General features: G+C 71.3%; 40 protein-coding genes, 1 tRNA gene and 1 pseudogene. 20 read left to right on the forward strand and 22 right to left on the reverse strand.

What is annotated here, in order from left to right; genetic code table 11:
* Positions 1 to 87: 87 nt before the first annotated feature.
* Genes ACWD3D_RS05020 through pdhA (ACWD3D_RS05030) form a run of 3 tightly spaced genes read right to left on the reverse strand, consistent with a single transcriptional unit; the run spans position 88 to position 3,715 of the window.
* Positions 88 to 1,560 carry a dihydrolipoamide acetyltransferase family protein gene (locus tag ACWD3D_RS05020; RefSeq protein ID WP_451459527.1) on the reverse strand — a complete coding sequence of 491 codons (1,473 nt, stop codon included), beginning with the start codon at positions 1,558 to 1,560 and terminating at the stop codon, positions 88 to 90.
* Between the two features lie 17 nt (positions 1,561 to 1,577).
* Entirely contained in the window at positions 1,578 to 2,558 is a 981-nt protein-coding gene (locus ACWD3D_RS05025) for an alpha-ketoacid dehydrogenase subunit beta (RefSeq protein WP_451459528.1), read from the reverse strand.
* A gap of 2 nt (positions 2,559 to 2,560) precedes the next feature.
* A complete protein-coding gene (pdhA, locus tag ACWD3D_RS05030) occupies positions 2,561 to 3,715 on the reverse strand; it encodes a pyruvate dehydrogenase (acetyl-transferring) E1 component subunit alpha (RefSeq protein ID WP_451459529.1) in 1,155 nt (384 codons plus the stop codon).
* A gap of 347 nt (positions 3,716 to 4,062) precedes the next feature.
* Here pdhA (ACWD3D_RS05030) and ACWD3D_RS05035 point away from each other — a divergent pair, with 347 nt between their 5' ends.
* From ACWD3D_RS05035 to ACWD3D_RS05045, 3 genes are all read left to right on the forward strand, one after another.
* Positions 4,063 to 4,725, forward strand: a complete 663-nt coding sequence (locus tag ACWD3D_RS05035; RefSeq protein WP_450770075.1) for a response regulator — start codon at positions 4,063 to 4,065, stop codon at positions 4,723 to 4,725.
* Between the two features lie 124 nt (positions 4,726 to 4,849).
* Positions 4,850 to 5,275, forward strand: coding sequence for a pyridoxamine 5'-phosphate oxidase family protein (locus ACWD3D_RS05040; protein WP_451459530.1), 426 nt, complete (start codon positions 4,850 to 4,852; stop codon positions 5,273 to 5,275).
* A gap of 66 nt (positions 5,276 to 5,341) precedes the next feature.
* Positions 5,342 to 6,358, forward strand: a complete 1,017-nt coding sequence (locus tag ACWD3D_RS05045) for a phosphotransferase (RefSeq protein ID WP_451459560.1) — start codon at positions 5,342 to 5,344, stop codon at positions 6,356 to 6,358.
* 22 nt (positions 6,359 to 6,380) lie between these two features.
* On the opposite strand, the gene ACWD3D_RS05050 is transcribed toward ACWD3D_RS05045, so the two are convergent.
* Positions 6,381 to 7,976: a protein kinase domain-containing protein gene (locus ACWD3D_RS05050; protein WP_451459531.1), complete on the reverse strand. Its 1,596-nt coding sequence runs from the start codon at positions 7,974 to 7,976 to the stop codon at positions 6,381 to 6,383.
* A 409-nt stretch (positions 7,977 to 8,385) separates the two neighbouring features.
* Here ACWD3D_RS05050 and ACWD3D_RS05055 point away from each other — a divergent pair, with 409 nt between their 5' ends.
* Positions 8,386 to 10,002 carry a protein kinase domain-containing protein gene (locus ACWD3D_RS05055; RefSeq protein WP_451459532.1) on the forward strand — a complete coding sequence of 539 codons (1,617 nt, stop codon included), beginning with the start codon at positions 8,386 to 8,388 and terminating at the stop codon, positions 10,000 to 10,002.
* 284 nt (positions 10,003 to 10,286) lie between these two features.
* Here the strand turns inward: ACWD3D_RS05055 and ACWD3D_RS05060 are convergent, their stop codons facing one another.
* Positions 10,287 to 10,970, reverse strand: a complete 684-nt coding sequence (locus tag ACWD3D_RS05060) for a hypothetical protein (RefSeq protein ID WP_451459533.1) — start codon at positions 10,968 to 10,970, stop codon at positions 10,287 to 10,289.
* Between ACWD3D_RS05060 and ACWD3D_RS05065 the strand changes: the two genes are divergently transcribed.
* Positions 10,969 to 11,103: a hypothetical protein gene (locus ACWD3D_RS05065; RefSeq protein WP_451459534.1), complete on the forward strand. Its 135-nt coding sequence runs from the start codon at positions 10,969 to 10,971 to the stop codon at positions 11,101 to 11,103. The two genes, ACWD3D_RS05060 and ACWD3D_RS05065, sit on opposite strands and share 2 nt — an antisense overlap.
* A gap of 151 nt (positions 11,104 to 11,254) precedes the next feature.
* Positions 11,255 to 11,800, forward strand: coding sequence for a bacterial proteasome activator family protein (locus ACWD3D_RS05070; RefSeq protein WP_328720522.1), 546 nt, complete (start codon positions 11,255 to 11,257; stop codon positions 11,798 to 11,800).
* 230 nt (positions 11,801 to 12,030) lie between these two features.
* Here the strand turns inward: ACWD3D_RS05070 and ACWD3D_RS05075 are convergent, their stop codons facing one another.
* Together ACWD3D_RS05075 and ACWD3D_RS05080 are read right to left on the reverse strand one after the other, a co-directional pair.
* Entirely contained in the window at positions 12,031 to 13,020 is a 990-nt protein-coding gene (locus ACWD3D_RS05075) for an NAD(P)H-quinone oxidoreductase (RefSeq protein WP_451459535.1), read from the reverse strand.
* A 100-nt stretch (positions 13,021 to 13,120) separates the two neighbouring features.
* Positions 13,121 to 13,828, reverse strand: a pseudogene (locus tag ACWD3D_RS05080) (potassium channel family protein); the annotation flags it as partial.
* Positions 13,829 to 14,128: 300 nt separating this feature from the next.
* Here ACWD3D_RS05080 and ACWD3D_RS05085 point away from each other — a divergent pair.
* Positions 14,129 to 15,193 (forward strand): potassium channel family protein, encoded by a 1,065-nt coding sequence (locus ACWD3D_RS05085; protein ID WP_451459561.1) that lies wholly within the window; start codon positions 14,129 to 14,131, stop codon positions 15,191 to 15,193.
* A 203-nt stretch (positions 15,194 to 15,396) separates the two neighbouring features.
* Here ACWD3D_RS05085 and ACWD3D_RS05090 read toward each other — a convergent pair whose 3' ends face one another.
* The 5 genes from ACWD3D_RS05090 to pdhA (ACWD3D_RS05110) form a co-directional block, all read right to left on the reverse strand.
* On the reverse strand, positions 15,397 to 16,914 hold the full coding sequence (locus ACWD3D_RS05090) for a molybdopterin molybdotransferase MoeA (protein WP_451459536.1): 1,518 nt from the start codon (positions 16,912 to 16,914) through the stop codon (positions 15,397 to 15,399).
* A 77-nt stretch (positions 16,915 to 16,991) separates the two neighbouring features.
* Entirely contained in the window at positions 16,992 to 17,867 is an 876-nt protein-coding gene (locus tag ACWD3D_RS05095; protein WP_451459537.1) for an NTP transferase domain-containing protein, read from the reverse strand.
* 115 nt (positions 17,868 to 17,982) lie between these two features.
* Positions 17,983 to 19,443 (reverse strand): dihydrolipoamide acetyltransferase family protein, encoded by a 1,461-nt coding sequence (locus tag ACWD3D_RS05100; RefSeq protein WP_451459538.1) that lies wholly within the window; start codon positions 19,441 to 19,443, stop codon positions 17,983 to 17,985.
* Positions 19,443 to 20,465 carry an alpha-ketoacid dehydrogenase subunit beta gene (locus ACWD3D_RS05105; RefSeq protein ID WP_451459539.1) on the reverse strand — a complete coding sequence of 341 codons (1,023 nt, stop codon included), beginning with the start codon at positions 20,463 to 20,465 and terminating at the stop codon, positions 19,443 to 19,445. Before ACWD3D_RS05105 ends, ACWD3D_RS05100 begins: the two co-directional genes overlap by 1 nt.
* Positions 20,462 to 21,658, reverse strand: coding sequence for a pyruvate dehydrogenase (acetyl-transferring) E1 component subunit alpha (gene pdhA / locus ACWD3D_RS05110; RefSeq protein WP_451459540.1), 1,197 nt, complete (start codon positions 21,656 to 21,658; stop codon positions 20,462 to 20,464). The genes ACWD3D_RS05105 and pdhA (ACWD3D_RS05110) overlap by 4 nt, the downstream gene beginning before the upstream one ends.
* A gap of 287 nt (positions 21,659 to 21,945) precedes the next feature.
* On the opposite strand from pdhA (ACWD3D_RS05110), the gene ACWD3D_RS05115 reads away from it, so the two are divergent.
* Positions 21,946 to 22,458 carry an Lrp/AsnC family transcriptional regulator gene (locus ACWD3D_RS05115; RefSeq protein ID WP_451459541.1) on the forward strand — a complete coding sequence of 171 codons (513 nt, stop codon included), beginning with the start codon at positions 21,946 to 21,948 and terminating at the stop codon, positions 22,456 to 22,458.
* A 37-nt stretch (positions 22,459 to 22,495) separates the two neighbouring features.
* Here the strand turns inward: ACWD3D_RS05115 and ACWD3D_RS05120 are convergent, their stop codons facing one another.
* The gene (locus tag ACWD3D_RS05120) at positions 22,496 to 23,125 is read right to left on the reverse strand and encodes a TetR/AcrR family transcriptional regulator (protein ID WP_451459542.1); all 630 of its coding nucleotides are present in this window, start codon (positions 23,123 to 23,125) and stop codon (positions 22,496 to 22,498) included.
* Positions 23,126 to 23,247: 122 nt separating this feature from the next.
* Between ACWD3D_RS05120 and paaN the strand changes: the two genes are divergently transcribed.
* Entirely contained in the window at positions 23,248 to 24,957 is a 1,710-nt protein-coding gene (gene paaN / locus ACWD3D_RS05125; RefSeq protein WP_451459543.1) for a phenylacetic acid degradation protein PaaN, read from the forward strand.
* A 91-nt stretch (positions 24,958 to 25,048) separates the two neighbouring features.
* Here the strand turns inward: paaN and ACWD3D_RS05130 are convergent, their stop codons facing one another.
* Genes ACWD3D_RS05130 through ACWD3D_RS05140 form a run of 3 tightly spaced genes read right to left on the reverse strand, consistent with a single transcriptional unit; the run spans position 25,049 to position 28,376 of the window.
* Positions 25,049 to 25,762, reverse strand: coding sequence for a TrmH family RNA methyltransferase (locus ACWD3D_RS05130; protein WP_451459544.1), 714 nt, complete (start codon positions 25,760 to 25,762; stop codon positions 25,049 to 25,051).
* On the reverse strand, positions 25,759 to 27,057 hold the full coding sequence (locus ACWD3D_RS05135) for an HTTM domain-containing protein (RefSeq protein ID WP_451459545.1): 1,299 nt from the start codon (positions 27,055 to 27,057) through the stop codon (positions 25,759 to 25,761). The genes ACWD3D_RS05130 and ACWD3D_RS05135 overlap by 4 nt, the downstream gene beginning before the upstream one ends.
* Positions 27,054 to 28,376, reverse strand: a complete 1,323-nt coding sequence (locus ACWD3D_RS05140; protein WP_451459546.1) for a DUF5819 family protein — start codon at positions 28,374 to 28,376, stop codon at positions 27,054 to 27,056. Before ACWD3D_RS05140 ends, ACWD3D_RS05135 begins: the two co-directional genes overlap by 4 nt.
* Positions 28,377 to 28,466: 90 nt before the next feature.
* Between ACWD3D_RS05140 and paaA the strand changes: the two genes are divergently transcribed.
* The 5 genes from paaA to ACWD3D_RS05165 are packed head-to-tail and all read left to right on the forward strand — an operon-like array spanning position 28,467 to position 32,138.
* A complete protein-coding gene (gene paaA, locus ACWD3D_RS05145) occupies positions 28,467 to 29,516 on the forward strand; it encodes a 1,2-phenylacetyl-CoA epoxidase subunit PaaA (protein ID WP_451459547.1) in 1,050 nt (349 codons plus the stop codon).
* Positions 29,513 to 29,803 carry a 1,2-phenylacetyl-CoA epoxidase subunit PaaB gene (gene paaB / locus ACWD3D_RS05150; protein WP_266706660.1) on the forward strand — a complete coding sequence of 97 codons (291 nt, stop codon included), beginning with the start codon at positions 29,513 to 29,515 and terminating at the stop codon, positions 29,801 to 29,803. Before paaA ends, paaB begins: the two co-directional genes overlap by 4 nt.
* Before the next feature lie 47 nt (positions 29,804 to 29,850).
* On the forward strand, positions 29,851 to 30,552 hold the full coding sequence (paaC, locus tag ACWD3D_RS05155) for a 1,2-phenylacetyl-CoA epoxidase subunit PaaC (protein WP_451459562.1): 702 nt from the start codon (positions 29,851 to 29,853) through the stop codon (positions 30,550 to 30,552).
* A complete protein-coding gene (paaD, locus tag ACWD3D_RS05160; protein ID WP_451459548.1) occupies positions 30,546 to 31,043 on the forward strand; it encodes a 1,2-phenylacetyl-CoA epoxidase subunit PaaD in 498 nt (165 codons plus the stop codon). The genes paaC and paaD overlap by 7 nt, the downstream gene beginning before the upstream one ends.
* On the forward strand, positions 31,044 to 32,138 hold the full coding sequence (locus ACWD3D_RS05165) for a 2Fe-2S iron-sulfur cluster-binding protein (RefSeq protein WP_451459549.1): 1,095 nt from the start codon (positions 31,044 to 31,046) through the stop codon (positions 32,136 to 32,138).
* Between the two features lie 190 nt (positions 32,139 to 32,328).
* Here the strand turns inward: ACWD3D_RS05165 and ACWD3D_RS05170 are convergent, their stop codons facing one another.
* The 4 genes from ACWD3D_RS05170 to ACWD3D_RS05185 all read right to left on the reverse strand — a co-directional run bounded on the left by ACWD3D_RS05170 (position 32,329) and on the right by ACWD3D_RS05185 (position 35,929).
* Entirely contained in the window at positions 32,329 to 32,673 is a 345-nt protein-coding gene (locus tag ACWD3D_RS05170) for a rhodanese-like domain-containing protein (RefSeq protein WP_451459550.1), read from the reverse strand.
* A 45-nt stretch (positions 32,674 to 32,718) separates the two neighbouring features.
* On the reverse strand, positions 32,719 to 33,753 hold the full coding sequence (locus ACWD3D_RS05175) for a J domain-containing protein (protein ID WP_451459551.1): 1,035 nt from the start codon (positions 33,751 to 33,753) through the stop codon (positions 32,719 to 32,721).
* Positions 33,754 to 33,813: 60 nt separating this feature from the next.
* A complete protein-coding gene (locus ACWD3D_RS05180; RefSeq protein ID WP_451459552.1) occupies positions 33,814 to 35,352 on the reverse strand; it encodes a DUF2252 domain-containing protein in 1,539 nt (512 codons plus the stop codon).
* Positions 35,353 to 35,846: 494 nt separating this feature from the next.
* Positions 35,847 to 35,929: transfer RNA gene (locus tag ACWD3D_RS05185), tRNA-Leu, on the reverse strand.
* A gap of 310 nt (positions 35,930 to 36,239) precedes the next feature.
* Here ACWD3D_RS05185 and ACWD3D_RS05190 point away from each other — a divergent pair.
* The 6 genes from ACWD3D_RS05190 to pknB all read left to right on the forward strand — a co-directional run bounded on the left by ACWD3D_RS05190 (position 36,240) and on the right by pknB (position 44,326).
* Positions 36,240 to 37,136 (forward strand): FhaA domain-containing protein, encoded by an 897-nt coding sequence (locus ACWD3D_RS05190; RefSeq protein WP_451459553.1) that lies wholly within the window; start codon positions 36,240 to 36,242, stop codon positions 37,134 to 37,136.
* Positions 37,137 to 37,146: 10 nt separating this feature from the next.
* Positions 37,147 to 37,662 carry an FHA domain-containing protein FhaB/FipA gene (locus tag ACWD3D_RS05195; RefSeq protein ID WP_266706652.1) on the forward strand — a complete coding sequence of 172 codons (516 nt, stop codon included), beginning with the start codon at positions 37,147 to 37,149 and terminating at the stop codon, positions 37,660 to 37,662.
* Positions 37,663 to 37,794: 132 nt separating this feature from the next.
* On the forward strand, positions 37,795 to 39,279 hold the full coding sequence (locus tag ACWD3D_RS05200; RefSeq protein ID WP_451459554.1) for a Stp1/IreP family PP2C-type Ser/Thr phosphatase: 1,485 nt from the start codon (positions 37,795 to 37,797) through the stop codon (positions 39,277 to 39,279).
* Positions 39,280 to 39,302: 23 nt separating this feature from the next.
* The gene (locus ACWD3D_RS05205) at positions 39,303 to 40,721 is read left to right on the forward strand and encodes an FtsW/RodA/SpoVE family cell cycle protein (RefSeq protein ID WP_451459555.1); all 1,419 of its coding nucleotides are present in this window, start codon (positions 39,303 to 39,305) and stop codon (positions 40,719 to 40,721) included.
* Positions 40,718 to 42,172 (forward strand): peptidoglycan D,D-transpeptidase FtsI family protein, encoded by a 1,455-nt coding sequence (locus tag ACWD3D_RS05210; protein ID WP_451459556.1) that lies wholly within the window; start codon positions 40,718 to 40,720, stop codon positions 42,170 to 42,172. The genes ACWD3D_RS05205 and ACWD3D_RS05210 overlap by 4 nt, the downstream gene beginning before the upstream one ends.
* Before the next feature lie 168 nt (positions 42,173 to 42,340).
* A complete protein-coding gene (gene pknB / locus ACWD3D_RS05215) occupies positions 42,341 to 44,326 on the forward strand; it encodes a Stk1 family PASTA domain-containing Ser/Thr kinase (RefSeq protein ID WP_451459557.1) in 1,986 nt (661 codons plus the stop codon).
* 138 nt (positions 44,327 to 44,464) lie between these two features.
* Here the strand turns inward: pknB and ACWD3D_RS05220 are convergent, their stop codons facing one another.
* Entirely contained in the window at positions 44,465 to 45,205 is a 741-nt protein-coding gene (locus ACWD3D_RS05220) for a class E sortase (protein ID WP_451459558.1), read from the reverse strand.
* Between the two features lie 64 nt (positions 45,206 to 45,269).
* Positions 45,270 to 46,101, reverse strand: an 832-nt coding sequence (locus tag ACWD3D_RS05225; RefSeq protein WP_451459559.1) for a class E sortase, incomplete at its 5' end; no start/stop codon positions are given.

Consider the following 46,101-nt stretch of genomic DNA (forward strand, 5'->3'; position numbering starts at 1 on the left):
GTTTTATTCTGTGTTAAATTTCAAAACACACGCGGGGGCGCCCCCCCCGCGGGGGGGGGCGCCCCCACCTCGTACCTGTACGAGCGGTCAGGCCCAGGTGATCAGGCGCTTCGGCTGCTCCAGGATCGCGGCGATGTCCGCCAGGAACCTCGAACCGAGCTCGCCGTCGATGAGGCGGTGGTCGAACGAAAGCGCCAGCGTGGTGACCTGACGGGGCTTCACCTTGCCCTTGTGGACCCAGGGCTGGAGCTTGATCGCGCCGATCGCGAGGATCGCGGACTCGCCCGGGTTGAGGATGGGCGTGCCGGTGTCCACGCCGAAGACGCCCACGTTGGTGAGGGTGAGCGTGCCGCCCGCCATCGCCGCCGGGGAGGTCTTGCCCTCACGCGCGGTGGAGATCAACTCACCGAGTGCCGAACCGAGTTCGGGAAGGGTCTTGGCCTGCGCGTCCTTGATGTTCGGCACGATCAGTCCGCGCGGGGTGGCGGCGGCGATGCCCAGGTTGACGTAGTGCTTCTGGACGATCTCCTGGTTGGCCTCGTCCCAGGCGGCGTTGACGCCCGGGTTCCGCCTGACCGCGACGAGTACGGCCTTCGCGATGAGGAGCAGCGGGTTGACCCGGACCCCGGCGAGGTCCTTGTCCTCCTTCAGCTCCGCGACGAGCTTCATCGTGCGGGTGATGTCGACCGTGACGAACTCGGTGACGTGCGGCGCGGTGAAGGCGCTGGTGACCATCGCCTGGGCGATGGCCTTCCGGACCCCCTTGACGGGGATACGGGTCTCCCGCGCACCCGGGACCGCTGCCACCGGCCGCGGCGTCTCGGCCGGAGCGCCGTAGTACGTTCCGGTGTCGTACGGCGCGTGCTCGTCGAGCGCTTCCACCGCCGCGGGAGCGGCGCCCGCCGGGGGCGTCGCCGGAGCGGCGGCGGCGTGCACGTCCTCGCGGGTGATGACACCGTCCGGGCCGGTCGGGGTGACCGAGGCCAGGTCGATGCCGAGGTCCTTCGCGAGCTTGCGGACCGGCGGCTTGGCGAGCGGGCGGCTCTTGGCCACGACCGGTGCGGCACCGGCTCCGGCACCGCGCCCGTTCAGCTCGCCCTGGATCGCCCCGATCGCGGCGCTCGCGGCCGTCGCGGGCTCGGCGCTCTTGCGCGGGCGGCGCTTGGTGGAACCCTCGGAGACCCCGTAACCGACCAGCACGGACTGCCGGCCCTTGGGCGTCTCCTCCGGAGCGGCGGCAGCGGCCTCGGGCTCCGCCGGAGCGGTCACCGCTTCCTGCGCGGGTACGCCGGCGGCCGAACCGGGCGCCACGTCCACCGAGATGATCACCTGGCCGACGTCGACCGTGGTGCCCTCGGGGAAGCACAGCTCGTGCACCACCCCGTCGAACGGGATCGGCAGCTCGACGGCCGCCTTGGCGGTCTCCACCTCGCACACGACCTGGCCGTCGGTGACGGTGTCGCCGGGCTGCACGAACCACTTGAGGATCTCCGCCTCGGTGAGTCCCTCGCCCACGTCGGGCATCTTGAACTCGCGGAAACGGACCGTTGTGTCGGTCATCGTCACGACCCCTCTCCTCAGTACGCCAGCGAGCGGTCGACGGCGTCGAGCACCCGGTCGAGACCCGGCAGGTACTCGTCTTCGAGCCGGGCCGGCGGGTACGGCACGTGGTAGCCGCCGACACGCAGGACCGGTGCTTCGAGATGGTAGAAGCTGCGCTCGGTGATCCGGGCGGCGATCTCCGCGCCGGAGCCGTAGAACACCGGGGCCTCGTGCACGACGACCAGCCGGCCGGTCTTCTCGGCCGAGGTCTGGATGGCGTCGAAGTCGATCGGGGACATCGACCGCAGGTCCAGGACCTCGATCGACCGGCCCTCCTCCTGGGCCGCCGCGGCGGCCTCCAGGCAGACCTTCACCATCGGCCCGTACGCGACGAGCGTGAGGTCGCTGCCCTCGCGGACGGTGACGGCATCGTGCAGCGGGACCGGAATGGCCTCGGTGTCGACCTCGCCCTTGTCCCAGTAACGCCTCTTCGGCTCGAAGAAGATGACCGGGTCGTCGCTCTGGAGGGCCTGCTGCATCATCCAGTAGGCGTCGTGCGCGTTCGACGGCGAGACGATCTTCAGACCGGAGACGTGCGCGAACAGCGCTTCGGGCGACTCGCTGTGGTGCTCGACCGCGCCGATGCCGCCGCCGTAGGGGATACGGACCACGACGGGCAGCTTGATCGTGCCGAGCGAGCGGGCGCGCATCTTCGCGAGCTGTGTGACGATCTGGTCGTACGCGGGGAAGACGAAACCGTCGAACTGGATCTCGACGACGGGACGGTAGCCCCGCAGGGCCAGCCCGATCGCCGTACCGACGATGCCGGACTCGGCGAGCGGGGTGTCGATCACCCGTCCCTCGCCGAAGTCCTTCTGGAGCCCGTCGGTGATCCGGAAGACGCCGCCGAGCTTGCCGACGTCCTCACCCATGATCAGGACCTTGGGGTCGGTGTCGAGGGCGTGGCGCAGCGACTCGTTGAGCGCCTTGGCGATGGACATCTTTTCCGCGGCCATGGTCAGTTCTCCTCCTCGGCGAACGATGCCTGGTAGGCGGTGAACTCGGCGCGCTCCTCGTCGACGAGCGAGGACCCGTCCGCGTACGCGTGCTCGAACATGGCGAGGGGCTCGGGGTCCGGCATCGCGCGGACGCCCTCCCGTACTCGCTTGCCGAGCGCGTCGCTCTCCGCCTCCAGGGCGGTGAAGAAGGCCGCGTCGGCGAACTTCTGCTTCTCCAGGTACGTGCGCAGCCGCAGGATCGGGTCCTTCGCCTCCCACGCGGCGCGTTCCTCGTCGGCCCGGTACTTCGTCGGGTCGTCGGAGGTGGTGTGCGCGCCCATGCGGTAGGTGAACGCCTCCACGAGGGTGGGGCCCTCTCCGCGGCGGGCCCGCTCCAGCGACGCCTTGGTCACGGCGAGGCAGGCGAGCACGTCGTTGCCGTCGACGCGGACGCCGGGGAAGCCGTAGCCCTGGGCGCGCTGGTAGAGCGGCACCCGGGTCTGGCGCGCGGTGGGCTCGGAGATCGCCCACTGGTTGTTCTGGCAGAAGAACACGACCGGCGCGTTGTAGACCGCCGCGAAGGTGAACGCCTCGCCGACGTCGCCCTGGCTGGTGGCGCCGTCGCCGAAGTACGCGACCACGGCGGAGTCCGCGCCGTCCTTGGCGACACCCATGGCGTAGCCGGTGGCGTGCAGGGTCTGCGAGCCGATGACCAGCGTGTACAGGTGGAAGTTGTTGCTGTTCGGGTCCCAGCCGCCGTGGTTCACGCCGCGGAACAGGCCGAGCAGGTTCGTCGGGTCCACCCCGCGGCACCAGGCGACGCCGTGCTCGCGGTAGGTGGGGAAGACGTAGTCGTCGTCGTTCAGCGCCCGGCCGGAACCGATCTGCGCGGCCTCCTGGCCCAGCAGCGAGGCCCACAGGCCCAGCTCGCCCTGGCGTTGCAGCGCGGTCGCCTCGGAGTCGAACCGGCGGGTCAGCACCATGTCCCGGTACAGCCCGCGCAGCTCCTCGGGGGAGAGGTCGACGCTGTACTCGGGGTGCTCCACACGCTCGCCCTCGGGCGTCAGGAGCTGTACGAGCTGGGGCTCGGAACTCTGTGGTGCCTTCGCGGCGCTGGTGCGCCTGCTGCTGCTACTGCGTCGCGGCTTACGCGCGGCAGTGCTCTCCACGGTCACGTGCGTGCTCCTCCGTCGGTCCGGACCCCGGGGTCTGCCGGGAACCAGTGCGGCTCGCCTGTGTCCGGACCCGTGCACGGGGTGGGTGCCGCTCGGCCGGGAACAGGCGTGACAGGTGCCCCGGCGAGCACCCTGTCACAGGCACGTTACCCAGTGGGTCGCATATACGCGAAACCCTCTCTGACCTGCGTTTTTGCTTGGATTTCCAAGTAAATCGCGAAAACCCGAACTCTCGCTGGTCACAGCACTGGTAACAGCCTGGCAGGCCGCCGGAACAACGGCACGTTATCCCGGGGGGCCGACGCAGGGATAGGGCGGAGCGGAGCGGAGTGTGTGAGACTGCGAATGTGTCCGAAGATGGAAAAATCACCGTATTTCTACTCGACGACCACGAGGTAGTCCGCCGGGGCGTCCACGACCTGCTCGCGGTGGAGGACGACATCGAGGTCGTCGGTGAGGCCGGCACCGCCGCCGACGCCCTGGTCCGCATCCCCGCCACCCGCCCCGACGTGGCCGTCCTGGACGTGCGCCTGCCGGACGGCAGCGGGGTGGAGGTGTGCCGGGAGATCCGCTCCCAGAACGAGAACATCAAGTGCCTGATGCTCACCTCGTACGCGGACGACGAGGCCCTGTTCGACGCGATCATGGCCGGGGCCTCGGGGTACGTACTGAAGGCGATCCGGGGCAATGAGCTGCTGAGCGCGGTACGCGACGTGGCGGCCGGAAAGTCGCTGCTGGACCCGGCGGCCACCGCCCGGGTGCTGGCCCGCCTGCGCGACGGCAAGGACAGCAAGGGCGACGACAAGCTCGCCAACCTGACCGACCAGGAACGCAAGATCCTCGACCTGATCGGCGAGGGGCTCACCAACCGGGTCATCGGGGAGCGCCTGCACCTCGCGGAGAAGACCATCAAGAACTACGTCTCCAGCCTCCTGTCGAAGCTCGGCATGGAGCGCCGCTCGCAGGCCGCCGCGTACGTCGCCCGCATCCAGGCCGAGGGCGAACGCTGACCCGCAGCCCCACACGGGCGTCGGGACGGGCCGGGGCTCCGGTGGCGCCCGGGACCTTGGTCCCGGTGTGCACGGGGCCGCCGGCCCTTACGCACGGGCCGGGCGCCACCGGACAGTGGAAGGCATGTCTCCAGAGGAATCGCATGCCATCGAGTTGCTGAACCGGGTCCCGTACGGCCGGCTGGCGACCAGCAGGCGTGCGCTCCCCCTGCTGGCCCTCGCCCGCCACCTCGTGTGCGACGGGCATCTCCTGCTGCGCATGCACGGCGGACTCGGCCACCACGAGGCCTGCGACGGCAGCGTCGTCGCCTACGGGGCCGACAACCTCAACACGGCGGCCCCGGGCGCCGGCGACCTGTGGGCCGTGCAGTTCACCGGCACCGCCGAGCTGCTGGAACCCACCCCCGCCCAGCGCGCCCGCTTCGGCGCCCCGCCCGCCGAGGTCAACGGGGAATCCTTCGCTCCGGTCTACCTCCGGCTGCGCCCGCAGTTCGTCTCCATGCACACTCTGGGCTGGAATTCAAGTCCGCATCCGGGGCACGTTGCGTGATCTACCATCTGGTAAGTGCCGCGCTCATATGTAACCCTCCCTCCCAAGCCTCCGGTCGGCGAGGTCATGCGCCGCTATCCAGCGGTCGGTGAACCGCTCGCCTGCGAGCCGATCACCAAGGGACTGCTCAACCACGGCTACCGCGTCTCCACCACGCGCGGCGCGTACTTCCTCAAGCACCACCTGGACAAGCAGCACCTGGACGACGCCACCGGCGAACGCTCCCTCATCGCCCGCCAGCACCGGGCGACCCAGCGTCTCCAGTCGATCGGCGTCCCCGTCGCGCCGCCGCTGGCCGACGCGGACGGCGAGACCGTCACGGTGATCGACGGCCACTGCTTCGCCCTGCACCCCTGGGTCGACGGCCGCCACCGGGTCGGCGCCCAGCTCACCCCCGACCAGTCCACGCGTCTCGGGGCGCTCCTCGGAGCCGTACACACAGGACTCGAACAGGTCATGGGCCCCGGCAGCGGCACGCAGGCCACGCGGCGCGGACACGGCAGCCCCGATCCCGCCGACACCTTCGCCCTCATCGACGAGCTGCTCGACGCGGCACGCGGCGTACGCCCCCGCGACACCCCGTTGGACGCCTTCGACGAGCTGGCCGTGCACCGACTCGTCGAACGCCGGGCACTCCTCGAACGCCACGCCCACCGCCGCCCGCCGACCCCCGTGGGCCCCGCCCACGGCTGGGTGCACGGCGACTTCCACCCGCTGAACCTGCTCTACCGGGGCAGCGACCCGGTGGCGATCGTCGACTGGGACCGTCTCGGCGTACAGCCCCGCGCCGAGGAAGCGGTACGCGCCGCGGCGATCTTCTTCGTGCAGCCCGCCGGCAAGCTGGAGCTGGACAAGATCAAGGCGTACGCACGCGCCTACCGCGAGGCCGCCGGCGCCGGCCCGGCGGAACTCGCCGCCGCGGTGCACCGGGTGTGGTGGGAGCGGCTCAACGACTTCTGGATATTGCGCTGGCGCTACGCCCTGGGAGACCGAAGGGCCGACCCGCAGTTCCCTGCGGTGTCGGCCCTGGTGGTGTGGTGGACCCGGGAGTACGAGGCGGTGAACGAGGCGTTCACCGGGTGAGCGGTCCTCGCGTGCCCCCGGCTCAGCCGGTGGTGGCGGTCGTTCCCGTCGAATCGGTGGGTTCGTCGGTGGTGCCGCCTCCGACGAGACCACCCAGCGCGCCGGAACCCTCGTCGTCCGTCGGGTCCGTGGTCGGCTCCTCGGTCGTCTCGCCCGTGGAGCCGGAGACGTTCCCGCCCGTCGACGTGGCGGGTGCCTGCGTCGTCTGGGTCGGCTTCGGGGTGTCCGAAGGCTTCGTCTCCGTGGGCGTCGGAGTCCAGGTCGGCTCCTGGGACCACTGCGACTGCCCGCCCGAGGAGTCCTCGGGCGCCTGCGTCTCCTTGGTCGGATCGTCGCTCGGCTCGGCCGAGGTCTCGTCCGGGGACGGCGAGGTCGAGGTGGTCTGCTCCACCCGCCCCTTGTCGGTGTCGTCGCCGCTCGCCGCGTTGACCGCGATCGCGATCCCGACGCCGATCGCGACCAGCGCGAGCACCGCGAGGAGCCACATCTTGCTCTTGCCGCCGCCGTTCCCCTGGCCGCCGCCGTAACCGCCGCCGTAGCCGCCGTCGTCCGGGTTCATCGGGGGCAGGATCGGCCCCTTCGAGGTGTCCCCGTGCGAGGCGTAGCCGCCGGCCCCCATCACCTGGGTCGCTCCGGCGTAGCCCTGCGCCTGGGTGTGGGCCGCGTCGTACCCGGCGACCGGTCCGGTGTTCCACGTCCCCGTGTGGCCGCCCTGGACCTGGAGCATCTGCAGGCCGTACTGGACCGTCCCGCGCATCTCCTCGGCGCTCTGGAACCGGTCGTCCGGCTCCTTCGCGAGCGAACGCATCACCAGACCGTCCAGCTCCGGCGGCACGGCGTCCGAGACGTCGGAGGGCGGCAGCGGAATGTCCTGGACGTGCTGATACACCACCGAGAGCGGCGTCTCACCGGTGAACGGGGGCCGCAGCGCCAGCAGTTCGTACAGCAGACAGCCGGTCGCGTACAGGTCGGAGCGGTGGTCGACGGCCTTGCCGAGCGCCTGCTCCGGAGAGAGGTACTGCGGCGTGCCCATGACCATGCCGGTCTGCGTCATCGTCGACTGCGCGCCGTGCAGCGCACGGGCGATGCCGAAGTCCATGACCTTGACCGCACCGGAGTTGGTGATGATGACGTTCGCGGGCTTGATGTCCCGGTGCACGATGCCGTGCTGGTGCGAGTAGGCAAGAGCCTCCAGCACACCCGAGACGATGATGAGCGCCTGCTCCGGAGGCGGCGCCTCCGCACTGATCAGCAGTTCACGGATGGTGCGGCCCTCGACCAGCTCCATCACGATGTAGGGGACGGTCTGACCGCCCACGACGTCCTCGCCGGAGTCGTACACGGCGACGATCGCGTGGTGGTTGAGTCCGGCCACCGACTGCGCCTCGCGGGTGAACCGCGCCTTGGAGACCGGGTCCTCGGCGAGATCGGAACGGAGCAGCTTCACCGCGACGGTACGTCCGAGACGGACGTCCTCCGCGGCGTAGACCTCCGCCATTCCGCCCCTGCCGAGGCGGTGGGTCATCCGGTAACGGCCGTCCCCGACGACGCCGCCGACGCCCCAGGAGTCGGTGCCATCCGAGACTCCGCCGCCGTTTGCTTCGGAATCGGGTGCCATCAGTCCTCGCCGTCGTATCTGTCCGCGCGTCCGCGGGTCCTCACGGTGCCTGGTTCCTGCATCAGCTGAATGGGCAGCTGCATTGCCACGCCACGCTACAGCCTCCACCGCGCCGCTCGGTCCGGAGCGAAACCGGTCATCCGATCGGCCCGCGTGCCGCACGGGCACATTCCGGGCCGTTCCGGTAACGCTTCCGAGACGGTTCGTGTGGTCAGGGTCACGGAACCGGCACCTGGCTTGACGTGTCCCACCCCTCGGGCAGACTTGGCCCGTAATACGGATCTTCGCGGATTCCCGGGCACCGGCGCTCGCTGTTCACCGAAGTTTCGGTACAGATTTCCGCGATACCCGCGTACACCCACGAAAACAGGGGACACGCGTCATCGGCGCGCCGAGGGGGAGACACGTCATGAGCCAGGACGGTTCGCACGGGCGCTACGCGGGCGGAGCCGTCGCCGGTGGGCGGTACCAGCTCCGCGACCTGCTCGGCGAAGGCGGTATGGCCTCCGTCTACCTCGCCTACGACGCGGCGCTCGACCGCCAGGTGGCGATCAAGACCCTGCACACCGAACTCGGGCGCGAACAGTCGTTCCGCGAGCGGTTCCGCCGCGAGGCGCAGGCCGTCGCGAAGCTCCAGCACACCAACATCGTCTCCGTCTTCGACACCGGCGAGGACGAACTCGGCGGCGCCCTGATGCCGTACATCGTCATGGAGTACGTGGAGGGCCTGCCACTCGGCGCGGTGCTGCGCCAGGACATCGCCGCCCAGGGCGCCATGCCCGCCGACAAGGCCCTCAAGGTGACCGCCGACGTGCTGGCCGCCCTGGAGACCAGCCATGAGATGGGGCTCGTCCACCGCGACATCAAGCCCGGCAACGTCATGATCACCAAGCGCGGCGTCGTGAAGGTCATGGACTTCGGGATCGCCCGCGCCATGCAGTCCGGCGTCACCTCGATGACCCAGACCGGCATGGTCGTCGGCACCCCTCAGTACCTCTCTCCCGAGCAGGCCCTCGGCCGAGGCGTGGACGCCCGCTCCGACCTCTACTCGGTCGGCATCATGCTCTTCCAACTGCTCACCGGGCGCCTCCCGTTCGACGCGGAGTCCCCGCTCGCCATCGCGTACGCGCACGTGCAGGAGCAGCCTCCGGCCCCGTCCACCCTCAACCGGGCGGTCTCCCCCGCGGTCGACGCGCTCGTCGCCCGCGCACTGCGGAAGAACCCGAACGAACGCTTCCCCAGCGCCGCCGCGATGCGCGACGAGGTCTTCCGGGTGCTGAGCGCGTCGGGCCCCGCCGTCGCCCCGGTGATCGTCGCCGGCGGCCCGACGAACAGCGGTTCGGGCGTCGGCGCGACGGTCTTCCCGCCGGTGGACCAGCAGAACCCGCCCACCCCGTACGGCGTCCAGACCCCGTACCCGGCGCACCAGCAACCGCAGCAGCCCGGCCCGTACGGGGCCCCGACCCCGGCGGCGGGCTACGGCTACCCGCAGGCCGCCCCGCCCGCGTACCAGCAGACCCCGCCGCCGTACGCCGTGGCCGCGACCGCCGGCGGCGCGGGCGCCGGGGGCTCCGGCAAGCCCCGGCGGAACGGGGTGGTCCTGGGTTCGGTCGCCGTCGCCGTCATCGCCGTCATCGGCCTGGGGGCGGTCTTCCTGATCGGCGGGGGCGAGGGCGGGGACGACGAACCGGACGCCACCGGCGGCACCGACAGCAGCGCGCCGGCGGTCGCGGGTGAGCACAAGGGGCCCGAGCGCAACCGGACGATGACCACCGACAAGTGCACCCGCCCGAGCACGGACGTCCGTGATCCGGAGAAGGTCTCCGCCCCGGACTTCGTCTACAAGGACCTGCTCTCCGCGAAGGCCTGCGCCGACGCCGCCGGGTGGACCCTCAAGGTGATCGAGGAACCCGGCAACACCTACGCCGAGGACCAGATCGTCAAGCAGTTCCCGACCGCGGGTACGGCCATCGACCCGCAGGGCGCCCACATCGAGCTGAGCGTCTCCACGGGGGACCCGAACTGAGTCCGGCGGCCGGGCGATCGCCACGGCCGGACCGGGCGCTCGGTCAGGCCGTGGCGATCGCCCGGCCGTCCGGACCGGCCGTCCGGACCGGGTGCTCGACCGGGTGCTCGACCGGGTGCTCGACCGGGTAGATCGACCACCTGGATCGGCCGTTCGTTCGTGGCTCTGATCGGCCGTTCGGGTGGGGGCGGGGCCCGTCGTCATCAGGGCGGATGACATCCATCCATCCGGGATGCCGGGAATGTGCGGGCGTGTGACGCTGATCCCATGGCTCCAGGTCCTCCTCACCCGCGGTCTCGGTGGATGTCGAGGTCGGCGGCCTGCCTCCTGCTCGCCATGACCGCGGTGCCGATTCCGGCGACCGGCGGAACCGCCTTCGCGTCGCCCCGTACGAGCACCCTCGCCCCCTTCGGACCGCATGCTTCCGCGCCCTCGGGTCCCCGGTCCTCGGCGGCCCCGTCCTCGCCCCGCTCGTCCTCATCGCGCTCGCCTTCGGCGCCACCCTCGCCGGTGCCCTCCTCCTCGGCGCACCCGTCTCCGGCGCGCCAGTCCTCGGTGCCCCGGCCCTCGGCGGGCGTCCGCCCACCGGCTTCCGGCGCACCGGTCTCCGCCGTGCCGGCACCGGCCCCCGGCGTGCCGGTCCTCGCCGTGTCGGCCCCACCGGGCGGAATCGACGCGAGCATCTCCACCGGGCCCACCACGATCACGCCCCCGGCCACCCCGCTGGTCCCGCCGTCGCCGTCCGGCAGGCCCTCCGGCGGCCCGTCCGAGGACGCTTCGGCCGGTCCACCGAAGGACGGGCCACCGTTCGCCGGGCGGCCCGCCGGGGAGGGCCGGGTACGCCCCGGAAGGTCGCTGACCCCCGAGGAGTTCGCCTCGGCCGTCGCCGCACTGGAGGACGACCACGAGGTGACTCCCCCGCCCGCCCCGGCCTCCACCGCGCCGCCCTTCCCGTCCTCCAGGCCCATGACGACGGCCCACCGGCGCGCACTGAACGCCCGGACCGCCGAGCGGCTCCGAGGGCTGTCCCTGGGCGGCGGGATCACCCTGGTCGGCCTCGGGCTGCTCCTCCTCGGCGTCCGTGTGCGCCGCGCGGACTGACCTGAAACACGCCCCACGAGGTCCACATCGGGCGCTGTGCCGGGCCATCCCCGGGGGACCGATCACGCATTCAGGTACGTAGAGGACGGTGGATCACGCCTAAGAAGGGGCACCACCCCTGTGTACGGAGCATGTGCGAGACAATGGCGGCATGGAGATGCCGAGGAATGACCGGTCGCAGGAGCACCCCCAAGTCCTCGTAGTGGGACAGGACGGAATGGCTGTCGGCGGCGGTGCCAGTGGCGACGAGTCCCGCGAGGTCCCAGTGACGGAGATGGTCGAACAGCCCGCGAAGGTCATGCGCATCGGCAGCATGATCAAGCAGCTCCTCGAGGAGGTCAGAGCGGCACCTCTCGACGAGGCGAGCCGCGTCCGGCTCAAGGAGATCCACGCCAGTTCCGTGAAGGAACTGGAGGACGGACTCGCACCGGAGCTGGTGGAGGAGCTGGAGCGCCTTTCGCTGCCCTTCACGGAGGAGTCGGTCCCCTCGGAGGCCGAACTGCGGATCGCGCAGGCTCAGCTGGTGGGCTGGCTGGAGGGCCTGTTCCACGGCATCCAGACGGCTCTGTTCGCCCAGCAGATGGCGGCCCGGGCCCAGCTGGAGCAGATGCGGCGCGCGCTGCCGCCCGGCTCCGGAGACGAAGAAGGAGCCGGCGGGGACCCGCACGGCGCGATCCGCTCCGGCCCGTATCTCTGAGGACTGTGCTCGGCTCGATCTTCGAGCTCCGGAGCCGAACGATCAGCACGCCGACGCGCGGACCCTCCGCGCGCGGAACCCGGCAGAGCCCGGCCCGCGGAACCCGATGCGGATTCCGTGCGGGCCGGGCTCTCGTCATGCAGACCACCGGGGCCGAGTTTTCGGCACACGCCTCAGCCGGGGCGTGTGTCGAAAGTCCCGCCTGACCGACGACGCCTGGCACGCACGCCCTAGTTCGCGGCGGGCGCCAGCAGCAGGACCTTGCCGATGTGGGTGCTGGACTCCAGCACCCGGTGGGCCTCGGCGGCCTCGGCCATCGGGACCGTACGGTCCACGATCGGGCGGACCACGCCGCCCTCGATCAGCGGCCAGACGTGCTCGCGCACGGCCGCCACGATCGCGGCCTTCTCCGCCTGCGGGCGGCCCCGGAGCGATGTGGCGGTGACGGCGGCCCGCTTGGTCAGCAGGGCACCCAGGTTCAGCTCGGCCTTCGCGCCGCCCTGGAGACCGATGACGGCGAGCCGCCCGTTGGTGGCGAGTGCGTCGACGTTCTTCCCCAGGTACTTCGCGCCCACGATGTCGAGGATGACGTCCGCGCCCGCGCCGTCCGTCGCCTTGCGGATCTCCTCCACGAAATCCTGCTCGCGGTAGTTGATCAGGATGTCCGCGCCGAGTTCCGCGCAGCTCGCCAGTTTCTCCGCGCTGCCCGCGGTCACCGCGACCCGGGCGCCGACCGCCTTGGCCAGCTGGATCGCCATGGTGCCGATGCCGCTGGAACCGCCGTGCACCAGCAGGGTCTCGCCAGGACGCAGATGCGCGACCATGAAGACGTTCGACCAGACCGTCGACGTCACCTCGGGAAGCGCCGCCGCCGACACCACGTCGAGGCCCGCGGGCACCGGCAGCAACTGCCCGGAGGGCACCACGACCTTCTCCGCGTAACCGCCGCCGGCGAGGAGCGCGCAGACCTCGTCACCCACCGCCCAGCCGCTCACCCCCGGGCCCAGCGCGGCAATCCGCCCCGCGCATTCGAGACCGGGGTACGCGGACGCGCCGGGCGGCGGGTCGTAGAAGCCCTGGCGCTGCATGACGTCGGCGCGGTTCACCGCGCTGGAGAGCACCTCCACGAGGACTTCGCCCTCGCCAGGTACGGGATCGGGCACCTCGGTCCAGACGAGTGCCTCGGGGCCACCGGGTTCCGGGATCGTGATCGCATACATGGCCGCGAGGCTACTCCGTGGCCGCCGCCCCCACCCGGCAGGCGGCGCCTGCCCCGGCGGCCGGTGGGCGAACGGGCGGGTGCGGGCTCCCGTGCCGGCGCTACAGCCGCTGCGGGCCCTGCGGCGGCCGGTTCGGGATCAGCGGGGAGGGCAGCGGGGAGGCGCGCACGACCACCACCACCCGGTCCGTCATCTGCAGAGGGCTCGCGGCGGGATCGTCGTAGCTGAGCATCCGGTGGCCCCGCACCACGTTCACCACCAGGTCGTCGGTCTCCCGGACACCCTTGCCCACCTCGCTCTTTATCACCGGCCGCTCGATGAGATCCAGGCCGCTGCCGTGCTGGATGAGGTCCTCCAGCACCGTGCCCGCGCTGGGGCTGAGCGCCGAGAGACCCAGCAGCCGGCCCGCCGCACTCGCGCTGGTGATGACCGCGTCCGCTCCGGACTGCCGGAGCAGCGGGGCGTTCTCCTCCTCGCGCACCGCGGCGACGATCTTCGCGCTCTGATTCAGCTGCCGGGCCGTCAGCGTCACCAGCACCGCGGTGTCGTCCCGCTGGGTGGCGATGATGATCTGACGCGCCTTCTGGACCTCGGCCCGCAGGAGGACCTCGCTGCGGGTGGCATCCCCCTGTACCCCGGTGAACCCCTGCGCGTTGACCGCGTCGACCACCTTGCCGGACGGATCGACGATGACGATCCGGTCCTTCCGCAGGCCGGTCGCGCAGAGGGTCTGCACGGCCGAGCGGCCCTTCGTACCGAAACCGACGACCACACTGTGATCTCGCACGTTGCTTCTCCAGCGATTCAGGAACTCGGCGGTTCAATGGGGCGACGGATCACCCTGCCCGGCGTATCGCGCGGTACGGCGCAGCTCCCAGGGTACGGAAGGACGAGGGACGGAACGGCCGCGCGGAACCCCTTACGCTTCTGTCCGCCGGTGACGGTGCACGGCTGGTGGAGACACACCGCGTGCCGGGCACTTCGGCATCCGTCCTCGTCGTCGATCCACGACCATGGGCCACGACGTGACCACCTGCCCGCCGCCGCCAGAGGACATGCATTGAAGGACGAGAACCGACCAGCAGCCAGGACCGGCAGGTTCTCCATCCTGCGGACCCTCTGGCACCGCTCGCGCTCGGAGGCGCGGGACGACAGCGAGGCCAGTCGCGCCATCACCATGCCGACGCAGGGCGCCCTGCCGCCGCTCCAACAGGTGCTCCGGCGGCTGGCGATGGCCCTGCTGGTCCTCGCGGTCACGGTGGTGATCGTCTGGTCCGACCGCGCCGGATACAACGACACCTCCGACGGCAGCGTCGACCTGCTCGACGCGGTCTACTACGCGACCGTCACCCTCTCCACCACCGGATACGGCGACATCACCCCGGTGAGCGACGGTGCCCGCCTCACGAACGTGCTGGTCATCACCCCGCTCCGGGTGCTCTTCCTGATCATCTTGGTCGGCACCACCCTCGAAGTCCTCACCGAGCGGACCCGCCAGCAGGTGCGTATCCACCGGTGGCGTTCCCGCACCCGCGGCCATGTCGTGGTGGTCGGTTACGGCACCAAGGGCCGGCACGCCATCGAGTCGCTGCTCTCCACCGGCACGGCCAAGGACAAGATCGTCGTGGTGGACCCGCAGCAGAAGGCCGCACACGCGGCGGGCGACGACGGACTGGTGGCCGTGGTCGGCGACGCCACGCGCTCCGAAACCCTCCTCAAGGCAGAGGTACAGACGGCCAGTCGGGTGATCATCGCCCCCCAGCGCGACGAGACGGCCACCCTGATCACCCTGACCGCGCGCCAGCTGAACAAGCACGCCACCATCGTCGTCGCGGTCCGGGAGGACGAGAACGTTCCTCTGCTCAAGCAGAGCGGCGCGGACACCGTGGTCACCAGCTCCAGTTCGGCCGGCCGCCTGCTCGGGGTCTCGATGGCCAGCCCGCCGGTGGCCAGGACGCTGGAAGACCTGATGACCCACGGCAGCGGGCTGGACCTCGGGGAGCGCGCGGTGACCGAGGAGGAGATCGGGCGCTCGCCGCGCGAGTGCTCCGATCTGATCGTCGCGGTGCTGCGCAACAGGAAGTTGCTCGACTACACGGACCCCACGATCGCCGGTCTCCAGCGCGAGGACCGTGTGATCACCATCAGCCGATCGGGGTCACCGGCCCACTGACACCACCCGTCGCGCGGTCCGCCCGATCCGCTGATGTCGGACCCGGTCCGACCGCTGTCCCGGCACCCGTCCGGCGCATGTTTCACGTGAAACGGCCCACGTGCCTTTCGGGGGCCGGGACACCGGCCGGACTGCCCGGACTGCCCGGACTGCCCGGGCGCCTGAGCGCCTGAGCGCCTGAGCACCTGAGTGCCTGGCTCTTGCTAAGCCCACGGCAGATCGAGGATCTCCACCTCGGCACCGGGGCGTACACCCCCCGGCGGCACCACGGCCATACCGTCGGCGGTGGCGATCCCCCGCAGCATCGCGGGGCCGTTGTAGCGCAGGGGTACAACGTGGTCCCTGGTGTCTCCGCGCCCGGCCCGATGGACCACGGGCACGAGCCGGGTGTCGTGCGGGTGCCCCTGCACCGCGTCGTGGACGAGCGCCCGGTACGGCTCCTGCGCGACGCGCCCCGCGAGGCCGCCGAGCAGCGGAAGCGCGAGCGTGAGGAGTCCGGAGACGGCGGCGAGCGGATTGCCGGGCAGCCCCACCAGGAAGGGCCCGTCCGGAGCCGTCCTGGCCAGCAGCATCGGATGGCCCGGACGGACCGCCACGCCGTCCACCAGCAGTTCGGCGCCGATCTCGGAGAGGATCGGGTGCACATGGTCCACCGGGCCGGCCGCAGTACCCCCTGTCGTCACCACCAGGTCCGCATCGGTGGTGGTGAGCGCGTGCCGCAACGCCTCCGGGTCGTCCCCGAGGCAGCGGGGATCGGCGACATCGGCACCGGCCGCCCGCAGCCACGGGCCGAGCATGGGCCCGAGCGCGTCGCGGATGCGACCACCGTGGGGGAGTCCCGAGGTGAGCAGCTCGTCACCGAGCACCAGCACCTCCACCCGGGGACGCGGTACGACGACGAGCGCGTCGTACCCGGCGGCGGCGGCCAGACCGAGCACCGCGGGCGTCACCAGCGTTCCCGGCACCAGTAGTTGCTCGCCGGTCCGGCACTCGGTCGCGCGCGACCGGATGTCCTGGCCGGGAACGACGGTCCGCCGGGCGTGCAGCATCCCCTTGGCCTCGTCCACCTCGGCGTGCTCCGAGCGGATGACCGCCGTCGCTTCGGCCGGCAGACGGGCGCCGGTGGCGATCCGTACCGCCTCGCCGTCCGGCAGCCGGTCGAGGCCGCCGTCTCCGGCCAGTAGTCCGGAGCCCTCACGAAAGCGCCAGGGGCCGGGCCCGGTGACGGCCCAGCCGTCCATGGCCGAGGTGTCGAAGGACGGCAGATCGGTCAACGCCGCGAGCCCCTCGGCGAGTACATGGCCCAGGGAGCGGTCGAGCGGCAGCCGGATCGCGGGCAGCGAGGTCCTCCGGCCGGCTCGCACCGACAGCGCCCGGGCCTGCTCCCAGTGGATGCCGGGGGAGTGGTGCACGGGTGCGGCACCACGAGCCGGTACGGACCCGGCCGAGCCGGACTTCGCCGAGCCGGACTTCACCGAACCCGACTTCGCGGAGCCCGACGGCTCCGGAGGGGCCGACGGCCGCGTCGTCCCCTCCGAGTGGTCTCCGGCCGAGGGCACGTCGCCGTGGTGGGAGGAGTCCGGGGGAGACAGGTCGTAGCGCGAAGACTCGTGCGGGGGAACCCGGTTGGCCAGGGCCAACGCCTGCTCCACGGCACGCTCGTCCTCCGCCGAGGAGGCTCTGCGCGCGGGCACGGGGCAGTCGTCCAGTTCCGGAAGCACGAAGAGGTCACCCGGCGTTCCCGAACCGGAAATCCGCACGGTCGGGGCCTCCGAAGCGGGAAACGGCTCCCGGCCGGTCACGAGGCTCCGGCTCCCCGGCCGTCGCCCGACTCCTCTTCCCAGCGCAGGGCGAGAGCAGCCGCCTTGCGGGCCGCCTCGGCCACGGCGCCGGGGGCGTCACCGGGTCCGGCGTTCGCGCTCGCCAGTCCCGCCGCGTACCCGACGAGGAAGGTGGTGAGCGGGGCGGCGGGTCGCGCGACGCCGTGTGCGGCGTCGCGCGCCAGGTCGAGCAGAACATCGGTGTCGACGTCGAGTTCGAGGCCCAGTTCGGATTTGACTGCGGTGATCCATTCGTCCAGCACGGCCTCATGCTCCCTGATGTGCGCCCTCGCCAGCCTGATGTCGTCCCAAGTGTCGCAGTCGAACGAGGCGAACTTCGGCGTGGCCAGGGTGGCCAGATCGAGTTCGGCCGTCAGCAGGCGCAACGGAAGTCCGGCGAGGCCGCCGTGCTCGGTGGCGAGCAGGGCGAGCTCGCGCCGCAGTGGTTCGGCCCGGTAGACGGCTACCAGCGGCTGTCGGCGCCCGTCCGGGTCCGCGCACAGGGCGCCTTCCCGGCCACCCTCATCGGCGGCGGCCAGCAACGCTTCGACGGTGGCGGCACCGAGGAACGGCAGGTCGGCCGAGAGCACCACGACCCAGGGGGCGGCGGTCTCCCGGACGCCCGCGCCCAGCGCGGCCACCGGACCGCCGCCCGCGGGTGTCTCCCGGGTCCACCGCACCGGCCGGACCGTGGCCCTGCGGGGCCCGACCACGACCGTGCTCACGGCACCGGCGCACGCGGCGAGCACCCGGTCGAGCAGCGTCCGTCCACCGACGCCGATCCCGGGCTTGTCCGCTCCCCCGAGCCGGCTGGCGGCTCCTCCGGCAAGGACGATGGCGTCATAGGAGGTCATGCGACGAGTATGGGCGCCCGCCCCGGAGCCCGGTCGGCCCGGGCGCCGCCCGGGCCGTGCCCGCCGGAGCGGAGCAGGTCGCGCCGGGCCTTCCCGTGGTCCGCCGGGCGCCGCCCTACAAGGCCCGCAGCAGGACCGCCGGTTGTTCCACGCAGTCGGCGACGTACCGCAGGAAGCCTCCCGCCGTGCCGCCGTCGCAGACCCGGTGGTCGAAGGTGAGCGAGAGCTGCACCACGTGACGGACCGCCAGTTCACCGTCGTGGACCCATGGGCGGGGCACGATGCGGCCGACGCCGAGCATGGCCGCCTCCGGGTGGTTGATGATCGGCGTGGAGCCATCCACCCCGAACACGCCGTAGTTGTTCAGGGTGAACGTGCCGCCCGTCAGCTCGGCCGGGGTCAGTTTCCCGTCCCGGGACAGCCCGGTGAGCCGGGCGAGCTCGGCCGCCAGTGAGTCCACGGAGCGCGCGTGGGCGTCGCGGACCACCGGCACCACGAGTCCCCGGCCGGTCTGCGCGGCGAAGCCGAGGTGGACGGAGGGAAGCCGTACGACCTCCCGGGCAGCGGTGTCCACGGTGGAGTTCAGATCCGGGTATTTCGCCAGCGCGGCCACGCAGATCCGGGCCAGCAGGGCGAGAACCGACACCTTCGGGCCCTCGGCCGCGTTCATCGCCGCGCGGGCCGCCATCAGCTCGGTCGCGTCGGCGTCCACCCAGCAGGTCGCGTCGGGAATCTCGGTCCGGCTGCGGACCATCTTGTCGGCGACCGCACCCCGTACACCGCGCAAGGCGATCCGTTCGCCGGTCGCGGCACCGTCCCGCAGGGGAACGGCGGCACCCACGAGGGAGCCGGCGTCGTGCCCGGGGGCCTTCGGCGCCCTACCGATCACCGACTCGACGTCGCACCGCAGGATCAGCCCGTCCGGACCCGAACCCGTCAGTTCGCGGAGATCGAGCCCATGCTGCCGGGCGAGTCTGCGGACGAGCGGCGAGATGACCGCGACCGGAGCACCCGCCGCGCCCGGAGCACCCGCCGCACCCGGAGCATCCGCCACGCCCGGAGCATCCGCCACGGCCCAATGAGCCGGAACGCCCTCGCCGGCCGGACCGTCGGAAGCGACCGGACCGGCGGAAGCGGCCGGACCGGCGGAAGCGACCGGAGACACGGCGACGACCGGCGGCGCGGCCGTCATCGGCGCGGGCCGGACCCGGCGCCGGCGCGCCGCCGGGGCGGTCGTGCCGTACCCGACCAGCACGTTCCCCGAGGCACCGGCCGACCCGGGCTCCTCCGGGGACACTGGGGACACCGGGGCCGCCGGGGACGCCGGGGCCGGTGCGACCGCGACCGTCATCAGCGGGGCGCCGACCGGGAGTTCCGCCCCCTCGTCGCCGAAGCGGGCCGTGACCACCCCTGCGTACGGACACGGCACCTCCACCAGGGCCTTGGCCGTCTCGACCTCGACCACCGGCTGGTCCACGGCGACGACCTCGCCGGCCTCCACCAGCCAGCGCACGATCACCGCCTCGGTCAGTCCCTCGCCGAGGTCGGGCAACCTGAATTCGAGCACCGTGGGCATCAGCGCGTCGCCTCCCACTGGAGCCGGGCGACCGCGTCGAGAACTCGGTCCACCCCCGGCAGATGGTGCCGCTCCAGCATCGGCGGCGGATACGGGATGTCGAAGCCGGTGACCCGCAGCACCGGTGCCTCCAGGTGGTGGAAACACCGCTCGGTCACCCGCGCGGCGATCTCCCCTCCCGGTCCGCCGAACCCGGCGGACTCGTGGACGATCACCGCGCGCCCGGTCCGCCGCACGGACGCGGCGACCGTCCCGTCGTCGAAGGGCACCAGCGACCGCAGATCGACGACCTCCAGGTCCCAGCCCTCCGCCACCGCCGCCTCGGCCGCCTCCAGGCACACCGGCAGCGACGGGCCGTAGGTGATCAGGGTCGCGCTCGTCCCCGGCCTGCGGACCACGGCCCGTCCGATGGGCCCGACCTCGGCCGGAGCCTCGGGCGACCAGTCGGACTTCGACCAGTACAGCCGCTTCGGTTCCAGGAACACCACGGGGTCGTCCGAGGCGATCGAGGCACGCAGCAGTCCGTAGGCGTCCTCCACAGTGGCCGGGGTGACGACGTGGAGCCCCGGAGTGGCCATGTAGTAAGCCTCCGAGGAGTCACTGTGGTGCTCGACCCCGCCGATCCCGCCGCCGTACGGAATCCGCACGGTCAAGGGCATCGGAAGGGCTCCCCCGGTCCGGTTCCGCATCCGCGCCACATGGCTGACCAGCTGCTCGAACGCCGGGTACGCGAACGCGTCGAACTGCATCTCCACCACGGGCCGCAGGCCGTACATCGCCATCCCGACCGCGGCACCGAGAATCCCCGCCTCCGCGAGCGGGGTGTCGGTGCACCGCTCCTCGCCGAACTCCGCCGCCAGCCCGTCGGTCACCCGGAAGACGCCCCCGAGCGTGCCGACGTCCTCGCCGAGCACGTGCACCGAGGGGTCCTCGGCCATCGCGTCCCGCAGTGCCCGTCCCAGCGCCTGGGCCATCGTGGCCGACCGTGAGCGGCCCGCCCGCGCCCGCACCGCAGTGGTCATCGCCCGCCCTCCGCTTCCCGCTCGTCCTGCCCGTGCCCGTCCTGCCGCCCTTCGGCGCCCCGCTGCTCGCTCTCGGCCTCCAGCTCGGCGCGAAGGCGGTCCTCCTGCTCCCGCAGCGGTCCGGTCCGCCGCGCGAAGACGTGCGCGAACAGGTCCGCCGGGTCGAGCACCGGATCGGCGTTCATCCGCTCCCGCAGCGCCGCCGCCATCCGCTCCGCCTCCTGGCGCACCGCGCCCATGGCCGCTTCGTCGAGCAGGCCGCGCCCGGTCAGCTCGCGCTCCATGAGCAGCACCGGATCGTGGTCCCGCCAGGAGGCCACCTCGTCCTCGGAGCGATAGCGGGTCGCGTCGTCGGCGTTGGTGTGGGCGTCCATGCGGTAGGTGACCGCCTCCACCAGCGTCGGCCCGCCACCGCCGCGGGCGCGCGCCACCGCCTCGGCGAGCACCTCGTGGACCGCCGCGGCGTCGTTGCCGTCCACCAGCCTGCCGGGCATGCCGTAGCCGACCGCCTTGTGGGCGAGCGACGGCGCCGCCGTCTGCTTGGCCAGCGGCACCGAGATGGCGAAGCCGTTGTTCTGCACGAGGAAGACGACCGGTGCACGCCACACGGCCGCGAAGTTCAGCGCCTCGTGGAAGTCCCCCTCGCTGGTCCCGCCGTCCCCGACCATCGCCAGCGCCACCACGTCGTCGCCCTTGAGCCGCGCCGCGTGCGCCAGTCCCACCGCGTGCGGCAACTGCGTGGCCAGCGGGGTGCAGAGCGGCGCGATCCGGTGCTCGCGGGGGTCGTAACCGGTGTGCCGGTCACCTCGCAACAGCGTCAGCGCCTCGACGGGATCGAGCCCCCTGGCCACGGCGGCGAGCGTGTCCCGGTAGCTCGGGAAGAGCCAGTCCCGCTCCTGGAGCACCAGTGCCGCGGCCACCTGGCACGCCTCCTGGCCCGTACTGGACGGATACACGGCGAGGCGCCCCTGCTTGGTGAGCGCCGTGGCCTGCGCGTTGTACCGGCGGCCCCGCACCAGCTCGGCGTAGAGGCGCGACAGCAGCCTCGGATCGACCCCGGCCGCGGCGTCCGTGCCGAGCACCCGGTACGGCTCCGGGTCCGGGAGCAGCGGCGCGGGATCGGTGAGCGGCTTCCAGGCCGGGGGCGGCACGGGCCGGTAGCCGGCCGCACCGGGCAGCTCTTGGACCGTCATGGAGAGGCACCTCCTGGCAACGGGGGCCCGCACACGGGAACACCCGGATGCGAAGCCCGAGAAGAACGGAATCCCGCCGGGCCGGGGAGCGCCCTACGTGGGGTCTACGTCGGAGTGGGAGCGGATGCACGCGGACGCCGCCCGGGACGAGCCCGGGTGACGTGTCTCACCTACCGATTGTTCGGTCGTGGGCGCATTTTGGCTACAGCCACCCTCGCCCTGTGGACAATCGGTCGCGCACGGCCTGGGATGGAGGCAGCTCGTCCACAACAGGGAGGCGCGGGGGCATGACAGCTGAACGAATGGCCGAGGGGACCGGGCAGACACCACCGGCCCGTCCGCTGGACGCCGTCGACCGCGACATCCTGCGCATCCTCCGCACCAACGGCCGGGCCTCGATACGGGCCGTCGCCGAGCAGGTGCACGTGTCGCGCGCCAACGCCTACGCCCGCATCAACCGGCTGGTGGAGGACGGGGTCATCCGCGGGTTCAGCGCCCGGATCGACCACGAGCGGGCCGGGCAGGGGGCGTCCGCCTACATCACGCTCAAGATCGTGCAGAACTCCTGGCGGACCGTGCGCGAGCAGCTCCAGGCGCTCCCGGGGGCCACCCACATCGCTTTGGTCAGCGGCGATTTCGACGTGCTGCTGCTGGTCCACACGCCGGACAACCGCGCGCTGCGCGAGCTGGTCCTCACCCGGATTCAGGCCATTCCCGAAGTGCTCTCCACCCGCACCCTGCTGGTGTTCGAGGAGACGGAGCTGGGCCACGCTCCGGACCGTCCCGCCGAACTCGCCTGACCCACCCGTACCGGCGCCCGGGGTGGCCCGCCGACCGTCACCGGCCGGCGGAACGCATCCCTTCGAAGGCCAGCCGTACGACGGTCCCCGGCAGATCGTCCACCGGGGTGACCACCTCCGCGCCGCCGCCCGAACCTCCGGCGGCCCCTTCGGGCTGCGGGCGGTACCACTCGACCAGCGAGTTCACCATGCCGAACAGCAGCCGGGTGGCCAGCCGTATGTCCACGTCGGCCCGCAGATCCCCGTCCGCGACGGCCGCCTTCAGCAGGGCGGACACCCGCTGGTCGAACTCGCGACGCCGCTCCAGCGCCCAGCGCTCGGTCTTCGTGTTGCCCCGGACGCGCAGCAGCAGGGTGACGTACGGCAGCTCGGCCATCAGCACCTCCACCGTGCGGCGGGTGACGTATTCGACCCGCTCGACCGCGCGCCCCCGGACCGCGCCCGGCTCGTCGAGAATCCGGAAGAGCCCGTCGATCGCCCGGCTCACCGCGCGGCGCAGAAGCTCTTCCTTGCCCGCCACATGGTGGTAGATCGACGACTTCGAGATGCCCGCCGCCCGGGAGAGGTGCTCCATGGACGTGCCGTCGTATCCGCGCTCGTTGAAGACCCGCACGGCGACGGCCAGCAGAGTCTCCGGGGTGTACGTGTCCCGCTTGGCCGTGGTCATGAACGCGATCCTCCCCCATGAGTCGTCCACAGGTCGTCCGGGGCCCTTGTACCGACCGATCGTTCGGTTACTCTGACTCCGTCAGCACGTCCCCGCCCGGCTCGATGAGGAGTTGGTCCGCCATGGCCGCCGCGCTCTCCCTCCAGAAGCTGTCCGAGACCCACCGGCCCACGCTCGACCAGGCCCTCGACGCCATCCGGACCCGCGCCTACTGGTCGCCCCACCCGGAGCACCCCAAGGCGTACGGCGAGGGCGGGGCACCCGGCAGCCTCGGGGCGGCCGAGGGCAAGGCCGCCTTCGACGCCCTGCTGCACACCCGGTTCGACCTCGGCCAGCCCGGCACGGACGGCTGGGCGGGCGCCGAGGTCTCCCCGTACGGCCCCGAGCTGGGCATCGAGTACCCGCACGCCGACCCCGACGTCCTGCTGCCCGCGATGCGCGCCGGCACGGCGGCCTGGCGGGACGCGGGGCCCGAAGCGCGGGCGCTGGTCTGCCTGGAGATCCTGGCGCGCATCGGCGCCCGCACGCACGAACTGGCGCAGGCGGTCATGCACACCAGCGGGCAGGCGTTCCTGATGGCCTTCCAGGCGGGCGGCCCGCACGCCCAGGACCGTGGTCTGGAAGCGGTGGCGTACGCGTACGAGGAGCAGCTCCGCACCCCCGCCGGGGCCGACTGGTCCAAGCCGCAGGGCAAGCGCGACCCGCTCCGGCTGCGGAAGTCGTTCACGGCGGTGGGCCGCGGTGTCTCGCTGCTGATCGGCTGCAACACCTTCCCCACCTGGAACAGCTACCCGGGCCTGTTCGCCTCGCTGGCCACCGGCAACCCCGTCCTCGTCAAGCCGCACCCGCGCGCCGTACTGCCGCTCGCGCTCACCGTCAGGATCGCCCGGGACGTGCTCGCCGAGACCGGGTTCGACCCCAACCTCGTCGCGCTGACCGCCGAGCGGCCCGGGGAGGGAATCGCCAAGGAGCTGGCGGTACGCCCGGAGGTCCGGATCATCGACTACACCGGCTCCACCGCCTTCGGCGACTGGCTGGAGACCCACGCCCGCCAGGCCCAGGTGTACACGGAGAAGGCCGGGGTCAACACGGTCGTGATCGACTCCACCGACGACTACTCCGGCATGCTCGCCAACCTCGCGTTCTCGCTCTCCCTCTACAGCGGCCAGATGTGCACCACCCCGCAGAACCTCCTCGTCCCCCGCGACGGCATCACCACCGAGGCCGGCCCCCGGACGTACGACGAGGTGGTCGCCGACCTCGCGGGGGCGATCGAAGGGCTCCTCGGCGACGACGCGCGCGCCACGGCCCTGCTCGGCGCGCTGGTCAACCCGGACGTGCGGGCCAGGATCGAAGCCGCGCCGGACCTCGGCGAGGTGGCCCTGGCCACGCGTGAGGTGCCGCACCCCGAATTCCCCGACGCGGTGGTCCGGACGCCGGTCGTCCTGAAGGTCCTCGCCAAGGAACCCGGCCCGGACGGCGGCGACCCCGTCCACCTCTCCGAGTGCTTCGGCCCGGTCTCTTTCGCGGTCGCCGTGGACACGGTCGCCGACGCGGTGCAGCTGCTGCGCCGCACGATCCGGGAGAAGGGCGCGATGACGGTCGGCGCGTACACCACCTCCCCCGAGGTGGAGAGCGCGATCGAGCAGGTCTGCCTGGAGGAGTCGGCCCAGCTCTCGCTGAACCTGACCGGCGGGGTCTACGTCAACCAGACGGCGGCGTTCTCCGACTTCCACGGCTCGGGCGGCAACCCGGCGGCGAACGCGGCCCTGTGCGACGGCGCCTTCGTCTCGGGACGCTTCCGCACCATCGAGGTCCGCCGCCAGGCCTGAGAGCCGGCCCCGAGGCCACCCACCGGGGCCGAGGCGGCAGCCCCGAGCGGCAGGCCGAGCCAGGCCGAGCGGCAGGCCGGGCCTGGCCGGGTCAGGCCGAGGGGTCCGGCACCTCCGCGTACCGCTGCACCCACGCGTGCATGGCGACGGCGGCGGCGGCACCCGCGTTGATCGACCGCGTCGAGCCGAACTGCGCGATCGAGCAGACCATCGAGGCGTGGGCCCGGGCCTCCTCCGTGAGGCCCGGGCCCTCCTGCCCGAAGAGCAGCACACAGCGCCGGGGCAGTACGGTCCGCTCCAGCGGCACGGCCCCGGGGAGGTTGTCGATCCCGATGATCGGCAGCCCCTCCGCCGCCGCCCAGGCGGTCAGGCCGGCGGTGTCGGGATGGTGACGCACGTGCTGGTAGCGGTCGGTGACCATGGCGCCGCGCCGGTTCCAGCGCCGCCGGCCGACGATGTGGATCTCCTTCGCGAGGAAGGCGTTGGCCGTGCGGACGACCGAGCCGATGTTGAAGTCGTGGCCCCAGTTCTCCACCGCCACGTGGAAGTCGTGGCGCCGCAGATCGAGATCGGCGACGATCGCCTCGCGCGTCCAGTAGCGGTACTCGTCCACCACGTTGCGCCGGTCGCCGCCCGCCAGCAGCTCGGGGTCGTACCGCTCCCCCGTGGGCCAGGGGGCCGGATGCGGTCCGACGCCGATCTCGTTCCCGAACCCGTCGTCGTACTGCGCCGGTTCGAGGGCCGGATCGGGCCCCTCGGCCACGAAGGGCACGAATTCCTCTGTACTGCCGGTCTCACTGCTCACCCGACGAGCGTATGGCCCCCGTCGCCCGGACGCGGCGGGGCCTCCCCGCCCGGCCCCGCGGTCCCCTTCCCGGCGGGCTCGCGCGGACCGGGCACGCGCACGGCGCCCGTACGCCGGCCGACCCGGTTCAGCAGCCGGTCCCGGCCGGCGCCGGCCCGCGCGCCGAGCCACACCAGGAAGACCGTGGGCAGGAAGACCGCGTCCGCCGAGATCATCGCCATGGAGAAGAAGGGCAGCCCCAGCAGGACCGCGATTCCCGCGTGCTCACCCATCATCACGACCAGCAGGACGTTCTTGACCCGCCGGTTGAAGAGCGTGAACGGGAACGCCACCTGCACGATCACCGTCGCGTACGTCACCACCATGACCATGATCGAGCTGGCCGCGATCACGTTCGAGAGCTCGGGCCACGGGGTGAAGTAGTCGAGTTTGAGCGGGTAGTACAGCGCGGTGCCGTCCTGCCAGCGCGAACCCTGGATCTTGTACCAGCCCGCGGTGGAGTAGATCAGGCAGACCTCCGCCATGATCACCACGAGCGTGGCGTTGTGGACGATGTGGGCCACCACGTCGAGCAGCACCCGGGTCTCACCGTTCGGCGCGTGCCGGTCCACGGCCCACCGGGCGGCGGACCCCAGCCACAGCACCCACAGCAGGGTCGGCAACCACCAGGTGCCGCCCAATCCGCCCTGCACCTGGGCGACCAGCAGCACCGGCCCGAGCACCGCCCAGAGCACCGGACCGACGACGTCCCGGGCCGGGCGCAGCCCCTGGGCCCGGCGCGCCGCGTTCCGTACGGCCCGCCGCGCGTCGAGCGACCACACCTGCGCGCAGCGGGTCAGCACGAGGTAGACCGCCATCAGATGGACGACGTTGTCACCGCCGTCGCCCATGAAGACGTTGCGGTTCTGGATCGAAAGGACCCCGACCATGAACAGCACGGACATCGTCCGGGTACGCCACCCGATCATCGTGCAGAACGCCGATACGAGGGTGAGCGCGTAGACCGCCTCGAACCACACGGAACTGTCCGACCACATCAGGACGGAGAAGGCGTCGTTCTCGGATATCAGCCGGTGCGCCAGGTCCCACCCCCACGGGCCGTCCGGCCCGTACAGCTCCTGCCGGTGCGGCACTTCCCGCAGCAGGAACAGCAGATACGTGGCGGTGAACCCGATCCGTATCACCGCGCTCTGGTACGGACCGAGGGCGGCGGCGGTGATCCGCTGGACGGAACGGCCGAGCGGGCCCGCGGGCGGGCGGGGGGCGGTGGCACCCGCCGTGGGGACGGTGGTCACTGGTCGGCCTCCTCGCCGGGCGCGGCTCCGGCCGCCGCCACGCTGCCCTCGGGCAGATCGGTGGCGGAAACGGTCCACCACGCGAGCTCGCGGTACATGGGCTGCGTGCCGATCCTCTCGTTGCTCCACGAGGGCGCCGAGACCCGGCGGGACGACGAACGCAGCTGGATGCGGTCGACGGTCCCGCCGTAATCGTGCTCGCCCAGACGCAGCATCACGATGCGCCGCAGATACGCCTCGGCGAGTGCTCCGCGCGTCCCGGTCGAACGGTTCTTGTCGTCATGGCTGTTGACGTAGAAGTCCCAGGCCCGGCGCAGCTCGTTCTGGTTCGCGTGGCTGGGCAGCGGGTTGTGCAGGATCGCCTCGCCGTCCTCCGCGCTGAGACTCATCCAGGGGGTGGTGCGGCGGTCTCCGTCCGCGTCGACGATCTCGGCCCGGACGTGCACGGCGATGTTCTGCTGGAGCGGGTTGGGAGCGAAGAGCTTCCAGTTCTGCTCGAACTCCGGATAGATCCAGTCGTCGATGGTCTCTCCGCCCTCTTTGGACAGAGTGTTCGACGGAGCGACGTGCAGGAAGACCATGGCCAGGTGGACGCAGGTGAACAGGCCGACGACGACCATCACGACCCCCACGACGAACCGGTACGGGGTCGACAGCCCGGCTATCCCGGCCCGCGCCGGACCCGACGCGGCACCGGACAGCGTCCCGGCCTCGGGGCCAGGCCCACCCGGGCCGTCGGCACCCCCCGCACCCCTTTCGCGGCCCTCGGCGCTCTCCTCGCCCGCCCCGCGCGGCGCGGCGCCCGGGGCGGCGGATTCGCCGTCGTGACCGCGGCCCGGCTCGTGTTCGTCGGGCCCCGGCGCGGGCTCGTGGCCGTCCGTTCCGGGCGGCCAGGAAGCAGCCGGCGGCGCCCCGGACTCCGTCGCGCCCTCGCTCCGGGCAGCGGCCCGTCCACCGGGGCTCTCCCCGGCGGCGACCGCCTCGGAACCTGATCCCTCGGGGCCGGCCGCTCCGGCGCCCCCAGCCCCGCCGGGGCGCTCGTCCGGGCGCCCCGCGGGCCGCTCGTCCGGCCGTTCACCGTGCTGCTCACCGCGCCGTTCACCGCGCTGCTCACCGCGCCGTTCACCGCGCTGCTCCTCGACCGGTTCCGGGGCGGCGGGCTCACCCGGCCCTGCGGCGGAAACCCCGGCGGGTCCCGGTGACGCCTCTCCGGGCGGCACGCCCTCGCGTTCCCCGGCCGGCTCCTCGCTCCCGTCGGCCAACCGGTTCGAGCGCCCCCCGCGATCCGATTCCATCCCGCCCCGATCGTCGTCGATCATCCCTCGGTCATCCACAGGGTTGACACCCTACGGTCCACCGGCCGACCATTGAAGTCGATGGACCGAACGATCGGTCGGGACGGAGTGGTCATGGCGACAGTGGCCGCGGGACGGCAGCCATCGGGCGGCGCGGACGCCGCAGCGGCAGGGGAGGACGGCCGCGCGGCATCGTTCGAGGCCACGGTGGCCGCGGACGAGCGGATCGAGCCCCGCGACTGGATGCCGGACGCGTACCGGGACTCTCTGGTCCGCCAGATGGCCCAGCACGCGCACTCCGAGATCATCGGCATGCAGCCGGAGGCCAACTGGATCACCCGGGCCCCTTCCCTCCGCCGCAAGGCCATCCTGATGGCCAAGGTGCAGGACGAGGCGGGCCACGGCCTGTACCTCTACAGCGCCGCGGAGACCCTGGGCACCAGTCGGGCCGAGTTGCTGGACAGACTCCACGCCGGCCGCCAGCGGTACTCCTCGATCTTCAATTACCCCACCCTGACCTGGGCGGACGTGGGCGCGATCGGCTGGCTGGTGGACGGCGCCGCCATCACCAACCAGGTGCCGCTGTGCCGCTGCTCGTACGGCCCGTACGCCCGCGCGATGGTCCGTATCTGCAAGGAGGAGTCCTTCCACCAGCGGCAGGGGTACGAACTCCTGCTGACGTTGAGCCGAGGCACACCGGCCCAGCACGCGATGGCGCAGGACGCGGTGGACCGCTGGTGGTGGCCGTCGCTGATGATGTTCGGCCCGCCGGACGACGCGTCCGCGCACTCAGCCCAGTCGATGGCCTGGAAGATCAAGCGGCACTCGAACGACGAACTCCGCCGGCGGTTCGTCGACATCTGCGTGCCCCAGGCCGAGGCCCTCGGCCTCTCGCTCCCCGATCCCGACCTCCGGTGGAACGACGCCCTGGGCCGGCACGACTTCGGCGCCATCGACTGGACCGAGTTCCAGGAGGTGCTCCGGGGCAACGGCCCGTGCAACGACGAGCGGCTCGCCCAGCGCCGTCACGCCCACGAAGAGGGCGCCTGGGTCCGTGACGCCGCAGCCGCGTACGCGGCGAAGCAGGCCCACCGCACACCCCCGCAGCACCCGATCCCGCCCACGACCCCGGCCCGGCACACGAACGCGGAGGCGACGGCATGAGCGGCTCGACCGACTGGCCCCTGTGGGAGGTGTTCGTCCGCTCCCGCCGGGGGCTCTCCCACACCCACGCCGGCAGCCTGCACGCCCCCGACGCCACCATGGCGCTGCGCAACGCGCGCGACCTCTACACCCGCCGCGCCGAGGGCGTCTCGATCTGGGTGGTGCCCTCCACCTCGGTCACCGCCTCCTCCCCCGACGAGAAGGACTCCTTCTTCGAACCGGCCGCCGACAAGCCCTACCGCCACCCGACCTTCTACGAGATCCCGGAAGGGGTGCGGCACCTGTGACCACCACCCCGCACGGCGCGACCAGGGCCGCGGCGCCGCCCCGGCTCCTGGCCGGTGCCCTCGCGCTGGGCGACGACGCGCTGGTGCTCTCGCACCGGCTGGGGGAGTGGGCCGGGCACGCCCCGGTGCTGGAGGAGGAGGTCGCCCTCGCCAACATCGCGCTGGACCTGCTCGGCCAGGCCCGCGTGCTCCTCTCCCTCGTCGGCGACGAGGACGAACTCGCCTACCTCCGCGAAGAACGCGCCTTCCGCAACGCCCAGCTGGTCGAGCAGGAGAACGGCGACTTCGCCCGCACCATCGCCCGCCAGCTCTACTTCTCCGTCTACCAACGCCTGCTGTACGAGCGACTGGCGGCCGGGCAGGGCGAGTTCCAGGCCCTGGCCGCGAAGGCGGTCAAGGAGGTCGCCTACCACCAGGACCACGCCGAGCAGTGGACCCTTCGCCTCGGCGACGGCACCGAGGAGAGCCACCGACGGATGCGTGAAGGCCTCGACGGACTCTGGAAGTTCACCGGTGAGCTCCTCCAGCCGGTCGAGGGCGTGGACGTGGACTGGCAGACCCTCGGCGACGACTGGCTCGCCACGGTCACGGACGTGGTGGAGCGGGCCACCCTCGCACTGCCCACCGGCCCGAGGACCGGCGCGTGGAAGGCGGGAGCCGGCCGCCAGGGACTGCACACCGAACCCTTCGGACGGATGATCGCCGAGATGCAGCACCTCCACCGCAGCCACCCGGGGGCGTCATGGTGACCACGACCCCGCTGGAGGAGGAGCTGCGCCGGATCGCCGGAGCCGTACCCGACCCTGAGCTACCAGTGGTGACCCTCGAAGAACTCGGCGTCCTGCGCGACGTACGGGTGGACGGGCCCGACCGCGTCACCGTCACCCTCACCCCGACCTACACCGGCTGCCCCGCCGTGGAAACCATGGCCCACGACATCGAAGAGGCCCTCCGGAACCACGGCATGACCGGGATCTCGGTGATCACCACGCTGACACCCCCGTGGTCCACGGACGACATCACGGCGGAGGGCCGCCGCAAGCTCGCCGCGTCCGGCATCGCACCCCCGCGCCCCGCGCGGGATCCGGAGGGGGCGGTACCGCTGGCTCTCGCCGTGCGCTGCCCGCACTGCGGCTCGACCCGCACCGAACTGCTCAGCAGGTTCTCCTCCACCGCCTGCAAGGCGCTGCGCAGATGCACCGACTGCCGCGAACCCTTCGACCACTTCAAGGAGTTGTAGATGTTCCATCCGCTCCGGGTCGACGCCGTCGAACGCATCACGGACGACGCGGTGGCCGTGACGTTCGACGTCCCGGCCGAACTGCGGGAGACCTTCCGCCACATGCCGGGCCAGCACCTCAACATCCGCTACGAAACAGCGGATGGCGAGGAGATCCGGCGGTCCTACTCGCTCTGCTCCCCCGCCGTGGCCGCACCGGACCCACCGGTGCTCCGGGTCGGCATCCGCCTGGTGGACGGCGGCACCTTCTCGACGTACGCGCTCAAGGAACTCGCGGTCGGCGACCGGGTGGAGGCGATGCCGCCGACCGGGCGCTTCACGCTGAAGCCCCGGCCGGGGCTCTTCGCGGCGGTGGTCGGCGGCAGCGGCATCACCCCGGTCCTGTCGATCGCCTCGACCCTGCTCGCCCGCGAACCCCTGGCCCGGTTCTGCCTCGTGCGCGGCGACCGGACGGTGGCGTCGACGATGTTCCTCGACGAGGTGGCGGACCTCAAGGACCGTTACCCGGACCGCTTCCACCTCGTCACCGCGCTCTCCCGGGAAGAGCAGGCGGCAGGACTGCCCGCCGGGCGGCTCGACCAGCAGCGGCTCACCACGCTGCTGCCCGCCCTGCTTCCCGTGACGGACGTCGCCGGGTGGTTCCTCTGCGGGCCGTACGGACTGGTGCGGGAAGCCCGACAGGCCCTGCGCGCCTTGAACGTCGACCGCGGCCGTATCCACCAGGAGATCTTCCACGTGGCGGACGCCCCGCCCCCGGCTGCGGGAACGACTGCCTCGAACGCGGTTCCCGCGGGCCCGGTAGGCGCCGAGGTCCCCGCTGAGGCGACGCTGACCGCGACCCTGCACGGCCGTTCGGGCAGCTGGCCGGTCGAAAACGGCGATTCCCTGCTGGAGACGGTGCTCCGCGGGCGCACGGACGCGCCGTACGCCTGCAAAGGCGGTGTCTGCGGTACCTGTCGTGCCTTCCTCGTCCGGGGTGAGGTGCGGATGGACCGGAACTACGCCCTGGAGCCGGAGGAGACCGAGGCGGGCTTCGTGCTGGCCTGCCAGTCGCATCCGCTCACCCCCGAGGTGGCCATCGACTTCGACCGCTGACCGGAGCCGTACCGCGCCTCCATGGCGAGATCCACCACGGGACGGGCCGGGCGGCCCCAGGGGCCCACGTCCGTTCTGGTACGCGTGCCACCGGGGCCCCGGAGGTCTCAGAAGCCCCGGATACCCGGGTACCCCAGCCGTCAGCCGGTCTCGGAACTCACCGGAGACCGCCAGAGGCTCGCGGCCACTCTCAGAGCACGAAGGGCGACGCGCCGCCGTCCGCGACCATCGGACGGCCCGCGCCGTCCCAGGCGAGCATGCCGCCGTCGATGTTCACCGCGTCGATGCCCTGCTGGACGAGGTACTGCGTCACCTGCGCGGAACGCCCGCCGACACGGCACATCACATGCACGCGGCGGCCGTCCTCGGCCGCCTCCGTCAGCTCGCCGAAACGGCTGACGAAGTCGCTCATCGGGATGTGCAGGGCGCTCTCGACATGACCGGCCGCCCATTCGTCGTTCTCACGGACGTCGAGCACGAAGCCGTCCGACGGCACCGCAGCGACGTCCACCGAGGGCAGCGGGGCGAAATTCATGGGTCATGCCTTCTCTCGTACATACGGGACACCGTCTGTCGAACGCTACTGCACCAGCTCCGCGAGCTCTGCCTCCCGCCGGGACACCTCGCCGAGCAGCTGGTCGGCGATGTCCACCAACAGCTGGTCCGGGTCGTCCGGCGCCATCCGCAGCATCGAGCCGATCGCGCTCTGTTCCAGCTCCTGCGCCAGCACCGTCAGCAGCTCCTTGCGACGGCTGAGCCACTCCAGCCGGGCGTACAGCTCCTCGCTCTCGCTGAGCAGCACCGGCGGCAGCACCGGGTCCGCCGCCCACTCCCCGGCGAGTTCCTTGAGCAGCGGCACGTCACCGCGCCCGTACGCCGCGTTGACCCGGGCGATGAACTCGTCCCGCCGCTGCCGGTCGGCCTCGTCCCTCGCCAGATCGGGGTGAGCCTTGCGAGCCAGCTCACGGTAGAGCTTGCGGGCCTCGTCGCTGGGACGCACCCGCTTCGGAGGCCGGACCGACTGCTCGGTAAGCATGGCGACGGCCTCGGGGTAGAGCCCCTCCGAGTCCATCCAGCCGTGGAACAGCTCTTCCACCCCTGGCATCGGCATGACCGCGGCGCGCGCCTCCCGTGCCTTGCGGGCGTCCTCAGGATCGCCGCTCCTGGCTGCCGTGGCCTCCGCGATCAGGGCGTCCAGCTCGTCGAGACGGGCGTACATCGGGCCGAGCTTCTGGTGGTGCAACCGGGAGAAGTTCTCCACCTCGACCCGGAAGGTCTCCACCGCGATCTCGAACTCGATCAACGCCTGCTCGGCCGCCTGCACGGCCCTGGCGAGCCGCGCCTCCGGCCGGGCGGCGGCACCGTCGGCACCCGGCACCCCGTCCTCTCCGGAGGGCTCAGCACCCTCAGCGCCCCCGGTGCTCTCTGCGCCCTCTGCACCCTCTGCACCGGGCGCCGTGCCGGCCCCGGAAGGCGTGCCGGCCCCGGAAGGCGCGTCGGCGGTGGGCACGTCGGCGGTGGGCACGTCCGCGCCCACCGCATCCTGGACCTGGTCGGGGCTCTGCCGGTCATCGTCGTTCCGGGAGGTGTCCACCCCGGCGGCTTCGTCGGTCACCCGTCCAGCGTATGGCCCCGCCGGGCCCACCGAGGACCCGGTGGGGGCCGCCACCTGCAATCAGACCCCCAGCTCCGCGGCTATCCGTCCGGACTTGACGGCCTTGAGCAGTTCGGCGTGGTCCGCCTCGGTCCGGTCCGCGTACGTCACGGCGAAGTCGGCCACCGCCTCCTCCAGCTCGTCGTTCTTCCCGCAGTACGCGGCGAGCAGACGCGGATCTGCGCTGTGCGCGTGGGCCCGCGCGAGCAGGGCACCGGTCATCCGCGCGTAGTCGTCCACCTCGGCCGGGGCCAGCGCCGCCGGATCGACACTGCCCTTGCGGTTCCTGAACTGCCGCACCTGGTAGGGACGCCCCTCGACCTCGGCCCAGCCGAGCAGGTGGTCGCTGACGACCTGCATCCGCTTCTGCCCGAGCACCACCCGGCGCCCTTCGTGCTCCACCGCGGGAACGTCGAATCCGACGGCGGGCAGATGTGGCGTCAGCGCGGACGGCCGGGCCTCCTTCACCTGGAGCACCAGCGGCTCCCTCCGGTGGTCGAGCAGCAGCACCACGTACGAACGGGTCCCCACGCTGCCCGTCCCCACCACCCGGAAGGCCACGTCATGGATCGCGTGACGCGCGAGCAGCGGTACCCGGTCCTCCGGGAGCGTCTCCAGATAGCCGCCCAGCCCCGCCGCGACAGCCGCCGCCTCCGCGTCCGGCACCCGCCGCAACACCGGCCGGGCATCCACGAACCGGCGCCCGCCGTCCTCCGACTCCTCCGTCGACCGGGCGGCGAACCGGGCGCTCGTGTTCTTCCGGGCCTTCTCCGAGACCCGTTCCAGCGTGCCGAGGAGATCCCGCGCGTCCGCGTGCGAGACGAGCGCCTCGTCCGCGATGGCGTTCCAGGCGTCGAGCGCGGACAGCCGGGCCAGCAGCCTCATCGTCCGCCGGTACGCGCCCGCCGCGTCGTACGCGCCCTTGCGGCAGGTGTCCTCGTCGGCGCCTGCCACCCGGCCGGCAAGCACGAAGGAGGCCGCCAGCCGCTTGAGGTCCCACTCCCAGGGACCGAAGACCGTTTCGTCGAAGTCGTTGAGGTCGATGACGAGATTTCCCCGCGCGTCCCCGTACAGGCCGAAGTTGGCCGCGTGCGCGTCACCGCAGAGCTGCGCGCCCACACCGGTGACGGGTGTCCCGGTGAGGTCGTGAGCCATGAGCCCCGCCGCTCCGCGCAGGAACGCGAAGGGGGTGGCCGCCATCCTCCCCACCCGTATCGGAGTCAGACCCGGCACCCGGCCCTTGTTCGACTCCTCGACCGCCCGCACCGCGTCCGGCCGCCCCGCCGGAAGCACCAGCGACGCGTGGGAGGCTCGCGGCACCCGCTCGCGCAACGCCCGGCCCGCCGCCTTGCGCGAGGACTCCTCCGTCCGCCGCGCGAACCCCGCGACCACCGGAATGCGCGCCCCGGGTACTCCGGGCACCGGGACCCCCGGAGCCGGCACCCCTGCCACCAGGCCATCCGGAGCCACGCCGCCCACGGACACCCGGACATCCGTCACGGTCGCGTCCGACGGTCCCGACAAGCCCAGTACATCGATCACAGCTTCAGTCCCACTCATGGAAAACCGCCTCCCCCGCCCATCAGCGGTCCTGTCGTCCCCAACGGGCCATGACCGTACCGCCGTTCGTCCCGGGCCGTCGGCCCCTGTGGACAACTACCGCCCCAGCCTGTGGACAAGTCGCTGAACAGGCCAAAGAGCGAGTAAAACCGTGACGGAGCAAGGCGTCCCACGGCGCCGGGCCCGCGGCGGGCGTGGCCGTGGCTCAAGGCGGTGCGGGGCACGCGCAGAAGAACGCGCACCGGCGCCGGGCGGGACCGGCACGCACCGACAAGCCATCGCCACGCGCGCACCGAGCGGCGATGTTTCACGTGAAACACGGCACATCGCCCGAACCGACCGGAACCACCCCGACCTCCCCGCCGACCCGTCCGGAACCGCCCTGGCCATCCCGGCCGAACGTTACGGGCACAACGAAGAACCCCCGCCCCGGATCTCTCCGGTGCGGGGGTTCTTTCGAATCCGAGCCAGCAGCTGTTTCCAGCTACTCGTTGTGCGCGAGGGGGGATTTGAACCCCCACGTCCCTAAGGACACTGGCACCTGAAGCCAGCGCGTCTGCCGTTCCGCCACTCGCGCAAAGTGGTGTCCAGTTCCTCGCACCTTTCGGCGCTTCTCCCTGGCGACAACGGAAGATTAGCACGCTGAGCGGGGAGGATTCACATCCGTTGTTTCGGGGACTCCCCAGCGGGAAGCGGGAACGCGGAACCATCTCCCTACTCCCGCCGGGAGCACCTCGTGTGCGGGACACTGTCATGTGGCCACCTCTACGATCCGTGTGAGAGGGGACACTCATCCGCCGTGCAGACAAGGGGAACCAGCCGTTTTCCCCGGGCGTGGATACGATCAGTAAGCAGTACAGGGACGATGACACCGGAGGAGGTGCCCCATGGGAGTCATGAAGCGTTTCGAGCAGCGTCTCGAAGGTCTGGTCAACGGCACCTTCGCCAAGGTCTTCAAGTCCGAGGTCCAGCCGGTCGAGATCGCGGGTGCGCTCCAGCGCGAGTGCGACAACAACGCGACGATCTGGAACCGCGAGCGGACGGTCGTCCCCAACGACTTCATCGTCGAACTGAGCGCTCCCGACTACGAGCGACTCAGCCCCTACTCCGGACAGCTCGGCGACGAGTTGTCCGGGCTCGTACGGGACTACGCGAAGCAGCAGCGCTACACCTTCATGGGACCGATCAAGGTCCACCTGGAGAAGGCGGAGGACCTGGACACGGGCCTCTACCGCGTACGCAGCCGCACCCTCGCGTCGAGCACCTCGCAGCAGGACCCCGCCCCTCCGCAAGGCAGGCCCGACCAGTCCCGCGGCGGCCGTCCCGACGCCTACGGCGCCCAGCGCCCGGCACCGGGGTACCAGCCCCCGGGTGGCTACGGCTATCCGCCCGCCGCCGCTCCTCCGATGCCCGCGGCCCCGCCGCCGGCCGGTGGACGACCGGCCGGCCCCTCGAACGACCGGCGCCGCCCTCCCGTGCCCTCCGGCCCTCTGCCGGAGACGCAGGTCAGGCGCTGGATCGAGATCAACGGCACCCGCCATCAGATCTCCCGCCCGACGCTGGTGCTGGGACGCAGCACCGAAGCCGACGTGCGGATCGACGACCCCGGCGTATCACGCCGGCACTGTGAGATCCGGACCGGAACGCCCTCGACGATCCAGGATCTCGGGTCCACCAACGGCATCGTGGTGGACGGGCAGCACACCACCCGCGCTACGCTCCGCGACGGCTCGCGGATCGTCGTGGGCAACACCACCATCGTTTACCGGCAAGCCGAAGGGTGAAGCGGGGGCAATGTCAGAGCTGACCCTGACGGTCATGCGGCTAGGTTTCCTGGCTGTTCTGTGGCTGTTCGTGATCGTGGCCGTACAGGTCATCCGCAGCGATCTGTTCGGAACGCGCGTCACCCAGCGCGGCTCACGCCGTACGGGTACCGAGACGCGTCCGCAGCAGGCCCGCCAACAGGCGGCCGCACCGCCGCAGCAGCGCCAGCAGCCGGCGCGTCAGCGCCGCGGCGCACCGACCAAACTGGTCGTCTCCGAAGGCTCCCTCACGGGCACCACGGTCGCGCTCCAGGGCCAGACCATCACGCTGGGCCGTGCCCACGATTCAACGATCGTGCTGGACGACGACTACGCGTCCAGTCGGCATGCCAGGATCTACCCCGACCGGGACGGCCAGTGGATCGTCGAGGATCTCGGGTCCACCAACGGCACGTATCTCGACCGGACCCGTCTCACCACCCCGACGCCTGTTCCGCTGGGTGCGCCGATCCGTATCGGCAAGACCGTCATCGAGCTGCGGAAGTAGTACGACAATGAGCGAGCGGAGCGAGCGAGCCGCGGCGGTCCTGACGAAGGACGCGGCCAGGCTCCCGACCGGAGGGTGGGCAGTGTGGCTCGACAAGACCGGCTGTACCCCGAACCGACGGGCGAGGTGCGCATGAGTCTTTCCTTGCGTTTCGCCGCCGGATCGCACAAGGGCATGATCCGGGAGGGGAACGAGGACTCCGGCTACGCCGGTCCCCGGCTCCTCGCGATCGCCGACGGCATGGGCGGCCAGGCCGCCGGTGAGGTCGCGAGCTCCGAGGTGATCTCCACGCTCGTCCAGCTCGACGACGACGTGCCCGGCTCGGACATCCTCACCTCGCTCGGCACCGCCGTGCAGCGGGCCAACGACCAGCTTCGCGTCATGGTCGAGGAGGACCCCCAGCTGGAGGGCATGGGCACCACGCTCACCGCTCTGCTCTGGACGGGCCAGCGCCTCGGCCTGGTGCACGTCGGCGACTCCCGCGCGTACCTGCTGCGCGACGGACTTCTCACCCAGATCACCCAGGACCACACCTGGGTGCAGCGTCTGGTGGACGAGGGCCGGATCACCGAGGAGGAGGCCACCACCCACCCGCAGCGCTCCCTGCTGATGCGGGCCCTGGGCAGTGGCGACCACGTCGAACCCGACCTCTCGATCCGCGAGGTCCGGGCCGGCGACCGCTACCTCATCTGCTCCGACGGCCTCTCCGGCGTCGTCTCGCACCAGACGATGGAAGAGACGCTCGCCAGTTACCAGGGCCCCCAGGAGACCATCCAGGAGCTCATCCAGCTCGCCCTGCGCGGCGGCGGACCGGACAACATCACCTGCATCGTCGCCGACGTCCTGGACGCCGACAGCAACGACACCCTGGCCGGCCACCTCAGCGACACCCCGGTGATCGTCGGCGCGGTCGCGGAGAACCAGGCTCAGCTCAGCGACGGCGGGGCCATGCAGACCCCGGCCGGACGCGCGGCCGGCCTCGGACGTCCCGTGCCGCCGCCCGCCGGAGGCTTCGGCCCTCCCGGCAGCGGTTCGGACTCCGGTTACGGCGACGGGCCGCACGGTTCCTTCGACTCGTACACCGAGGACGACTTCGTCAAGCCCGGCGGACGCAGGTGGCTCAAGCGGTCGCTCTACGTCGTGCTCGCCCTGGCGATCGTGGGCGGCGGTGTGTACGGCGGCTACCGCTGGACGCAGACGCAGTACTACGTGGGCGCGAAGAACGACAACGTCGCCCTGTTCCAGGGCATCAGCCAGGACCTCGGCTGGGTCTCGCTCTCGAAGGTCGAGAAGGATCACCCGGAGATCGAACTCAAGTACCTGCCGCCGTACCAGCGCAAGCAGGTCGAGGAGACGATCGCCGAGGGCAGCCTCGCCGACGCCCGCGAGAAGGTCGACCAGTTGTCGCTCCAGGCCACCGCCTGCAAGAAGGACGCTCAGCGCCGAGCGGCCGAGAAGCAGGCCGCCGAGGCAGCCGCTTCTGCCGACAAGACCTCCACGACGGCCTCCGACAAGGAGACCGCCAAGGAGACGAAGCCGACCGCAGCGACCCCCACTCCCGGCCCCAGCCTCTCGGAGGAAGAGCAGAAGCTGGTCCCGCAGTGCGGTAAGCAGTAAGGCCGTAGGGGGCCCACAGCACCATGAGCGTTGTCACCAACACGACCACCATCGGCGCGATCGACGCACCGAGCCGCCGCAACACCGAACTGATGATGATGGTCTTCGCCATCGCCATCTCGGTGTTCGCGTACGCCAACGTCGGTCTCGCCATCGACGGCAAGCTGCCGTCCGGCATGCTCGGCTACGGCGCCGGGCTCGTCCTGCTCGGTGGCGTGGCCCACCTCGCCGTGCGCAAGTTCGCGCCGTACGCCGACCCGCTGCTACTGCCGCTGGCCACCCTGCTCAATGGCCTGGGACTGGTGCTGATCTGGCGCCTGGACCAGTCGCAGCGGCTGATCCAGCGCGCGGAACAGATGGGGTACACCTACAGCCCGGACGCGCCCAAGCAGCTGCTGTACTCGGCGATCGGAGTCGCCTTCTTCGTCGCCGTGCTGATGGTCCTCAAGGACCACCGCGTGCTCCAGCGCTACACGTACATCTCCATGGTCGTCGCGCTGGTCCTGCTGATCTCCCCGATCTTCTTCCCCGCGGTGAACGGCGCGAAGATCTGGATCAGCCTGGGCCCCTTCTCCATCCAGCCGGGGGAGTTCGCGAAGATCTTCATCGCGATCTTCTTCTCCGGCTATCTCATGGTGAAGCGCGACGCGCTGGCCCTGGCGAGCCGCCGCTTCATGGGGATGTACCTCCCCCGCGGCCGTGACCTCGGCCCGATCCTGGCCATCTGGGCGCTGTCGATCCTGATCCTGGTCTTCGAGACCGACCTCGGCACCTCGCTCCTCTTCTTCGGCCTCTTCATCGTCATGCTCTACGTGGCGACCGAGCGGACCAGCTGGATCGTCTTCGGTCTGCTGATGTCCGCGGCCGGCGCGGTCGGTGTCGCGACCTTCGAGCCGCACGTCCAGCAGCGCGTCGACGCCTGGCTCGACCCGTTCAAGGGGTTCGGCACCGGCGGCAGCGGCGCGAGCGAACAGATCGCCCAGTCCCTGATGTCGTTCGGCTCCGGCGGCACCCTCGGCACCGGACTCGGCCAGGGCCACTCGGACCTGATCCTCTTCGCCGCCAACGCGGACTTCATCCTCTCCACCGTCGGCGAGGAGCTCGGCCTGGCCGGGATGATGGCGGTCCTGCTGGTCTACGGCCTGATCGTGGAGCGCGGCATCCGCACCGCGCTCGCCGCCCGCGACCCGTTCGGCAAGCTCCTGGCCGTCGGTCTCTCCGGCGCGTTCGCCATCCAGGTCTTCGTCGTCGCCGGCGGTGTGATGGGCCTGATCCCGCTCAGCGGTATGACGATGCCGTTCCTGGCGTACGGCGGTTCGTCCGTGCTCGCCAACTGGGCGCTGATCGCCATCCTCATCCGGATCAGCGACACCGCGCGCCGCCCGGCGCCCGCCCCCGCCCCTTCGCCCGACGCCGAGATGACTCAGGTGGTCCGTCCGTGAACAAGCCCCTGCGCCGGATCGCGATCTTCTGCGGGATCCTCATCCTGGCCCTGCTGGTCCGTACGAACTACCTCCAGTACGTCCGCGCCGACGAGCTGAACTCGCGTGACGAGAACCGTCGCGTCCGGATCGAGCGATACGCGCACGAGCGCGGCGACATCATCGTCGACGGCAAGGCCGTCACGGGCTCGGTCGAGACGAACGGCAGCGACTTCAAGTACAAGCGGGTCTGGAAGGACGGGCCCATGTGGGCCCCGGTCACCGGATACTCCTCGCAGGCGTTCGACTCCACGCAGCTGGAGAACATCGAGGACGGCATCCTCACGGGCAACGACGACCAGCTCTTCTTCAACCGCACCCTGTCGATGTTCACCGGCGACGAGAAGCAGGGCGGCAACGTCGTCACCACCCTCAACGGCGCCGCGCAGAAGGCCGCTTTCCAGGGACTCGGCGACCTGAAGGGCGCGGCCGTCGCGCTCGACCCGCAGACCGGCGCCATCCTGGCCCTGGCCAGCACGCCGTCCTACGACCCCTCGGTCTTCGCCGGCAACTCCGAGAAGGACTCCGACGCCCGCGCGAAGCTTCTCGCGGACAAGGACAAGCCGATGCTCAACCGGGCACTGCGCGAGACCTACCCGCCGGGTTCGACGTTCAAGGTCGTCACGGCCGCGGCCGCCCTGGAGAACGGTCTCTACGACAGCATCGACGATCCGACCAAGTCGCCGCTCCCCTACAACATCCCCCTGACCCAGCAGCCGCTCAAGAACGAGGGCACCATCCCCTGCGAGAACGCGTCGCTCCGGGAAGCCCTCCGCTGGTCCTGCAACACCGTCTTCGGCAAGATCAGCGCCGACCTCGGCAACAAGAAGATGATCGAGGAAGCCAACAAGTTCGGCTTCAACGAAGAGGTCTTCACCCCGGTCCGCGCCGACAAGAGCGTCTTCCCCGAGGACAACCCGTCGCAGAACGCGATGGCGGGCATCGGCCAGGCGTCCAACCGCGCCACCCCGCTCCAGATGGCCATGGTGGCTTCGGCCATCGCCAACGACGGCAAGCTCATGCAGCCGTACATGGTCGCCGCGCGCGAGGCGCCGAACACGGACACCATCTACACGGCCGAGCCGAAGGAGATGAGCCGGCCGCTCTCGGCGGAGAACGCCCAGAAGATCCAGCAGATGATGGAAACCGTCGTCCAGAACGGCACGGGAACCAACGCGAAGATCGACGGTGTCACCGTGGGCGGCAAGACGGGTACCGCACAGCACGGTCTGAACAACAGTGAGAAGCCGTACGCCTGGTTCATCTCGTACGCGAAGACCGCCAAGGGCTCCCCGGTCGCCGTAGCGGTCGTCGTCGAGGACGGCAAGGCCAACCGCGACGACATCTCCGGTGGCGGTCTGGCCGCCCCGATCGCGAAGGCCGTCATGAAGGCCGTGATCGACGGCAAGTAGCGGGGCCGGACGCCTGACCGTCATACCGGACATCGGGATACCGGTCGGATATCGGCTGACGGGTGCGGGCCGAACGTGTCGCGCGTGCCCGGTAGCGTATGCGCGGACAGCGCACCGCCGGACCACACACGGGTGCGGTCGGGACTGACGGAGAGGGCTGGAACAGTGATGGAAGAGCCGCGTCGCCTCGGCGGCCGGTACGAACTGGGCTCGGTGCTCGGCCGTGGTGGCATGGCCGAGGTGTACCTCGCGCACGACACCCGGCTCGGCCGCACCGTAGCCGTGAAGACGCTCCGGGCCGATCTGGCCCGCGATCCGTCCTTCCAGGCCCGGTTCCGCCGTGAGGCCCAGTCTGCCGCCTCTCTCAACCACCCCGCGATCGTCGCCGTCTACGACACCGGCGAGGACTACGTGGACGGGGTCTCGATCCCGTACATCGTGATGGAGTACGTCGACGGTTCGACGCTCCGGGAACTCCTGCACTCCGGCCGCAGACTGCTGCCCGAGCGCACCCTGGAGATGACGGTCGGCATCCTCCAGGCGCTGGAGTACTCGCACCGCGCCCAGATCGTGCACCGTGACATCAAGCCGGCCAACGTCATGCTGACGCGCACCGGCCAGGTCAAGGTCATGGACTTCGGCATCGCCCGTGCGATGGGTGACTCCGGCATGACGATGACGCAGACCGCCGCGGTCATCGGCACCGCCCAGTACCTCTCCCCGGAGCAGGCCAAGGGCGAGCAGGTCGATGCCCGCTCCGACCTGTACTCCACCGGCTGCCTGCTGTACGAGCTGCTCGCGGTCCGGCCGCCCTTCATCGGGGACTCGCCCGTCGCGGTGGCGTACCAGCACGTCCGCGAGGAACCGCAGCCGCCGAGCAACTTCGACCCCGAGATCACGCCCGAGATGGACGCGATCGTGCTGAAGGCGCTCACGAAGGACCCCGACTACCGCTACCAGTCCGCCGACGAGATGCGCGCCGACATCGAGGCCTGCCTCGACGGCCGCCCGGTCGCCGCGGCTGCCGCCATGGGCGCGGCCGGTTACGGGGGCTACGGCGGGTACGACGGCGGCTACGGCGGAGACCAGCCCACCACCGCCCTGCGCGCCGCGGACAACGGCGGCGGCCCGCAGACGTCGATGATGCCGCCGCTCAACCCCGACGACGGCGGCTACGGCTACGACGACCGCCCCGGCCGGCGGCGCCAGAAGAAGAACAACACCTCGACGATCATCCTCGTGGTGGCGGGCGTGCTCGTGCTGATCGGGGCCATCCTGATCGGCCGCGCCGTCTTCAGCGAGAAGTCGGACTCGGGCACCGTCGCGGTACCGAACATGGTCGGATCGACGGTCGAGGAGGCCCAACGGCTCGCCACCAACTCCGATCTGGTCCTCAAGGTCGGTGACGAGAAGCCGTGCGAGGACCAGGAGAAGGGCAAGATCTGCGACCAGGACCCCTCCGGCGGTGACATCCAGAAGAACGCGACCGTCACGGTCCACGTCTCCTCCGGTGCGCCCAAGGTCGAGGTCCCGGACGTGACCGAGAAGTCCAAGGACAACGCCCGCAAGCAGCTGGAGGAGAAGGGCTTCACCGTCAAGGTGGAGAGCGAGCAGTCCGACGCGACCCCGGGCACGGTCACCAAGCAGAGCCCGGAGGGCGGGTCCGAGGCCGAGAAGGAGTCCGAGGTGACGATCACCGTCGCCGAGGAGAAGCTCATCACCATGCCGGATCTCTCGACGTCCGGCCGCACCTTCGAACAGGCGCAGGCCCAGCTGGTCGCCCTCGAGTTCACGAACATCTCGCGGACCGATGTCGACTCGACGTCTCCGGCGGGCACCGTGGTCGGGCAGACCCCGGACGCCAACACCCAGCAGGCCAAGGACGTCCAGATCGTGCTGAAGGTCTCCAAGGGACCGCCGCAGCCCGAGCAGGTGGCCGTCCCGAACCTGGCCGGACAGACCCTCGGCGACGCGAAGAACCTGCTCGCCCAGAGCGGCCTGACCCTGGGCAGCGTCGACGGCTCGTCCGACGACAACGCCCGCGTCATCGGCTCCGACCCGCAGACCAACCAGCAGGTCGCCAAGGGCAGCGCGGTCAACGTGAAGACCGTGGGCGGCGGCGGGGACGGCCTCTTCGGCAACATGGGGCACTGACCCCAGCACGTGCATACGAATGGGCCTGGACCACCGAGGTGGTCCAGGCCCATTCGTATGTTCTACGGGTGATACGCCGGAACGACGTTTCCTTCGTGGCGCGTCCGGTGCTGCGGAGGAGCCGGCCCGCTCGGACGGTCAGCGCAGTTCGGCGGGGGGCGTACGGTCGCTGTCGACCTTCTCCGTGCGCACCAGCTCGCCCCAGACGATGTAGCGGTACTTCGAGGTGTAGACGGGCGTGCAGGTCGTCAGGGTGATGTAGTGGCCGGGCTTGGTCACTCCGGCCTCCTTCGGCACCTGCTGGAGCACGTCCACGTTGTACTTCGAGGTCTCCGGGAGCGTCTTGAAGACCTTGTAGACGTACCAGGTGTCCTTGGTCTCGAAGACGATCGCGTCACCGTCGTGCAGCTTGTCGATGTTGTGGAACTTCGCGCCGTGACCGTCCCGGTGCGCGGCGAGCGTGAAGTTCCCCGGGTCGTGGGAGGGGAGCGCGGCCGGGAGGGGGTCGGTGTAGTAGCCGGCGACACCGTCGTTGAGCACCGAGGTCTCGGTGCCCTTCTTGACCAGCACCTCGCCGTTCTTCATGGCGGGCACGTGGAGGAAACCGATGCCGCCCTCGGTGTTCAGCTCGCCCGGTCCGGCGTCCGCCATCCAGCCGTCGCGGACGGCGTGGCTCTGCTTGTCGGCCTCGTGGTCGGCCACCACGTTGGTCCACCACAGGGAGTACGCCACGAAGAGGCCGAGCACCAGTCCCGCGGTGATGAGGAGTTCACCGAAGACGCTGACGGCCGCCGCGACCCGATGACGCCCGGCCGGCTCCGTCGCGGGCGAGGGCGCGGGTTCGTCGGCCCGCGCCTCGTACTCGGTCCTCGTCGCCACCGCAACCGTCCCTTGTCGTGGGGTTGTCCGCCGCCGGGACGTTCCGCCCCCGAGCGCACTGCCGTCAGTCCAGAAGAGCGTCGGGCTTGCCCTTGCTCCGAGGCCGCTCGTCGACCATCTTGCCCCAGACGATCAGACGGTAGGTACTGGTGAACTCCGGCGTACAGGTCGTCAGGGTGATGTACCGGCCGGGCGCCGTGAAACCGGACCCCGCGGGCACCGGGTCGATCACCGACACGTTGGACGGCGAGGTCTGCGCGAGGGTCTTCGTCATCTCGTACGTGTAGTAGGCGTCCTGGGTCTCGACCACGACCTTGTCGCCCGGCTTCAGCTTGTTGACGTAACGGAACGGCTCACCATGGGTGTTGCGGTGACCGGCCAGCGCGAAGTTGCCCCGGGGGTCCGAGGGCATCGCGGTCTTCAGCGCACCCTCGCCGTAATGGCCGACCATGCCCCGGTCGAGCACCTTCTCCTTGCTGGTGCCCTCCGCGATGGGCGCGACCACGTCGAGTTTCGGGATGTGGATGATCGCGAAGCCCTGGCCCGGCGCGAAGGTCCCGGGGTCCCGCTCGCCGGCCGCCCACTGGTCCTGGATCTTGTGGGTCTCCTGCCCCGCGATCCGGTCGGCCCGGACGTTGGTCCACCAGAGCTGGTAGGCGACGAACAGCAGCATCAACACACCGAGCGATATGAAGAGTTCACCGACGACCCGGCTCACGACCACGGCCGGACTGTCCTTGGCCGCGCGGGCCGCCCTGCGGGCCTCCACCCGAGACATCGGCCGGGCGGGCTGGGTACCCCCCGGTCCCGCGCCCGGGCCGCTCCCCGCGGAGGGGCCCGGCTGCTGCGGCGCCCTGCGGCGCCCGCCCGCTTTGGCCGCTCTCCGCCGCTCCGCC

The sequence above is a fragment of the Streptomyces sp. NPDC002690 genome (assembly GCF_053592415.1).

What these genes read in the sequence shown, in the direction of transcription:
- ACWD3D_RS05020 (WP_451459527.1), bottom strand. Translation starts at nt 1,560, where the DNA reads ATGACCGACACAACGGTCCGTTTCCGCGAGTTCAAGATGCCCGACGTG.
- ACWD3D_RS05025 (WP_451459528.1), bottom strand. Translation starts at nt 2,558, where the DNA reads ATGGCCGCGGAAAAGATGTCCATCGCCAAGGCGCTCAACGAGTCGCTG.
- ACWD3D_RS05040 (WP_451459530.1), top strand. Translation starts at nt 4,850, where the DNA reads ATGTCTCCAGAGGAATCGCATGCCATCGAGTTGCTGAACCGGGTCCCG.
- ACWD3D_RS05045 (WP_451459560.1), top strand. Translation starts at nt 5,342, where the DNA reads ATGCGCCGCTATCCAGCGGTCGGTGAACCGCTCGCCTGCGAGCCGATC.
- ACWD3D_RS05050 (WP_451459531.1), bottom strand. Translation starts at nt 7,976, where the DNA reads ATGGCACCCGATTCCGAAGCAAACGGCGGCGGAGTCTCGGATGGCACC.
- ACWD3D_RS05055 (WP_451459532.1), top strand. Translation starts at nt 8,386, where the DNA reads ATGAGCCAGGACGGTTCGCACGGGCGCTACGCGGGCGGAGCCGTCGCC.
- ACWD3D_RS05065 (WP_451459534.1), top strand. Translation starts at nt 10,969, where the DNA reads ATGACGACGGCCCACCGGCGCGCACTGAACGCCCGGACCGCCGAGCGG.
- ACWD3D_RS05060 (WP_451459533.1), bottom strand. Translation starts at nt 10,970, where the DNA reads ATGGGCCTGGAGGACGGGAAGGGCGGCGCGGTGGAGGCCGGGGCGGGC.
- ACWD3D_RS05070 (WP_328720522.1), top strand. Translation starts at nt 11,255, where the DNA reads ATGGAGATGCCGAGGAATGACCGGTCGCAGGAGCACCCCCAAGTCCTC.
- ACWD3D_RS05075 (WP_451459535.1), bottom strand. Translation starts at nt 13,020, where the DNA reads ATGTATGCGATCACGATCCCGGAACCCGGTGGCCCCGAGGCACTCGTC.
- ACWD3D_RS05095 (WP_451459537.1), bottom strand. Translation starts at nt 17,867, where the DNA reads ATGACCTCCTATGACGCCATCGTCCTTGCCGGAGGAGCCGCCAGCCGG.
- ACWD3D_RS05100 (WP_451459538.1), bottom strand. Translation starts at nt 19,443, where the DNA reads ATGCCCACGGTGCTCGAATTCAGGTTGCCCGACCTCGGCGAGGGACTG.
- ACWD3D_RS05105 (WP_451459539.1), bottom strand. Translation starts at nt 20,465, where the DNA reads ATGACCACTGCGGTGCGGGCGCGGGCGGGCCGCTCACGGTCGGCCACG.
- pdhA (WP_451459540.1), bottom strand. Translation starts at nt 21,658, where the DNA reads ATGACGGTCCAAGAGCTGCCCGGTGCGGCCGGCTACCGGCCCGTGCCG.
- ACWD3D_RS05115 (WP_451459541.1), top strand. Translation starts at nt 21,946, where the DNA reads ATGACAGCTGAACGAATGGCCGAGGGGACCGGGCAGACACCACCGGCC.
- ACWD3D_RS05120 (WP_451459542.1), bottom strand. Translation starts at nt 23,125, where the DNA reads ATGACCACGGCCAAGCGGGACACGTACACCCCGGAGACTCTGCTGGCC.
- paaN (WP_451459543.1), top strand. Translation starts at nt 23,248, where the DNA reads ATGGCCGCCGCGCTCTCCCTCCAGAAGCTGTCCGAGACCCACCGGCCC.
- ACWD3D_RS05140 (WP_451459546.1), bottom strand. Translation starts at nt 28,376, where the DNA reads ATGATCGACGACGATCGGGGCGGGATGGAATCGGATCGCGGGGGGCGC.
- paaA (WP_451459547.1), top strand. Translation starts at nt 28,467, where the DNA reads ATGGCGACAGTGGCCGCGGGACGGCAGCCATCGGGCGGCGCGGACGCC.
- paaB (WP_266706660.1), top strand. Translation starts at nt 29,513, where the DNA reads ATGAGCGGCTCGACCGACTGGCCCCTGTGGGAGGTGTTCGTCCGCTCC.
- paaD (WP_451459548.1), top strand. Translation starts at nt 30,546, where the DNA reads ATGGTGACCACGACCCCGCTGGAGGAGGAGCTGCGCCGGATCGCCGGA.
- ACWD3D_RS05165 (WP_451459549.1), top strand. Translation starts at nt 31,044, where the DNA reads ATGTTCCATCCGCTCCGGGTCGACGCCGTCGAACGCATCACGGACGAC.
- ACWD3D_RS05170 (WP_451459550.1), bottom strand. Translation starts at nt 32,673, where the DNA reads ATGAATTTCGCCCCGCTGCCCTCGGTGGACGTCGCTGCGGTGCCGTCG.
- ACWD3D_RS05180 (WP_451459552.1), bottom strand. Translation starts at nt 35,352, where the DNA reads ATGAGTGGGACTGAAGCTGTGATCGATGTACTGGGCTTGTCGGGACCG.
- ACWD3D_RS05190 (WP_451459553.1), top strand. Translation starts at nt 36,240, where the DNA reads ATGGGAGTCATGAAGCGTTTCGAGCAGCGTCTCGAAGGTCTGGTCAAC.
- ACWD3D_RS05195 (WP_266706652.1), top strand. Translation starts at nt 37,147, where the DNA reads ATGTCAGAGCTGACCCTGACGGTCATGCGGCTAGGTTTCCTGGCTGTT.
- ACWD3D_RS05200 (WP_451459554.1), top strand. Translation starts at nt 37,795, where the DNA reads ATGAGTCTTTCCTTGCGTTTCGCCGCCGGATCGCACAAGGGCATGATC.
- ACWD3D_RS05205 (WP_451459555.1), top strand. Translation starts at nt 39,303, where the DNA reads ATGAGCGTTGTCACCAACACGACCACCATCGGCGCGATCGACGCACCG.
- pknB (WP_451459557.1), top strand. Translation starts at nt 42,341, where the DNA reads ATGGAAGAGCCGCGTCGCCTCGGCGGCCGGTACGAACTGGGCTCGGTG.